This is a genomic window from Collinsella sp. HCP3S3_D1 (genome assembly GCF_052064015.1).
Classification (GTDB): Bacteria; Actinomycetota; Coriobacteriia; order Coriobacteriales; family Coriobacteriaceae; genus Collinsella.
Map to the genome: position 1 here is coordinate 1 of NZ_JBQHWK010000019.1, position 43,598 is coordinate 43,598.

General features: G+C 59.4%; 35 protein-coding genes and 1 tRNA gene. 14 read left to right on the forward strand and 22 right to left on the reverse strand.

The annotated features are described in order from the left end of the window. Positions 1 to 83: 83 nt before the first annotated feature. The 3 genes from ACTNDJ_RS07140 to ptcA all read right to left on the reverse strand — a co-directional run bounded on the left by ACTNDJ_RS07140 (position 84) and on the right by ptcA (position 3,307). Entirely contained in the window at positions 84 to 233 is a 150-nt protein-coding gene (locus ACTNDJ_RS07140; protein ID WP_441064160.1) for an agmatine deiminase family protein, read from the reverse strand. A gap of 306 nt (positions 234 to 539) precedes the next feature. Beyond that, positions 540 to 1,970 carry an APC family permease gene (locus ACTNDJ_RS07145; RefSeq protein WP_441064158.1) on the reverse strand — a complete coding sequence of 477 codons (1,431 nt, stop codon included), beginning with the start codon at positions 1,968 to 1,970 and terminating at the stop codon, positions 540 to 542. A 266-nt stretch (positions 1,971 to 2,236) separates the two neighbouring features. Next, a complete protein-coding gene (gene ptcA / locus ACTNDJ_RS07150) occupies positions 2,237 to 3,307 on the reverse strand; it encodes a putrescine carbamoyltransferase (protein ID WP_441056337.1) in 1,071 nt (356 codons plus the stop codon). A gap of 398 nt (positions 3,308 to 3,705) precedes the next feature. Between ptcA and ACTNDJ_RS07155 the strand changes: the two genes are divergently transcribed. Then, on the forward strand, positions 3,706 to 3,849 hold the full coding sequence (locus ACTNDJ_RS07155; protein ID WP_441064162.1) for a LuxR C-terminal-related transcriptional regulator: 144 nt from the start codon (positions 3,706 to 3,708) through the stop codon (positions 3,847 to 3,849). Here the strand turns inward: ACTNDJ_RS07155 and ACTNDJ_RS07160 are convergent. The 4 genes from ACTNDJ_RS07160 to ACTNDJ_RS07175 form a co-directional block, all read right to left on the reverse strand. Further along, a complete protein-coding gene (locus tag ACTNDJ_RS07160) occupies positions 3,824 to 4,465 on the reverse strand; it encodes a hypothetical protein (RefSeq protein WP_441083496.1) in 642 nt (213 codons plus the stop codon). The genes ACTNDJ_RS07155 and ACTNDJ_RS07160 overlap by 26 nt on opposite strands. 939 nt (positions 4,466 to 5,404) lie before the next feature. Then, positions 5,405 to 6,205, reverse strand: a complete 801-nt coding sequence (locus ACTNDJ_RS07165) for an SDR family NAD(P)-dependent oxidoreductase (protein ID WP_123220203.1) — start codon at positions 6,203 to 6,205, stop codon at positions 5,405 to 5,407. Positions 6,206 to 6,244: 39 nt separating this feature from the next. After that, positions 6,245 to 6,496 (reverse strand): hypothetical protein, encoded by a 252-nt coding sequence (locus ACTNDJ_RS07170; RefSeq protein WP_441064155.1) that lies wholly within the window; start codon positions 6,494 to 6,496, stop codon positions 6,245 to 6,247. Positions 6,497 to 6,582: 86 nt separating this feature from the next. Then, on the reverse strand, positions 6,583 to 7,269 hold the full coding sequence (locus ACTNDJ_RS07175; protein WP_441064153.1) for an LPXTG cell wall anchor domain-containing protein: 687 nt from the start codon (positions 7,267 to 7,269) through the stop codon (positions 6,583 to 6,585). A gap of 973 nt (positions 7,270 to 8,242) precedes the next feature. On the opposite strand from ACTNDJ_RS07175, the gene ACTNDJ_RS07180 reads away from it, so the two are divergent. After that, entirely contained in the window at positions 8,243 to 9,460 is a 1,218-nt protein-coding gene (locus ACTNDJ_RS07180; RefSeq protein ID WP_441064152.1) for an InlB B-repeat-containing protein, read from the forward strand. A 129-nt stretch (positions 9,461 to 9,589) separates the two neighbouring features. Here the strand turns inward: ACTNDJ_RS07180 and guaA are convergent, their stop codons facing one another. Further along, entirely contained in the window at positions 9,590 to 11,188 is a 1,599-nt protein-coding gene (gene guaA / locus ACTNDJ_RS07185) for a glutamine-hydrolyzing GMP synthase (protein WP_427719448.1), read from the reverse strand. Between the two features lie 268 nt (positions 11,189 to 11,456). Here guaA and ACTNDJ_RS07190 point away from each other — a divergent pair, with 268 nt between their 5' ends. Beyond that, on the forward strand, positions 11,457 to 12,470 hold the full coding sequence (locus ACTNDJ_RS07190; RefSeq protein WP_427795021.1) for an asparaginase: 1,014 nt from the start codon (positions 11,457 to 11,459) through the stop codon (positions 12,468 to 12,470). Between the two features lie 317 nt (positions 12,471 to 12,787). Here the strand turns inward: ACTNDJ_RS07190 and ACTNDJ_RS07195 are convergent, their stop codons facing one another. Further along, positions 12,788 to 13,006 (reverse strand): helix-turn-helix domain-containing protein, encoded by a 219-nt coding sequence (locus ACTNDJ_RS07195; RefSeq protein WP_427719445.1) that lies wholly within the window; start codon positions 13,004 to 13,006, stop codon positions 12,788 to 12,790. A 76-nt stretch (positions 13,007 to 13,082) separates the two neighbouring features. Here ACTNDJ_RS07195 and ACTNDJ_RS07200 point away from each other — a divergent pair, with 76 nt between their 5' ends. Then, complete coding sequence (locus tag ACTNDJ_RS07200; protein WP_441064151.1) at positions 13,083 to 13,472, forward strand: hypothetical protein; 390 nt, start codon at positions 13,083 to 13,085, stop codon at positions 13,470 to 13,472. Positions 13,473 to 13,481: 9 nt separating this feature from the next. Here ACTNDJ_RS07200 and ACTNDJ_RS07205 read toward each other — a convergent pair whose 3' ends face one another. The 5 genes from ACTNDJ_RS07205 to ACTNDJ_RS07225 all read right to left on the reverse strand — a co-directional run bounded on the left by ACTNDJ_RS07205 (position 13,482) and on the right by ACTNDJ_RS07225 (position 18,906). Next, entirely contained in the window at positions 13,482 to 13,865 is a 384-nt protein-coding gene (locus tag ACTNDJ_RS07205) for a DUF1648 domain-containing protein (RefSeq protein ID WP_427719441.1), read from the reverse strand. Between the two features lie 11 nt (positions 13,866 to 13,876). Next, positions 13,877 to 14,953: a redox-regulated ATPase YchF gene (gene ychF, locus ACTNDJ_RS07210; RefSeq protein ID WP_441064149.1), complete on the reverse strand. Its 1,077-nt coding sequence runs from the start codon at positions 14,951 to 14,953 to the stop codon at positions 13,877 to 13,879. Positions 14,954 to 15,067: 114 nt separating this feature from the next. After that, positions 15,068 to 16,321, reverse strand: a complete 1,254-nt coding sequence (locus ACTNDJ_RS07215) for a 4Fe-4S binding protein (RefSeq protein WP_441064147.1) — start codon at positions 16,319 to 16,321, stop codon at positions 15,068 to 15,070. A 151-nt stretch (positions 16,322 to 16,472) separates the two neighbouring features. After that, complete coding sequence (locus tag ACTNDJ_RS07220) at positions 16,473 to 17,540, reverse strand: glycerol dehydrogenase (protein ID WP_441064146.1); 1,068 nt, start codon at positions 17,538 to 17,540, stop codon at positions 16,473 to 16,475. Between the two features lie 151 nt (positions 17,541 to 17,691). Continuing rightward, positions 17,692 to 18,906 carry an iron-containing alcohol dehydrogenase gene (locus ACTNDJ_RS07225; protein ID WP_117794788.1) on the reverse strand — a complete coding sequence of 405 codons (1,215 nt, stop codon included), beginning with the start codon at positions 18,904 to 18,906 and terminating at the stop codon, positions 17,692 to 17,694. Positions 18,907 to 19,406: 500 nt separating this feature from the next. On the opposite strand from ACTNDJ_RS07225, the gene ACTNDJ_RS07230 reads away from it, so the two are divergent. From ACTNDJ_RS07230 to ACTNDJ_RS07245, 4 genes are all read left to right on the forward strand, one after another. Continuing rightward, on the forward strand, positions 19,407 to 20,483 hold the full coding sequence (locus ACTNDJ_RS07230) for a hypothetical protein (protein ID WP_154517956.1): 1,077 nt from the start codon (positions 19,407 to 19,409) through the stop codon (positions 20,481 to 20,483). Next, positions 20,483 to 21,526: a hypothetical protein gene (locus ACTNDJ_RS07235; RefSeq protein ID WP_441016443.1), complete on the forward strand. Its 1,044-nt coding sequence runs from the start codon at positions 20,483 to 20,485 to the stop codon at positions 21,524 to 21,526. The genes ACTNDJ_RS07230 and ACTNDJ_RS07235 overlap by 1 nt, the downstream gene beginning before the upstream one ends. 45 nt (positions 21,527 to 21,571) lie before the next feature. Beyond that, the gene (locus ACTNDJ_RS07240) at positions 21,572 to 23,749 is read left to right on the forward strand and encodes a MurT ligase domain-containing protein (RefSeq protein ID WP_441064144.1); all 2,178 of its coding nucleotides are present in this window, start codon (positions 21,572 to 21,574) and stop codon (positions 23,747 to 23,749) included. A gap of 99 nt (positions 23,750 to 23,848) precedes the next feature. Then, positions 23,849 to 23,925, forward strand: a tRNA-Glu gene (locus ACTNDJ_RS07245). 572 nt (positions 23,926 to 24,497) lie between these two features. Here ACTNDJ_RS07245 and ACTNDJ_RS07250 read toward each other — a convergent pair. Then, on the reverse strand, positions 24,498 to 26,585 hold the full coding sequence (locus ACTNDJ_RS07250) for a glutamine synthetase III family protein (protein ID WP_154517961.1): 2,088 nt from the start codon (positions 26,583 to 26,585) through the stop codon (positions 24,498 to 24,500). A gap of 495 nt (positions 26,586 to 27,080) precedes the next feature. On the opposite strand from ACTNDJ_RS07250, the gene ACTNDJ_RS07255 reads away from it, so the two are divergent. From ACTNDJ_RS07255 to ACTNDJ_RS07280, 6 genes are all read left to right on the forward strand, one after another. Beyond that, entirely contained in the window at positions 27,081 to 27,953 is an 873-nt protein-coding gene (locus ACTNDJ_RS07255) for a methylenetetrahydrofolate reductase (protein WP_441064208.1), read from the forward strand. Beyond that, positions 27,953 to 28,741, forward strand: a complete 789-nt coding sequence (locus ACTNDJ_RS07260) for a hypothetical protein (protein ID WP_441064206.1) — start codon at positions 27,953 to 27,955, stop codon at positions 28,739 to 28,741. The genes ACTNDJ_RS07255 and ACTNDJ_RS07260 overlap by 1 nt, the downstream gene beginning before the upstream one ends. Positions 28,742 to 28,750: 9 nt before the next feature. Next, positions 28,751 to 31,300: a homocysteine S-methyltransferase family protein gene (locus ACTNDJ_RS07265; protein ID WP_441064205.1), complete on the forward strand. Its 2,550-nt coding sequence runs from the start codon at positions 28,751 to 28,753 to the stop codon at positions 31,298 to 31,300. A 108-nt stretch (positions 31,301 to 31,408) separates the two neighbouring features. After that, entirely contained in the window at positions 31,409 to 32,773 is a 1,365-nt protein-coding gene (locus ACTNDJ_RS07270) for a PFL family protein (RefSeq protein ID WP_427719427.1), read from the forward strand. Between the two features lie 522 nt (positions 32,774 to 33,295). Beyond that, on the forward strand, positions 33,296 to 33,979 hold the full coding sequence (locus ACTNDJ_RS07275) for a hypothetical protein (RefSeq protein WP_441042379.1): 684 nt from the start codon (positions 33,296 to 33,298) through the stop codon (positions 33,977 to 33,979). A gap of 157 nt (positions 33,980 to 34,136) precedes the next feature. Further along, positions 34,137 to 34,436, forward strand: coding sequence for a YhbY family RNA-binding protein (locus tag ACTNDJ_RS07280; protein WP_441064201.1), 300 nt, complete (start codon positions 34,137 to 34,139; stop codon positions 34,434 to 34,436). A gap of 61 nt (positions 34,437 to 34,497) precedes the next feature. On the opposite strand, the gene ACTNDJ_RS07285 is transcribed toward ACTNDJ_RS07280, so the two are convergent. The 7 genes from ACTNDJ_RS07285 to ACTNDJ_RS07315 all read right to left on the reverse strand — a co-directional run bounded on the left by ACTNDJ_RS07285 (position 34,498) and on the right by ACTNDJ_RS07315 (position 42,941). Then, complete coding sequence (locus tag ACTNDJ_RS07285; protein WP_441083497.1) at positions 34,498 to 37,416, reverse strand: AfsR/SARP family transcriptional regulator; 2,919 nt, start codon at positions 37,414 to 37,416, stop codon at positions 34,498 to 34,500. A 617-nt stretch (positions 37,417 to 38,033) separates the two neighbouring features. Next, on the reverse strand, positions 38,034 to 38,762 hold the full coding sequence (gene nagB / locus ACTNDJ_RS07290; RefSeq protein ID WP_427747557.1) for a glucosamine-6-phosphate deaminase: 729 nt from the start codon (positions 38,760 to 38,762) through the stop codon (positions 38,034 to 38,036). Positions 38,763 to 39,034: 272 nt separating this feature from the next. Next, entirely contained in the window at positions 39,035 to 39,502 is a 468-nt protein-coding gene (locus ACTNDJ_RS07295; protein ID WP_427719420.1) for a PTS sugar transporter subunit IIA, read from the reverse strand. A gap of 100 nt (positions 39,503 to 39,602) precedes the next feature. Further along, positions 39,603 to 40,940 carry a phosphoglucosamine mutase gene (glmM, locus tag ACTNDJ_RS07300; RefSeq protein WP_154517985.1) on the reverse strand — a complete coding sequence of 446 codons (1,338 nt, stop codon included), beginning with the start codon at positions 40,938 to 40,940 and terminating at the stop codon, positions 39,603 to 39,605. A gap of 123 nt (positions 40,941 to 41,063) precedes the next feature. After that, positions 41,064 to 41,459, reverse strand: a complete 396-nt coding sequence (rpsI, locus tag ACTNDJ_RS07305) for a 30S ribosomal protein S9 (protein ID WP_022094634.1) — start codon at positions 41,457 to 41,459, stop codon at positions 41,064 to 41,066. Positions 41,460 to 41,461: 2 nt separating this feature from the next. Next, positions 41,462 to 41,905 carry a 50S ribosomal protein L13 gene (gene rplM / locus ACTNDJ_RS07310; RefSeq protein WP_370450665.1) on the reverse strand — a complete coding sequence of 148 codons (444 nt, stop codon included), beginning with the start codon at positions 41,903 to 41,905 and terminating at the stop codon, positions 41,462 to 41,464. Between the two features lie 157 nt (positions 41,906 to 42,062). Further along, a complete protein-coding gene (locus ACTNDJ_RS07315; protein ID WP_154517988.1) occupies positions 42,063 to 42,941 on the reverse strand; it encodes a patatin-like phospholipase family protein in 879 nt (292 codons plus the stop codon). Between the last annotated feature and the right edge of the window lie 657 nt (positions 42,942 to 43,598).

Consider the following 43,598-nt stretch of genomic DNA (forward strand, 5'->3'; position numbering starts at 1 on the left):
AAAATACGTTAGCGCAACCGGTGAAACCGCCTTTGCGCGAACGGCGCGCCTGTTTAGCGAAACTGGTGAAAAATAGATTGACGCTAACACTTCTGGGCGGGCTTGGCGCCGTGGGCCCAGGTGTCGGTGCGGTGGGGCCAGCCCATCCACACGCGGTCCTGGGGGGCGAACTCGGCGGGCATGAAGAAGCCGTCGGCCCTAGGGGTGGACTCGGACTCGGTGATCGTACGCATAAGATTTCCTCCAAACCGGACGATCGTCTGCCGCGGGCGGGCTGCCCGCGGCCTAGGACCAAGAGATGGCGGGCGCCCGTCCCCCGGCAGAGGTCGGGGCGCCCGGCGCCGGTTTTCACGGGGTCGCACCGGCGGGCGACGACGTAGCCAGGTGCGCGGAGACAGGGCGCACGAGGGATACGGGAGAGGGGTCGGGGCGGTCGGCGGCTGCCGGAGCTATCGCCTGCACCCGCCCCGGGGAATGGTTGGCGGACCCGTCGCCCGGGCACACCTCCGAGGAGGCCGGGGTGCCCGGAACCGGGTGCCCTAGTTCTCCTCGGCCTCCTCGGCGAGGCGCTGGGCGGCCAGCTCGGGGGTGAGGCCCTTGTACTCGGTCTCGCGGCCCTTGGCGCTGACGACGCGGACGACCTCGCCGATGAGCATGAGCACGATGAAGATGATGATCATCGGGACCTTCTCGCCGATCTCGGCGGCGGAGAACGGCGCCAGCGTCGCGACGATGGCCAGGATCAGCTCGATGCAGGGGATGGCCAGCATGACCTTCATCATCGCGCCCTTGAACGGGAACGTGAAGATGCGCTCGCGGTTGGGGTCGTTCTTGCGGAGGTTGAGGAACGCCGGGAACATCGGGATGTAGGTGAGCAGCAGGAAGACGACGGAGGTGCCGAAGAGCATCCAGAAGACGCCGTTGGAGATGGCGTCGACGGGAACGAGCTGCAGGCAGAGGACCAGGGAGGCGACGACGGCGTTGACCAGGTTGGCGCCGTTGGGCATGTCGTCCTCGGAGATCATCGAGGCGAAGACCTTGGGCATGTTGCCGTGCTCGGCGGCGTAGCGGGCGACGGAGTTGACGCCGAAGGACCAGGCGGCCATGTTGGCGAACAGGGTGATCAGGAAGGCGATGCAGATGACCTTGAAGAGCACGGAATCGCCCACCATGGTCTGGACTGCGAAGATCATGCCGTAGTCGGGGTCGATGGAGTCGGCCGGGATGGCGGCGCCGATGCCGAAGCCAGCGAACAGGTAGATGACGGCAATAGCCACGCCACCGACGACGATAGCCTTGGGGATATCGCGAGCGGGATCGGCCATATCATCGGTCATGGTGCAGATAACCTCGAAGCCCATGAAGTTGAAGATGATGATGGACAGGTAGCCCAGGGCGTTGGTGTTGGTGAGCTCGGGCAGGAAGGTGGCGGCGGACATGTCGCTCGCGAAACCGTTCTCCATGGCATACCAGATGCCCAGGGCGCCGACGATGACGGCAACGGCGACCTTGATCAGGGCGCCACCGTTGAGGACCCACTCGGAGTCGGCCGCCTTGGAGCGGCCCATGAGGTAGACGATCCACACGAAGGCGAGCTCGATGCCCATCTTGGCGATCAGGTTGAACTCGACGCCAAAGACCATGCCCAGGATGTCGGGGAACATGGTCGCCAGCGAGGCGATCCACAGCGGGTAGTTGACCCAGTAGTAGTACGAAATGCGGGCGCCCCACTTGTCGCCCAGGCCATCGCGTACCCAGTCGTAAATGCCGCCCTCGCCGTCATAGGTGGTGCCGAGCTCGGCGACGACCATGCCGTAAGGGAGCAGGAAGGTCAGGATCAGGAAGATCCACCAGAAGAACTGCTGGTTGCCAATGGCAGCAGCAGGAGCGGCGGCCTCGCAAACGAAGACGACGCAGATGATGGTCGAAATGACCGTCAGGAAGGAAAGCTTTTTCTTTCCGTCACTCATATTTAATCCTTTGCTCAGTCGTTTTCAGACAGGGCGCCAGTGCTTACGCGCAGTGGCGCAGATGATGGGCAGCAAGAGACAAGCATCTGCTGCCGCCCATCAGAAAGCATCGTACAGGCCATACCACACGTCGGTGTAGATGAAGTCGGCGCCCTTGATGCACTCGGTTGTCGTCGGAGACTTTGCAGTTCTCCTCGCCGATGGCCATGAGGTCGCCCATCTCCTGCGAAGGCGGGCGAGCCGTAGCTCGCCCGACCTGGTACGTCTTACAGACCGTGCTTACCGAGAGCGGCCATGCGCTCATTGATGGTGGCGCGGTATGCCGCAGCCTTCTGCTCGTCGGGCTCGCTCTGGGGGCACAGAGTGGCCAGGATGGCGCGAATGGAGTGCTTGCGGTTCTCGGCCTCGACCCAGCACAGGGAGCGCTCGGGATCGTCCATGACCTCGTCGACGACTTCCTCGCCACGGTTGGCGGGCAGGCAGTGCATGAACATGCTGTTCGGACCGGCAACGTTCATCATATCCCAGGTCACCTGGTACTTCGGATAGAACACATCCATGTAGCTGGAGCTGGAGACTTCACTGTCGTAGAGGCCGTACCACACATCGGTGTACACGAAGTCGGCGCCCTCGATGCAGGAGATGTCATCGGAAATGGTGATGGTGCCGCCGGAGACCTTGCAGTTCTCCTCGCCGATAGCCATGAGATGCTTGCCGAACTCGGCGCGCTCCTCATCGGTGCCAATATGCAGGCAGCCGTCGGGAATCTGATGCCCCTTCGGTCCGAACTGCACGAAGTCCATGCCCATCTTCGTGCAGATGAACATGAGCGACGCGCAGGTCTGGGTGGCATCGCCGATCCAGGCAAACTTGCAGTCCTCGATCTTCTTACCGGCGGGCAAGTTCTCGATCATGGTCATGAGGTCGCCGAGCTCCTGGGTGGGATGGTTGTACTCGCTCATGCCGTTGATGACGGGGGCCGCGGAGTACTTCGCCAAGCTCACTACATCCTTATGACGATCGACGCGGGCCATGAGGATGTCGACGAGGCTTCCCATAACGCGGCCGGAGTCCTCGATGGACTCATGGCCACCCAGCTGGATGGAGCCGGGTCCGAAGAACTGGGCGTGACCGCCGAGGTCGCTCATGGCCGTCTCGAAGGAGATGCGGGTACGGGTGGACACCTGCTGGAAGATCATGCCGAGGGTCTTGTCCTTCAGCAGGTGCGGGTACTCGCCGCCCTCCTTGATGAGCCCCTTCATGGCGATGGCCAGATCTACCATGCCGAGCAGCTCTTCTTTTGTGAAGTCGTTGGTGTCGATGTAATCCTTGACCATTGAAATCTCCTTCAAAATTCGTTGGCCGGACCGCCCCTTGCGGACCGCGCTCCCATGAAGCGCCCCGAAATGAGCGAGACGCTCCCTTGCGCCACACAGCATGGGACGCACCCGTAGTTTTGAGAAGAAATAACCAGGATTATTTTCAGATTACATTAGCTCACCGCACACCTTACCCTGGCTAATCCTAGCTAATCCTAACTAATCCTAACTAGTCCTAACGCCTAGACGGATTGATATTGAACTGGTTTCTTCGCCCTGTGCGCCGCTGTCAACACCTTGCGCCTCCGTTCTAAGGAACCGACGCGCCCGATGCCCAAGAATACGTAGACGAGCTGCTCCTCGCCCTCTGCGAGCACTGTCACCTGACCGCGCGCGAGCGCGTCATCTTGAAAGAGGTGCTGCAGGGCGAGGACAACCAGAACATCGCCAGTTCGCCGCAACTGGCCCTGGGCACCGTGCAGGCCCATGTGCACAACATTCTGAAGAAAACCGGCACCACCACCCGCCAAGAACTCACCCAGCTGTTCTGGAAGGGATGAAGAACGGCCGAAGCGGCTGATCCCGTAGGGGGCGGCCGCAGCCGGTGTGAGGGAGATTGGATGCAGACTTATCGGAGTCGACCCCGACGATGGTCAGCTTGGCATCGTCGATGTTCACGGTGAACTGGTCGGTCACGTCGTTGCCGTCGGAATCGATGACGACGGCTTGGCCGGAAACCTTGACAGGGTACTCGCCTGCATCGGTGCCCGCTGCAGAAGCCTCGACGCCGGAAACGTAGAAGGTCTGACCATTGATCTGGAACTCCAGGGCCTCGAAACCGGATACGGACTTCTCGGTGCCGTCGTAGGTCACGGACTTGGAATTGGGAGTGAGGGTGATCTGGTACTTCTCGCTACGGTCGGTAACGGTCAGGGTTCCGTACGTCTTGTTGATCTGATAGTTGTCCAGATTGGTTCCCTCGTTGGGGATGCATTCGAATGTATTCTCGGAGGAGCCGACGATCTTCTGCGAGCCGGTGAAAGAATAGGTGGCACCTTGGCCATCGACCCAACCAGTGCCCCCGACGATAACATCGTCGTTGGTCAGCGGCTCGCCGTCGTACTCCTTCGAACCACTCGCGGAGGTCAGGGTGACCGGACGCTTTTCGACCGTCAATTTACCTTCGTTCTTCACGATGTTGTAATATTCGGCAATAGACGGGTCGAGCGTTACACGAATCGCATTTTTCGATGTGCCACAATCGGTCTGAGAACCTACAAACTCTATTTCCATATGGTGAATAATAACCGAGTTTTTGTTGGCTATGCGTCGTTTGAATGTAATTACCTCTCTAATAAATCAAATATGTTACTTTTCAGCACCATCAAACCAGATTCTGCCTCCTTCGAATTAGGCACCCACCCCATCAAGACCACGAAGCATCCCCGCCCTCAGCCTCGGCCTGCTAGTCATGTGCCTGTTCACCTGGGAGAAAGCATGCCAAAGGCAGAGCTGGACCATGGTTTGCGGCCACACCTTCGCAACCGCGCGATGAGGACGACGAGGTCCCTGGCGAGGTATATGCCGTCGACGAAGACGACCCTGTGGACCTCGTCGACGCACTCGGGCATGGGTCAGACCTCCCGGAACTCGGCCGTCCTGCTCCTGAAGGCCCGACCGCCGCGGTAGGGGCAATAGACGGTCTTCATGGGCACCTCTTCCGAAAGGGTTTTTAACGGTTCCGGAAAAGGTTATCTGCCTGCGGGAACGATAGGCAACCGGACACACATTCTGTCCGAGCGGTTAAAAGCGGGCACGAAATTCAAACGGCTGAAAAAGGGGCATCGACCTGTGCCGATGCCCCCAACGTGGACACACATTTTGTCCTATAAGCCTTAGCCAACAGATTGCCTGCACAAAAAACATGGCCACCCGCAAAGGGTGGCCATGTAGATTCTATCTGCAAGAAATCTTTTGCGTGCGTGGTGTGCTTTCGCGCATTCAGTCATGCGCACCTTCGCGCTTTCACACTTTAGCACGTTCATGCGTTCATGCGTTCACGCTTTCCGCATTCTCGCGTTCGCGCTTTCGTACTGGTCTATTCGCCTGTACGAATTACCACGTGCGGGAATTCATCTGGCGGAACTGAGCAACGGTTGGAGCGTGCGAATTCATGCCGCCGTCAACGTTGATGATCTGTCCCGTGGTGTAGGTACTTTCATCGGAGCCAAAATACACGGCTGCATGAGCAATGTCTTCTGGGCAACCGTAGCGGTTAACCATGATGCTACCCAAGAAGATATCTTTGAGCATCTGAGGAACCTTCGCCTCGTTTTCTGGCGTAACAATCAAGCCTGGACGGATGCAATTGCAGCGGATGTTGTCTTTGCCGTATTGCAAGGCAACGTATTGCGTGAAGATGTCTACGCCCGCCTTGGCGCATGCATAAGCGGTAGAACCTAAGTCGCCTGCACATGATGCCATAGAGCCAATGTTTACGATTGCGCCGCCACCAATTTCTTTCATGTAGGGGATAGCGCACTTCGTTGCATAGAAGGTGCCACGCAGGTCGCTTTCCAAAATAGCGTCCCACATTTCAAGGGTGAGCTCGTCAACACGACCGTCCTTGAGGGCAACGTTTGCTGCATTGTTTACCAAAATGTCGAGCTTGCCGTATTGCTCTACAGTGTCTGCAATAAGCGCTTCGATGCTTGCTGGTTCGGTAATGTCGAAATAGTGGAAGCTTGCCTTGCCGCCTGCTTCAACAATTTGATCAACTACAACTTGGCCTTTTTCGGCACGACGGCCACTAATAACAACCGTTGCGCCCTCGGCTGCGTATACCTTTGCGATACCGATGCCAATACCGCTGGTGGAGCCCGTTACGATAGCAACTTTGCCTTCGAGTCTACCCATTGTGTTCCCTTTCTCGTCAAATTAATCGATAAGGTATTTTTATTCCTTTTTCGCGTTTTTGTGAATATTTGCATAGAAAAAGCGGATGGCAGGCGTGGGGATTTCGGCAGGAAGGGAAGGGGCCGGCCGCGTTGCGTGCACTGCCGTATTCTTTTCTGCAGGAAAATATGTTGAGCTGCTCGTTTTTCTGTTTGAATAGTAGACAGATTTAGCATGGTCATAGGCTGCTGGCAAACAATTTACTCCCTCAACAAAACGCTTGCTCTCTGACATGCCATGCTCGGCGCACAAAGTTGGCACCTTCCCAGACGGGAAGGTGCCTTTTCTGATTATCTTAGCGCTTCATTTCAATGGAGCTGCACCAATGGTATCCGTGCTTATTTATAGTTGTTGCGCTTTCTGAACGTGAAGAGCGCCCCAGCACCGGCAGCGATCGCAACGCCGCAGATGCCCATTGCATAGGGGGCGGCACTATCGCCGGTGTGAGGGAGATTGGATGCAGACTTATCGGAGTCGCCCCCGACGATGGTCAGCTTGGCATCGTCGATGTTCACGGTGAACTGGTCGGTCACGTCGTTGCCGTCGGAATCGATGACGACAGCTTGGCCGGAAACCTTGACAGGGTACTCGCCCGCATCGGTGCCCGCTGCAGAAGCCTCAACGCCGGAAACGTAGAAGGTCTGACCATTGATCTGGAACTCCAGGGTCTCGAAACCGGATACGGACTTCTCGGTGCCATCGTAGGTCACGGACTTGGAATTGGGAGTGAGGGTGATCTGGTACTTCTCGCTACGGTCGGTAACGGTCAGGGTTCCATACGTCTTGTTGATCTGATAGTTGTCCAGATTGGTTCCCTCGTTGGGGATGCATTCGAATGTATTCTCGGAGGAGCCGACGATCTTCTGCGAGCCGGTGAAAGAATAGGTGGCACCTTGGCCATCGACCCAACCAGTGCCCCAGGTAGCCTCCCCAACGGTGACCTTGTGATTGGTCAAGGGCTTGCCGTCGTACTCCTTGGAGCCACTCGCGGAGGTCAGGCTGACCGGACGCTTTTCGACCGTCAAGACACCATACCCCCTGATAATAAGATTATAGTGTTCCTCGAAGTATTCCTCACTACCTGAAGGTAACACTACGTCAAACGTATTTTCCGATTCGCCAGCATTCGTCCGAGAGGTCCTATTGAATTGGACTCTGTCTTCGTCAAAAGGAGCCCAACCGTCCCCATCGACACTAATTCCTCCGATAAGAGGCCTTCCGTCATAGGTCTTAGAGTAGTTCGCGGAAGACAAATATACGGTACGCTTTGTAATCTCGATATCGAATCGTTCCTCAGCCACATCACCCCCCGAAACCTTCAAAGTCACGTGGCCGAGTTTAGTTCCCGTTACAGAAACGGTACTGTGATCTGGATAAAGACTATCAAGATACGAGATTTTGATAGCTCCACCGTCCACAGTGGACCAATCCCAAATATAGTTAGACCTTGATGTTCTATTGGTATATTGTGCAGTCATGTAGTACTTAATCTGATTTGGGCCACTGATTGCAGGGGCATCAGCGAAAGCTGCGACGGGCAGAAAAGATGCTGCCAGCACTGCCGCCAGCATCACCCTCGCAAATCTTTTCGCAAGCGATTGGGAGAGAACTGCAGTTTCGACCTCTCCCCATTTGGAGAATTTGGAATCCATGAAGCTCATGTCTGCTCCAATCGCATCGAATTGAACCAACGTAAAACGCAACACGACGTACAGTGTGTTGCTGCGTTTTTTCGATTTGGTAAAGAATAACCGAATCTTTGTTGGCTATGCGTCGTTTGAATGTAATTACCTCTCTAATAAATCATATTTGTTACTTTTCTGCACCACCAAACCAGATTCTGCCTCCTTCGAATTAGGCACCCACCCCATCAAGACCACGAAGCATCCCCGCCCAGAGCAAGCCCGAGCCGAGCAAGGGACATGCCCGAAAAGAATTCTCTGTTAACATGAAATGCAATGTTGCAATAGGGAACGCACGCTTGAATTGGAGGATACGATGAAGATACAGGTTAAAGAGACCTTGGCCAGGCGCCGGACGGTTTTCGTCCTCACGCTCGCAGCCATCGTCGGCGTTTGCGCTTTCACCTTCTCCGGCGCCCAGAATTACGCTTGGGCCGAAGGCGAGGGACCCATTGCCACTTGGAATGAAGTCAAAGCGCCGGGATATGGCGTCGTTAAAGCAAATGAAAAGAACCTTTCGCTTGAAATAAAAATAGATAGCTCGAACGATCACCTGGAGGCCCATTTCACGAATAACGGCGGAGATACAATTCACCCATCTGTCCTTGAGTTGACAACGGAAGATGGATCAGTATTAACCGCCTATTTTGGTGAAGATATTCTTCCTACCAATCAAGCAGCATCTTCCATTGAAGGCTCGAAACCCACTACCCGATTCACTAAAGCAGAGCTTTACGAAACCGTCACCGTGACCTTCAATATGAACAGCCACGGAACCCAGATCATCAACCCCATTACGGTCAAGAAGGGGACGTCCGTCACCCTGCCCGAGCCCACCGATACCGACTATGACTTCGGCGGCTGGTTCACCGATGAGAGCCTCACCACCTCGTTCAACGGTACCGCCGCTACAAGCATGACCGTCTACGCCAAATGGACCAAAAAGGAAAAGGTCACCGTTTCCTTCGAATCCAAATATGGCACTGCTCCTGAGGCCAAGACCGTGAGCAAAGGCGGTGTCGTCGAACTCCCTAATCTAGGCACTGACGGCGACTACACATTCGTTGGCTGGATCATGAAGGGCTCCGAAGGCACCGATCCCTTTATCGGCGAATACACCGCTAAAGAAAACATCACCTTCACGGCTGTCTGGGAAGCTCCCTCCACTCCCATCATCGAAATGGTCGATGTCACCTTCGACATGAACGGCCACGGCGACAGTGTGACCAAGCAGACCGAGAAGGGCAAGCCCATCACCTTTATCGATGATCCCGCCGCCGAAGGCTATACCTTCAAGGGCTGGACCTACGACAAGGAAGGCAAGCAGGCCTTCGACGCCAAGAAGAACGCAGACCAGGACACCACCCTGTACGCCCAGTGGAAGAAGAATGCCGACTCCGCTCCCACCAACTCAACAATCCCTCGGACCGGTGACAACCAGATGGCACTCCTGGCATCCCTCTGCTTCAGTGCAGCAGCCCTGATCGCAGTCGGCATCGCGTTAGCCGCGTATCACAAACGCAAGCACGCATAAAGCATACGTGACGTTACCGTTCTAATTCTCGATCTAAACAGAGGGGAGTCCCGCGGGACTCCCCTTCCCATTCGCGTACCTAATTACGCTGTTCCTACTAAAATTGGGAATTCTATTCCCAGTTTTCTCTTATTCCCACTCAATGGTCGCGGGCGGCTTGGACGTAATGTCGTAGCACACGCGGTTGGCGCCGGGAACCTCGGCAACGATGCGGCCGGAAATGCGGGCCAGCACATCGTAGGGCAGCTTGGCCCAGTCGGCGGTCATGGCATCACTGGATTCGACGGCACGCAGGATGATCGGGCGCTGATAGGTGCGCTCGTCGCCCATAACGCCAACGGACTTGATGTCGGGCAGGACCGCGAAATACTGCCAGCAGCTGTGCTCGGAGTTGCGCTCGCCGGTCTGCTCAAACAGGCGCTGGTTGTAGGCATCCAGCTCCTCGCGCACGATGGCATCGGCGTTTTTGAGGATCTCGAGCTTCTCCTTGTCGACCGCACCGATAATGCGGATGGCCAGACCCGGGCCCGGGAAAGGCTGACGGAACACGATATGACCCGGCAGGCCCAGTGCCAGACCAAGCGCGCGGACCTCGTCCTTAAAGAAGTGATCAAGCGGCTCAATGAGGTCGAAGTGTACGCCCTCGGGGAACGGGATCAGGTTGTGATGGCTCTTGATGGTGGCCGTCTTGCCGCCCGTCTTGCGAGCGCCGGACTCGATGATGTCGGGGTAGATGGTGCCCTGAGCCAGGTACTTGACCGGCTTGCCATCGGTCTCGAGCTGCTGCGCCACGGCGAAAAACTCTTTCCAGAACTGAGTACCGATGATGCGGCGCTTCTCCTCGGGCTCGGTCACGCCGGCCAGAAGCTCGGCATAACGGTCCTCGGCGTGAACGTGGATAAAGTCGACATCGAACTGCTTGGTGAAGACCTCCTCCACCTGCTCGGGCTCGCCCTTGCGCAGCAGGCCGTGGTTGATGAACACACAGGTCATCTGCTTGCCCACGGCGCGAGCGCCCAGCGCAGCCACGACGGAGGAGTCGACGCCACCGGACAGGGCCAGAATCACGCGGTCGTTACCGACCTTCTCGCGGAACTCGGCTGTCATGGTCTCGACCAGGTTGTCCATGCTCCAGTTGGGCTCCAGGCCGCAGATCTCAAACAGGAAGTTGCTCAGCAGCTGCTGACCGTACTCGGAGTGCTTGACCTCGGGGTGGAACTGCGTGGTGAAAATCTTGCGCTCGGGGCACTCCATGGCGGCAACCGGGCACACGTCGGTGCTGGCGGTAACGGTAAAGCCCTCGGGCACCTCGGACACGGCGTCGCGGTGGCTCATCCACACGGTTTGCTGCATGGGCGTGGAGTTAAAGAGCTTGGCGCCGGCCGTGCGTGTGATGGTAGCACGGCCGTACTCGCCCACCTCTGAGTGGCCGACCTTGCCGCCGAGCGTCACGGCCGTGATCTGATGGCCGTAGCAGAAGCCCAGGACGGGAAGGCCCAGGTCAAAGATGGCAGGATCGATGGACGGAGCGTCCTCGGCATACACGGAGGCCGGGCCGCCGGAAAGGATGAGCGCAGAGGCGTTCATCTCGCGAATCTCATCGGCCGAGATGTCGCAGGGAACAATCTCGGAATACACGTTGAGGTCGCGGACGCGACGGGCAATGAGCTGACCGTACTGCGCACCAAAGTCGAGTACGAGGACCTTTGCGGAAGCCTTTTGATCCATGGTTTCCCCCTCTTGTTGGCGGGGAGCCGATGCCCACCCGCGCGAATAAACGAGAATAACTTTCATAGTGTACACGTTATATGGGGTTTCTCGTCCCTCGCAGCCATCAGCGCACGGCAAACGCACGACCTGGGCCCCTATTTGACGGCAATTGAAGTGTTACCAAACGTTACAGATGATGTAATACGTTTGAACATTGGACACCCTGTGCCACAATACTGCCGAACGACTCCGCCTCTGGGGCGGCAAATACGATAGGAACACCAACATGAAGCGCATCCTTCTCATCGCCACGGGCGGCACCATCGCATCGACCGAGGACGGCAACGGCCTCTCCCCCGCCCTAACCGGTGAGGAACTCGCCCAGAGCGTCCCCGAGATCTCGGGCCTCTGCGAGCTCGACGTCGTGCAGCCCATGAACATCGACAGCACCAATATGCGTCCCAGTGACTGGATGCGTATCCGCGACGTCATCGTCGAGGGCTATGCCGACCACGACGGCTTCGTGATTCTGCACGGCACCGACACCATGAGCTACACCGCGGCGGCGCTTTCTTACCTGATTCAGGACAGCCCCAAGCCCATCGTGCTCACCGGCTCGCAAAAGCCCATGGGCAACCCCTTTACCGATGCCAAGCTCAATCTGTACCAGAGCCTGCTCTATGCGCTTGACGAGCATTCACACGACGTCTCAATCGTGTTTGGCGGTGTGGCCATCGCCGGCACGCGCGCCCGCAAGCAGCGCACCATGAGCTTTAACGCGTTCATCAGCGTCAACTATCCGCCCATTGCCTACATCCGCAACGACCGCATCGTGCGCAACGGGCTCCACGGCACCCACCAGAATGAGAGCCCGGTTCGTTTCTACGACCGTATCGACCCGCGCGTGTTTGTCCTTAAGCTCACGCCCGGCGTGAATCCAGGCATATTGGACGCCCTGACCGATAGCTACGACGCCGTAATTCTGGAGACCTTTGGCATTGGCGGTATTCCCGAGTTTGGCGAGTCCGGCGAGTCATTCCAGGAGGCGATTTTCCGCTGGGTCGATTCGGGTCGCACCGTCGTTATGACCACACAGGTCCCCGAAGAGGGCCTCGATCTGGGTGTTTATGAGGTCGGCCGTGCCTACGCCGACCATCCGGGTATTTTGCGCGGCGACGATATGACCACCGAAACGCTCGTGGCCAAGACCATGTGGGCGCTCGGCCAGTCACGTGATGCGGCCGAGATTCAGCGCCTGTTCTACAGCCAAGTCAACCATGACCGCATCCCGATGGTGTAGCTAAAACAAAATCCGCCTCTTTGGGCCTTGTGGGGCACGTGGTACCTCTCGGAACGTGCAAAAAGCGGAGTTTTCAGCACCCGCCCCTTCCGGAAACGTTAAAATCGCTAGCTGTAAATCGCTTTTCGGCTCGATAGGCTCGTCCCACGCGTCTATTATTCCTCATAATAATGAATTTTGTGGATAATCCAAAACAGCAAGCATCGTATTTGCGCCTTCGGTTGCTGTCAATTTATTGAGGGATGCTGAATACTCGGGTTTTTGCACGCCGCCGTCGGGGGGACCCGTTCAGCAAACGACAAATCTAGCAAAAACGCCTACTCAATGCCCTCGAGAAGCTCTGACACCGTCATACCAAGCGCGGGCGCAAGTTTAAATAAAATCTCGAGCGTGCTGTTTGCCGTTCCGCTTTCGATTTGATCGAGATAAGGTCGGCTGATTCCAACCGCCACGCAAAAATCGACCTTGGAGATACCAAGGGCCTTGCGCGTCCGCTCGACTCGCTCGCCAAGAATCTGTTTCGCATGTTCGTTCATGCAGACGAGTTTGAAATGGAGCAAAACAAAAACGTAAACTATAGTTTACGTTTTGCCCAATATACAGGAGTTTTCTATGTCGGGTTCTTCGGTCCGCATGTACCGAGCCACGCTTCGCACAAACAGCGCACCGCCCAAGCTCGTCGTCGTTGAAGCAGAATGCCTTTCGCCCGATGAGCGCACAGCATTTGCATTGCTATCAAGTCGCGTCGCCGCCGTTTTGGTCCCTTGCCCGGCGCAAGGTGAACTTGCCATCCAATGCCAAGCGCACGGCTGCTCACTCAATCAGGCTGCCGTAATAGCAACCAGCCGGCGTGGCCTGCCCCTTCTCTTGGAAGCCGGTATCGCGCTCTGCCTTCGCGGTGCCGGATACGAAAACGAGGCCGCCGCCGATGTGGTCTTTCAACCACGATCGAGCGGCGGCCTCGCAGCAGCCATCGAATATGCTTGCAGGCTCGTTGCCTAAACGCGCAAGCTAAAAGCCCAGGCCAAAGCCTGTGCCGGTAATCGCCGAATACATAAAGTAGACGTTAATTACGTTGAGGAATACGCCCGTGATGCAGCCGTTTCGCAGGTAGCGCTCGCACACGATGCGCGCCATGGCGGCGGAGTCCTCATTGTTCTTTGCCTGGCGTCCCGCCGTAAAGTACGTCGCCACGCTCAGCAGCAGGTTGAGTACCGGCAGCGCCAGCAGCTCATAGCTCTTGCCCCAGCGCGTCACCTCACCGGCGGCATTAAACTTTGTTGCCACCTCGGGACCAATGTTAGGGATTACAAACGCTGCGACCACCAGCGGAAGCACTGCAAGCACCAGCAGCGCGATGCCCATGTAGCCAGCTTTTTTTCCATATTTAAACATGCTCGCCGTCCTTACACGTTAAAGCGGAAGTGCACGACGTCGCCATCGGCCATGACATACTCTTTGCCCTCGATGCGCAGCTTGCCTGCAGCCTTGGCGCCTTGCTCGCCACCGAGCTCGATGTAGTCGTCATAGCCAATGACCTCGGCCTTAATAAAGCCGCGCTCAAAGTCGGTATGGATGACACCGGCGGCCTGCGGGGCGGTCGCGCCCTGACGCACCGTCCAGGCCTTGACCTCCATCTCGCCAGCCGTAAAGAACGACTGCAGACCGAGCAGCTTGTAGGCTGCCTGCGCGAGCACGTCCAGGCCGGGCTGCTCCAGGCCCAGGCTCTCCAGGTAGTCGGCCGCATCCTCGGGATCGAGCTCGGAAAGCTCGGCCTCGATCTTGGCGCAGATCGGCAGTGGCTTGACGCCATCGATGGGCGCCAGGTCCTCGTTGAGCATGTCCTCGTCCACGTTGGCCACATACAAGATGGGCTTCATGGTGAGTAGGAACAGGCCCTTGGCAGCGGCGCGCTCCTCGTCGGTCATCTCCATGGACGCGGCGCGCTTGCCCTCGTTGAGCCAGGCGAGCAGGCGCTTGGCGACCTCAAACTTGGGCATGAGCTCCTTGTCGCGCTTGGCCTCCTTCTCGAGCTTAGGCAGCTGCTTCTCGAGCGTGCCCATGTCGGCCAGGACAAGCTCGGTCATGATGGTGTCGGCATCGCCGGCGGGATCGACGAACTCGCCCGTGCGACCCACCTCACGCATGACGTTGGGATCCTTAAAATAGCGCACGACCTCGCAGATAGCGTCGGTCTCGCGAATGTTTGCCAAGAACTGGTTGCCCAGGCCCTCGCCCTCGTTGGCACCCTTCACCAGGCCCGCGATGTCGACAAACTCGACCGTAGCCGGCACAATGCGGCCAGGGTTGACAATGTCGGCGAGCTTTTGCAGGCGGCTATCGGGCACATCGACGATACCCACGTTGGGGTCGATCGTGGCGAACGGGTAGTTGGCGGCAAGGCCGGTCTTTTTGGTAAGCGCGGTGAACAGCGTCGACTTGCCCACGTTGGGCAGGCCCACGATACCGATGGAAAGGGACACGACAGCTCCTTTTGGTACAGGTACTTCAAACTGCATAAGTATAGCGCCGCCACAGCATCCGGGCGAATCCGGACACCGCGGCGGCGCAAATGAAGCAGAGATTGGGGTAGCTGGCTAGTCCGCGAGCTTCTCCACCTGGTCGAGCATCTTGTCGAGCTTGGCCTTCGCCTCGGCTTTTACCTTTTGGGCCTCTTCGTGGGCTTTGGCCTTCTGAGCGGCCTTTTCCTCGGCTTCGGGGTCGACGACAACCAAGTTGGACGCATCGTGTTCGACCAGCTTGAGCGCATGTTCGGGACAAACCTTGACACAGGCGCCGCAGCCCAAGCAATATGTGGACTCCAACGCGAAGCGGCCGCTTCCCACCAAATCGCAGGCGAACGTGGGGCATACATTGACGCACTCGCCACACGACGTGCACTTGTCAAAATCGCACTCCGGCGTGCTCACCTGCATGTTCTGGGCAAGCTCGGGGTGGTTCTGCAGTGTCGAAAGCACCAGCTGCCGCCCGTGCGTGAGCGAACGGCGACGCTTTGCCGTCGTGGTGCCGCACATGGTGTTGAGCGTGCGCTCCAGCTGGGTGATCTGATGGCGATGGGCCTTCAACTTTTGCGTCACCGAGGCCAGCGCCGCCGTCGCCGGGTTGAGCTTGGTCACCGTCAGACCCGTCGTGCGGGCAATCTTTTCCATGTACTCCTTGCGCTCGTACTCGCGGAGCTTATGGCACTTGAGGCTCTTGGGGTCGACCTCCAGGCCCATACCCGTGCCAGACCACTCCTCAGCCTTCGCAATCGCCTCGCCCAGGATATCCTCCCCACCGGTGTTGCGGCATTTATCGCACACGCCCAGCGGAAGGTACACACTCACGTTGGGATAGTCCGCCAGTACCGAGAACCAGGTCTCGGCCGTAATATCGCCCACGCAGGCAACGACGACCTCGTTCTCGCGCGGCATGCGCTTGAGGGCACGTGTGCAGGTGACGTAGGCGGTCTCGTGGCTCGTTGCCGCCGAGACAATGTCGTCATACAGGTTTTTGGGCGCCAGGCGCGGCGAGATGATTGCCTCGGTCGGACAGGCAGCGGCGCACAGGCCGCACTTGCGGCAGGAGTCGAAAATCTCGATGGAGTCTTCCTCGACCTCGATAGCGTTGACCGGGCACACATCCATGCACGCGGAGCAGCCACTCTTTTCGTTTTTGCAGGTCAGGCACGGAATGGTGTTGCCGCGCGGACGCTCCTTGTAGTCGGCGGGATTCCACTGCGGCGCCGACGGATCGAGCGCATCGGTCACACCGCCAAGCGGGTTTTTAAGAAAGTCGAAACCCTTGCTGATCTCGATAATGTCATCAAACAGATCGTGTTCCTGCGCCATGCGCGGCCCCTCCCTGAGCAGTGCAAACAAGCAAGAGATAATGATACGCTATCGGCCCACGCCTCGGGCAAATTACATGCGGCGCATCATTGAGACAAATAGCCTATGGCCTATCGCCGCCTCGATTGCACAAGGTCAATCAAGCGCCAAGCTATGCCTCGCACATGAGCTGCACGAGCTTTTGTTTGGTCACCTTGGCCTGTTCGTTAGCCATATTGCGCTCGTTCTTAAAAGTTGCGTCCGCAACGCTCAGCAGGTCGGCATCGGAAATCTCGCCAAGGCCCAGCTCCTCGAGTGTCGTCGGCAGACCCACGCGCTGGCAAAACTCGAGCACCTGATCAAGCTCGGGCGCGCACTCCAAACGAAGCTGCACCACCAGGCCAAATGCCACGGCCTCACCATGCATGGCCTTGCACTCGGGCAGAATCGTCAGGCCGTTGGCGATGGCATGGGCAAGCGCTAGGCCACCGCTCTCAAAGCCGACGCCCGAGAGTAGGATATTGCACTCGATCAGACGCTCAACCGCCGGCGATATACGACCCTTTTTAAGATCGCGCTTGGCAGCGACACCAAACTCCATAAGCGTGTCATAGCAGGCACGAGCCGCAACCAAGGCCAAGTGTCCCGGCGCGCCACCGTGCTCGTTGGCGCCGTGCGCCGCGGCGCACGAACGCGCCTCGAAATACGTTGCCAGTGCGTCGCCCATGCCAGCGACCGTCATACGCAGCGGGGCTGCCGCGACCACGCAGGTATCGACCACAACCAAATCTGGATTCTTTTCGAGCATCAGGTAGCGGTCGAACGATCCATCCTCGTGATACAGCACCGAAATCGCGCTGCACGGGCCGTCCATCGAAGCCGCCGTGGGGCATACGCACAACGGCAACTCGGCATAAAACGCAACGGCCTTGGCGATATCGAGCATCTTGCCGCCGCCAATACCCACCACCATGTCGCAATACTCAGCCTGGGCTTCCTTGGCCATTTCGACAACGGCCTCTTCCGTACACGGACCGTCATAAATCTTAAAGAACGGCTCGCTTAGATCTTCGTCCAGAAATCCATCGACGATCTGCCTGCACAGCCGATCCTCGGTGCCTTGGTCAAACAGGACATAGGCGGAGCATCCCAACCACGACAGGTATCTGCCCTGACGCGAAAGTTCGCCCGGCCCCTGAACATACCGGCCGGGACCGCCATAAACCATAGGAAGCGCCATACGAGAATCCGCCCTTCATCAAACAACGATTGGTGCAAAGCCACCTGTCCCCTTGTGGCAACTTGGCGCATTGAGGACAGGTTAGATTGCACCATAGAAAAAGGGTCCCGCGCACAGAGCGCGAGACCCTTATCAGAACAATGTGTGCCGATTAGAACGTGACCGGGGTGTCGGTGTAGACGCACTCGAGCAGCTGCTCCATCTCCTCCTGAGACGGCTGGCGCGGGTTGGAGCCCGTGCAGGCGTCGAGGATGGCGTTGGCGGCAACGTCGTGCTTCTTAGCCTCGAACTCATCGTAATCGATGATGGACTCGTCGGCCTTCACGCCCTTGGCACCGTAGTTCTTGATGCCCTGCGGGATGTCGAGCTTGTCGTTGAGGTCGCGAATCTCCTGGACCAGAGCCTCGACCAGCTCGTCCTCGGTCTCGCCGGCGAGGTGCAGGATCTCCTTGGCGATGAAGGCGTAGCGGCTCTTGGCGCGAGCGTCCTTGGCGTTGAACTGGATGACCTTGCCCAGGTACATGGCGTTGGCGCAACCGTGGATGATGTGGTCGCCCTCAAAGGCGGCACCGGTCTTGTGAGCCATGGAGTGGACAATGCCCAGCAGACCCGAGGAGAAGGCGATGCCGGCGATGCACTGGGCGTCGTGCATGTGCTGACGGGCCTCATGATCGCCCTGATAGGACTTGGGCAGCCACTCGACGATCTCGCGGATAGCATGCAGGGCGTTGGCGTCGGTGTACATGGAACCAGCGGTGGAGACGTAGGCCTCGATGGCGTGAGTCAGAGCGTCCATACCGGTGTGAGCGCACAGCTTGGCGGGCATGGTGTAGGTGAGCTCGGGGTCGACGATGGCGACATCAGGGGTGATGTTGAAGTCGGCCAGCGGGTACTTGATGCCCTTGGCGTAGTCGGTGATGACGGAGAACGCGGTGACCTCGGTAGCGGTGCCAGAGGTAGAGGAGATGGCGCAGAAGTGAGCCTTCTGACGGAGCTCCGGGAAGGAGAACGGGACGACTGCCTCCTCGAAGGTCTCCTCGGGATACTCGTAGAACAGCCACATAGCCTTAGCGGCATCGATGGGCGAGCCACCGCCAATGGCGATAATCCAGTCGGGCTGGAACTCGGTCATGGCCTCGGCGCCCTTCATGACCGTCTCGACGGACGGATCGGACTCGACGCCCTCGAACAGCTTGACCTCGAAACCGGCCTCCTTGAGGTCGGCCTCGACGTCCTGCAAAAAACCGCCGCGGCGCATGGAGCCGCCGCCGGTCACGATGATGGCCTTGCTGCCCTTGAGGTTCTTCACCTCGTGGCGAGCGCCCTCACCAAAGTACAGATCGCGAGGATTGGTAAAACGTCCCATACTGTGCCTCCTAAACAAGCCCCTCTTAGACTTGCGTATATAACGGAGCACCCGATTGGCTCCGTTAGGACCGTTTTGCGCGTTGCCGGCGATGACAATGCGCGATGTCTAAACGTCTCAACGCTCAGACAAATATTATTTTACCGTTCTGGTTGGTCAGTTATTTACCGAAAGTCGACAATGATGAAACGTTTTTTCTATCCCTGAAGACCCTTATGCGGCATTCATGCTCCCAAGCTGGGCAAACGTTTTATCAAGGTTGACCACATATCCAGGGCAGGACTGTGCCCCTCCAAAAGACACACCGTTCGCCGCCAAAAATCGACCGTTTGCGGCACCGTGATACCACTCGGTCGTCCAAGGTGCCGACATTTGTGCGACATCCGTCTTCGTGGTGCAAAGGTGCATGTCCAAGTGCGGCACTCCCAATGTGCCTCATGCGGGTAAACTAGAACCTTATATAGAGACATTTGAACCCTAACCGCAGCAAAGGAGGCCCCATGGCATTCGATCCCATTCAAGAAGATTGCCATCGCCTCGTTCTTGAGGCCTTGCGCCGCGACAATATCCCGCTCACCGACGGCCCTGCCGTAGAGCGTCTGATGGAACAATTCACCCGCAACCCCGCGCCGCTCATCGTGCACGACCGCGACCGCGCCGGACATCTGATTGCCAAGGTAGTCGAGGCTGTCGACTACCGCATTCCCTTTATCCCTGACGATACCCAGGCAGAGCAAGAAGAGACCGCTGCCGAAAACATGCTTCGCGAGGCAGCCGCACTCGACCCGACCAACTGGGACGCTCAGCGCATGTTGACCGCCCTCACCGCTAACTCCAACGAGGAGTACGTACAGTACTTGGTATCCAAGCGCGATGAAGTCGAGCACGACCTGGCACTCAAGATCGCCTCGGCGCAGGACCCCTACGAGCGCGAGGCCGCAGGCGACCTTACACGCCGCCCCTACCTGCGCTGGCTTGCCGCCCTTGCGTCGCGCGCCCTCATTAGCGGCCGTTACCGCCTGTCGCTCGAAACCGCAAACCGCAGCCTGGACTTTGCCCCCAACGATCCGGCCGGTGTCCGCCACACTGCGATGCTCGCCATGGCAAAACTCGAATACCCCGCCGAGGAGCTCAAACGCTTTCGCTCTGCCCACTCCGTCCCCTATCTTGCCAACACGCCGCTGCGCCGTCGTCCCAAGGACGCGGAGCGCGACTTAGACCCGTGGACGCTCATCGCGCTGATGAGCGCTGCCTGGCGCGAGCTGGACTACGAGGGCGCCGAACACTACTTGCGCATCCTTGCGCGCTCGTGCCCGCACGCAGCCGAGGCGCTTTACTTTCAAACCGAGTTTCCCGATGGCGTCTATGCCCGCGTCAACGTGGGCGTGGGCTCCACCGACGAGCTTGTCCTTGCGCTGTCCGAAGCGACGCCGGTACTGCAGGAGGGCTTGGGCGCCCCCGACAACGCCAGCTTTGCCGCCTGGGTCGCCACCAACGATATCGTGCGTTCCCAGATTGACGAGCGCATCCTGCGGGCGGCCGAGCAGGGCTTGCCGTTTAAGGGAGGAGACCTCTAATGGATCCGAGCGTCTACATCCCCGCCTACCTGGAGCGCGCCTACGTTGCGTCGCACCCCGAACTCACCGATGCAGCACGCGATCTTGTCCATAACGACGTAAGCGTCAACCCTCATAAGTATGCGCAGACCGAGCATGCCCAGGCACTGCTTTCCTATGCCGGTGTTCACCGCCACCTGCTCGACGAGCTCCATCGTATCGAGGATATGGGCAGCGATGAGGAGTTTGAGCAGACTCGCAACCGCCTGTTCGACGATATGCGCGATGAGCTGCTCAAGATCGTCCGCGTCGATGCGTATGTCTTCGATGCCCAGCTGCTTGCCATCATTTTGGCGGACACGCCCGTCGACGCCTGCCTGGGCGACCTGATGAAGCTCGAGGCGACCACAGCCGATTACTTACGGCAAAGCGTGCCCGGATTCGATATGGAGGCCCCGCACTACTGGACCAACAAGGTGCTGGCAGACGGTGTGACGGCGGCCGATCTCACCGTGAGCGAGCCGGCGCTTATCGGGTGGCTCCACACGCTCGAGGCCATCTCGCAGCTGTGCATGGCGAGCGCTCGCTACCGTGCTGCCGTCAACTACTCTCGCCGTGTTCTTAAGGCGGAAGGCTATCCCACCCGAGCTGCCGGCACCGTGCTACTCGCCCTCGCTCGTCTGGAAGACGAGGACGGCTTTTTTGCCCTGGCCCACCAGCTCGAGGAGCAGATGGGGGCCGATGCCCTCGAGAACTCCCCCTGGTACCTACTCGCCCGCACGATCCTGCTGTTCAAAACAAACAAGATGCGCCCGGCGACACGCGCCCTGCGTGAGTTTGCCAACCGCTGCGAGGGCGGCGCGTTCTTTTTGCTGAACCCCATGTATCAGACGCCGTACCTTCCCTGCCGGCCCGAGCCGCACGACCCCTGGGACCTTTCGCACCAGGCAGTTTGGGAGGCCGACGGTATCATCTCGGATACTCCCGACTTTGCCCCCTGGGCCAACGCTTGCGAAGACGTATCGCAGCTTGCCCAGGAATTTGCGCGCCGTTATGGCTTTTAACGGCACGATCGCCACGACCATGTCATTCACGTTAGGAACGGCTTCATGAACTTCCGCTCATCTCTCGCCTGCACTTCGAGCGATATCGCCCGCTGGGGGCTGCGCTCCATCCTTAAGCGCCAGGGCGGCGTACTCCCCGGCCGTATCGCCATGAAGATCGACCCCGAGCTGCTAAGCGACCTCGCGAGCCTTGTCGACCGCAGCGTGGTGGTCACCGGCACCAACGGTAAGACCACCACCTCCAACCTCATCGCCGACGCCGTTGCCGCCAGCGGCGCCACCGTGGTATGCAACCGCGCCGGCAACAACATGGAGCCGGGCGTGGTGGGTGCCCTGCTCGAGGGCCGCAGCGATCTTAAGCGTGCCGGCAGCGGCAGGCGCGTGGGCGTCTTTGAGTGCGACGAGCTCTACACGGTGCGCGTCTTGCCCAAGCTCAAGCCAACGTACTTTGTGCTGCTCAACCTGTTCCGCGACCAGCTGGACCGCTACGGCGAGATCGACCACACCCAGGACGTCATAGCCCACGCGTTGGAGCTTTCGCCGGCAACGACGCTCATCTATAACGCCGACGACCCGCTCTGCGCCTCGATCGCCGCACGCGTCCCCAATACGAGCATCGCCTTTGGCATCGACGGCGCCACGGGCACCGAGTCCGATCGCATTAGCGACTCGCGTTTTTGCTCGCAATGCAACGCGCCGCTGGAGTACGACTATGTGCAGTACGGCCAGCTCGGCGCCTATCATTGTCCTTCGTGCGGTTGGAGTCGCCCCGCGCTGGTCCGTCGCGTGACAGGCGTTGAGCTCGGCTGCGACGGCTACGGCTTTGACCTGACCTTTGGACCCGAGGCAAAAGCGCCCGCAACGCACATCGCCACGCGCTACAACGGCCTGTACATGGTCTACAACGTTGCCGCCGCCTTCTTTGCGGCGCGCGAGTTGGGCGTGGACGCAGCGCATCTGCAGCCCACGCTCGATGCCTACGTCCCCGCCGGCGGACGCATGGGCCGCTGGGAGATTGCCGGCCGTACCGTCGAGGCAAACCTGGCCAAAAATCCCGTGGGCTTCGATCGCCAGATCCAGTCCATTAAAACGGCAGGCGGCAGACTCTGCGCCTTCTTCCTGAATGACAACGACGCCGACGGCCACGATGTCTCGTGGATCTACGACGTCGACTTCGAGCGCATCGCCGATACCCCAGGGCTTGTCGCCTTTGCCGGGGGTACGCGCGCGCACGACATGCAGGTGCGCCTGAAGTACGCCGGCATCGACGCCGCCATCATCTCGAATATCGAGCAGGCGATCGGCGCCGTGGCAGATGAGGCAGCCGATGACACCTTCTACGCCGTCGCCAATTACACGGCATTCCCGCCGTTGGTCAAAGAGCTCGACGGACTTAAAGACGCCGATGCGAGCTCGGTTGCCTCCTGCGCCGTAACACGCACCGATGGCAGCGCCGTCCCCACCGATATTGCGCCGGTCGAGCTTCCGCGCCCGCTGCGCATCGTCTATCTGTATCCCGATGCCCTCAACCTCTATGGCGACGGCGGCAACGTCATCGCCCTCGAGCGCCGCTGCGCCTGGCGCGGCATTCCCGCGCGCGTGGACGAGGTCCGCATGGGCGAGACGCTCGATCTTACCGACGCCGACATCGTCATGATGGGCGGCGGTGCCGACCGCGATCAGTTGGCTGTGGCACACGAGCTGCTCGCTCAAAAGGACAAGGTTGCGACATATGTTGAGGACGGCGGCTCGTTGCTTGCTATCTGCGGCAGCTATCAGCTGCTCGGTCGTTCGTACTATATGGGCGAGAATCGCATCGAGGGTCTAGGTGTCATCGCCGCCGAGACCGTGCGCGGCTCCGACCGCCTGATAGGCAACGTCGCCGTCAAGACCGACCTGGCACCCGAGCCCTTTGTGGGGTTCGAGAACCACGGCGGCCGCACCCTGCTCGATGCAGAGGCCACGCCGCTCGGAACATCTGTCGTCACGGGCACCGGCAACAACGGCGACGACGGCTTTGAGGGCCTCATCTACAAGGGCGTCATCGGCACGTACCTACACGGACCGGCACTGCCCAAGAACCCCGAGCTCGCCGACTGGCTCATCGCCCATGCCCTCGAGCGCCGTGGCGATGCACAGGCCGCCGCCCTGCTGCCGCTCAAGCCCCTCGACGACACCTACGAACACGCCGCCCACGACGCCGCGATGAAGCTCCTCCCCTAACGCCCCGCCACCACAAAGGGACAGGCATCTTTGTGGTGGTTTTTCAGTTTGCCAACGATATGTGAACGAATAAAAAAGTCTGCTATACTCTTTCCCGCTGTCCCCATCGTCTAGCGGCCAAGGACGCCACCCTTTCAAGGTGGATATCGCGGGTTCGAATCCCGCTGGGGGCACCATTTAAAACGAGAAGCCCGTTACCCTCGCGGTGGCGGGCTTTTTTCTACCCATGTGCCGGGATTCGAACCCGACAGGGTGCGGAGCTGAGGAAACGCGAAGCGTTTTCCAGCGCAGCACGCAAGGAGCGGAGCGACGCAGCGAAGGCGGGCGGCGCCAGCCGCACGCGGACATCCCGCTGGGGGCACCATTTGAAACGAGAAGCCCGTTACCCCCACGGTAACGGGCTTTTTTCTACCCCAACGCCGGGATTCGAACCCGACAGGGTACGGAGCTGAGGAAACGCGTGAGCGTTTTCCAGCGCAGCACGCAAGGAGCGAAGCGACGCAGCGAAGGCGGGCGGCGCCAGCCGCACGCGGACATCCCGCTGGGGGCACCATTTAAAACGAGAAGCCCGTTACCCCCGCGGTGACGGGCTTTTTTCTACCCATGTGCCGGGATTCGAACCCGACAGGGTGCGGACCCCGGCAAATCGGCGGCAAAACGGACTCCAAAGCGTCCTTCGCAATCAAAAAGCCGGGGCCCGCGCGATGCGGACCCCGGCTTAATACCGTGACGATATGTTGGCTATGCCCTACACGTAGAACAGGATGTCATCGTAGGTCGGGACCGGCCAGTAGTCGGCGGCCACGATCTCCTCCATGGCATCCACGGAGGCACGCAGCGTATCCATAGCGGGAACGACCTCGTGTGCATACACATTGGCCTGCTCCTGGCCATCGAGAGCCTCGGCCTTCTGATGCACGGCGTCGAGCGCCTTGATGGAGTCGTTGATGGCGGTGATACCGTTGCAGAGCTTGTTGAGCGTGTTCTGCTCGCACTGCATTGCGGCCTCAGCACCGGCGGCACGAATTGTCTCAAGGCCCTTAGCGACCTTGGTGGCATAGGCGGTAATGACCGGACGATAGGTACGACGTGCCTCGCGAATCATCGTGGTAGCCTCGATGTTCATGAGCTTGTTGTACTTCTCGAGCTTGCAGTCGTAGCGGCACTGAGCCTCGGCCTTGGTCAGGACGCCCGTCTCCTCAAAGAGCGCGATAGCCTTATCGGAAACAAAGGCGGGAAGAGCGTCGGCCGTGGTCTTGTTGTTGGCAAGGCCGCGCTTCTCGGCCTCGATGGGCCACTCGTCGGAGTAACCGTCGCCGGAGAACAGGATGCGCTGGTGATCGGTCAGCACCTTCTTACAGTACTCGAGCGCGGCGTCCTGGAACTTATCCTCGGGCGTACCCTCGAGTGCGTCGGCGAAGGACTTGAGCGACTTGGCCACGGCGGCATCGAGCACCAGGTTGGAGTCGGAGACGTTCTGCTCGGAGCCGCAGGCACGGAACTCGAACTTGTTGCCGGTGAAGGCGAACGGAGAGGTGCGGTTGCGGTCGGTGTTGTCCTGCATCAGCTTGGGCAGGGTATCGGCGCCCAGGTCGAGCACGCCGCGCGTGGCATGGACGGAAGCCTTGCCATCGATGATCTTCTCGACGACCTCGGTAAGCTGGTCGCCCAGGAAGATGGACATAATCGCCGGAGGAGCCTCGTTGGCGCCCAGACGATGGTCGTTGCCGGCCGAGGCAACGGAGGCACGCAGGAGCTCCTGATAGTTATCGACGGCCTCGATCACCGCGGTGAGGAAGACGATGAACTGCAGGTTGTCGAGCGGGGTGTCGCCCGGATCGAGCAGATTCTCGGACTCGGTGCCAAGCGACCAGTTATTGTGCTTGCCCGAACCGTTGATGCCCTCGAAGGGCTTCTCGTGCAGCAGGCAGACCAAATCGTGGCGGGAGGCGATGAGCTTCATCTTCTCCATCATGACCAGATTCTGGTCGATGGCCTCGTTGACCTCGCCATAGACGGGGGCGAGCTCATGCTGGCAGGGAGCGACCTCGTTGTGTTTGGTCTTGGCGGGAATGCCAAGCGCCCACAGCTCATCGTCCAGGTCCTTCATATAGGCCGAGACGGTGGGGCGGATAGCGCCAAAGTAGTGCTCCTCGAGCTCCTGGCCCTTGCAGGGAGCAGCACCAAAGAGGGTGCGGCCGGTGATGACCAGGTCCCTGCGCTTGCGGTAAGCGTCCTTCTTGATCAGGAAGTACTCCTGCTCATCGCCCACGGAAGGAACGACCTTCTTGGGGGTCTTACCAAACAGCGCCAAAACGCGCTTGGACTCACGCGAGAGCGCGGTCATGGAGCGCAGCAGCGGGGTCTTCTTGTCCAGGGCCTCGCCCGTGTAGGAGCAGAAAGCCGTGGGGATGCACAGGACATCGTCCTTGATAAAGGCGGGGCTGGTGGGATCCCAAGCGGTATAGCCGCGGGCCTCGAAGGTGGCACGCAGGCCGCCGTTGGGGAAGCTGGAGGCGTCCGGCTCGCCCTGGATGAGGTTCTTTCCCGTAAACTTGGTAATAGCGGTGCCGTCGTGGTTGGGTTCGAGGAAGCTGTCGTGCTTCTCGGAAGTAATGCCCGAAAGCGGCTGGAACCAGTGCGCGTAGTGCGTCGCGCCCTTGGAGATGGCCCAAACCTTCATGGCATGGGCAACGGCGTTGGCCACATCCAGGTCGAGCGGCTCACCGTCCTCGAGGGTTGCAGCAAGGCGTTTCCAAATGTCCTTGGGGAGGTAGTCCTTCATGACTTCCTCAGAGAACACCATGGTCCCGAAGCGGTCAGTAAGTTCGGCCATACGGAACTCCCTTCGTATCGGCACCGCGTGAGAAGCGGTGTTGATTACTAACGAACGAGTCATAGCTTAGACTCGCCGTGTTTCCGCGACATTACCGTTATGTTGCCGTCGCGAAACTAATCAATGAGGTTACCGCATCGCGGCGATGTTGCCACCCTCAACAGCCAATCAACTGTATAAATTACAGACCTCTCCGCATGGTTTACGGGTAGTCTTTTTGGGACGGGGCTTTTTTAGCTGCCCTATTTAAATATGGTCTCAAGCTTTGGAGGCGCCGGATTGGGTAGCTAAAAAAGCCCCGTCCCAAAAAGACTACCCTGCGTACCTGGTTGATGGGGTAAAAAAGCTCCAAATTAGCTACGCTGTTATAGGGAATGCCGATAGCGAAACATCTTCGATTGATATTTCCAAATAGCGAGTAAAACTCCGCCGTAGCGCAGCGGTGCTGTAGAATCCTTACAACACATCACGCTAATGTATCTAAAGGAGCACGATATGCGCGTCGACGAGGTTTTTAAGCAGGCAGCATCCCAGGGCACCACGCCCGTTTCGTTTGAGATGTTCCCGCCCAAGGGCGAGCTTACCCTCGACACGGCTCGCGAGGTGGCTGGTAATCTGTGCAAGCTTTCGCCGAGCTTTGTCTCGGTCACCTGCTCGGCCGGCGGCTCGGGCAACGGCGCCACCACCGCCCCCATCGCGCATATGATTACGGGCGAATTCGATACGCCCTCGGTGGCGAACCTCACCTGCGTTGGCCGCACGCATGCCGATATCGCCGCCAAGATCGACGAATACCGCTCCGCCGGCGTAGAAAATGTGCTGGCCCTGCGTGGCGATCTTCCCGCCGGCGCGAGCGAGAATGACAAGCCCGCCTCGGACTACGCCTACGCCCGCGATCTCATCCCCGAGCTCGTCGACGCCGGCTTTTGCGTGGGCGCCGCAGCCTACCCCGAAGGCCACATTGCCTGTGAGAATCTCAACCTCTCGGTCGAATATCTCAAGCAAAAGCAGGACGCCGGCGCGAGCTTCTTTGTGACGCAGCTCTTTTTTGATAACGAGTGCTTCTACCGTTTTCGCGAGCTTGCCGACAAGGCCGGTATCACTGTGCCCATTACCGCAGGCATCATGCCGTTTATGGGCAAGTCGCAGATCAGCCGCATGGTCTTTATGTGCGGCGCGTCGCTGCCCTCCCCCGTCATCAAGATTCTCGCCAAATACGAGAACGACCCCGAGAGCCTGCAGGCAGCCGGTGTAGATTATGCAGCCCGCCAGCTTTGCGACCTTAAGGAGCACGGTGCCGACGGTCTGCACCTGTACACTATGAATCGTCCTGCGATCGCCGCAACCATTATGGAGCGCCTGGGGTAATGGAAAAACCGCACATCGATACAGCTTTTGGTGAAGTGCCGGCCGACCTTGCGTCGCCGGCGCTCTACCGTATCGATGATGCCCACCATCCCCGCGTCGATCGTGCCGAGATGCTGCGGTATCTGGGTTACGGCGGCCAGCAGATTGAGCCCGAGCTGTCACGACGTATTGAGCTTGTGGTCGAGCGCCTTGAGCTGGACATTGAGCCCCGTGGCGTGCGCCGCGTATTTGCCGTCGATGCCATGGGCGTGGACGAGCAGGGAGAGCCCAGCATCCGTCTGGTTGGAACCAACGTTGAGCTGCGCGGTCGCGATATCTATCGACATCTCAAAGACGCCCGCTTTGCCGCGCTCATGGCATGCACCCTCGGCATGGACGCCGAGCGTCGTCTGCGCACCACGGGAGCCCAGCAGCCCCTAGAGGGAGCCGTGCTCGATGCCGCGTGCTCCGCCTATGTGGAAGCTGCCGTCGAGCAGATGGACCAGCAGGTCAAGGCTGCGGCCGCCGCACACGGACTCGCCGGTAACTGGCGCTTCAGTCCCGGCTACGGCGACTGCCCGCTTACGGCTCAGCGTTCAATCGTGGCTGCACTCAACGCCACGCGGCTCATCGGGCTTACCGTCACACCTACCAGCCTGCTCATGCCCACCAAGAGCGTGACCGCGGTGATCGGCCTGTTTGACGGCGAGGTCCACGACGCCCAGAGTCGCCCCACCTGCAATATCTGCCGCATGCGCGAGCACTGCCGCTTCCGCGCCGCCCACACCACCTGCTATTTCAGCCATTAGGAGCCCCCGATGTTTACTCCGCTTATCACTCATGATCTGGACGGCGCCGCGCTGGCGGCGCCCGTTGATGCTGCCCGCCGCAGGGGCGCCACGTACAAGACGCGCACGATCGACGACCTTTACATTAAGGACGATCGCCTGCGCGCCGCCATCGAGGGCACGGGGCACCTGCTGTTCGACGGCGGCATGGGCACCATGCTGCAGGCGGCCGGCATGAAGGCCGGCGCCCTGCCCGAGCTGCTCAACTTTGAGGAGCCCCAGGTCATTACCGATATTCAGCGTCAGTATGTCGAGGCCGGCTGCGATGTGATCACCGCCAACACCTTTGGCGCCAACGCCCACAAGCTCGATGGTGCCGCCACCGTGGCAGATGTCTTTGCCGCCGCCGTCGCCTGCGCCCGCGAGGCCGGCGCCCGCTATGTCGCCGGTGACATCGGCCCCATCGGCGCGCTGCTTCGCCCCTTGGGTACCCTCAGCTTCGACGAGGCCTATGACCTCTTTGCCGAGGAAGTGCGCGCTGGCGTCGACGCGGGTGTGGACCTCTTTATTATCGAGACCATGACAGATCTTGCCGAGATCAAGGCGGCGGTCCTTGCCTGCCGCGAGAACTCCGAGCTGCCCGTCTTTGCCACCATGACCTTTGAGGAAGACGGTCGCACCTTCCTGGGCACGAGTCCCGAGGTTGCCGCTATCACGCTCGACGCCATCGGCGCCGACGTCCTGGGCATCAACTGCAGCCAGGGACCGGCCGAGCTCCGAGGACTCGCCGCACGTATGCTAACCGTTACGGACAAGCCCGTTATGGTGCAGGCCAACGCGGGACTCCCCCACGTGGACGACGACGGTAACACCGTCTTTGACATCCAGGCCCCCGAATACGCCAAGGCCGTCGCCGGCATGATCGCCGACGGCGTGAGCGTCGTGGGCGGCTGCTGTGGCACCACGCCGGCGCACATGGCAGCGCTGCGCACGCTTATCGATAACCACACGCCCAGTCCGCGCCACCGCAAGCCCAGCATGTCGGTTACGAGCGCCCAGACCGTGGTGGACCTCCCCTGTGACGGCCACAAGATCGCCGTCATCGGCGAGCGCATCAATCCCACCGGCAAAAAGCGCCTGCAGCAGGCCCTACGCGACGGCGACCTGGACTACGTCGTAAGCCAGGGCATCAGCCAGCAGGAGCAAGGCGCCGACATCCTGGACGTCAACGTGGGCCTGCCCGAGATCGACGAGGTCAAGATCATCCAACAGGCGACCGAACAGCTCCAGGGTTCCACGCTGCTGCCGTTGCAGATCGACTCCACCGATCCCGCCGCCGTCGAGGCCGCCGTGCGCCGCTACGCCGGCAAGCCCATCATCAACTCGGTCAATGGCAAACAGCAGATCATGGATGAGATCTTTCCGCTGGTCGCCCATTACGGCACCAACGTCGTCGGCCTCACGCTCGACGAAGGCGGCATTCCCGATACCGCCGAGGCTCGCTTCGCCATCGCCGAGCGCATCGTGGCCGAGGCCGCCCGCTACGGCATCGGACCGGACCGCATCCTCATCGACTGCCTGGTCATGACCGCCTCGACCAATCAACGCCAAGCCGAGCAGATCCTGCGCGCCATGTCCCTGTGTAAGGAGCGTCTGGGCGTCAAATGTGCACTCGGCGTGTCGAACATCAGCTTTGGCCTGCCCGCCCGCCCGCTGCTGGGCTCGGTCTTTTTGGCTGCCGCTTTTGGCGCGGGCCTGGACGCCCCCATCATGAACCCGGGCTCCAAGCGCTTTATGGATACCGTCTACAGTTATCGCGTCTTGAGCGTTGAGGACGAGGGCTCAACCGGATACATCGAGCGCTACGCCGGCTGGACCGATCCGTACAAGATCGCCGCGAACCCGGCGGCGGCTCAGACAGTATCGACCGACACTGTGCCCGCCGCTGGCACCGACGGCAACGACGACCCGATTCGTCGCATGGTCGTCTCGGGCCGCAAAGGCGAGATTGCGGCCGAGACCGAGCGTCTGCTGGCAGACCACGACGCCATGGACCTCATCAACAACCACTTTATCCCCGCCCTCGACGAGGTTGGCGTCCTCTTTGACCAGGGCAAGTTCTTCTTGCCGCAGCTCATGGCCTCGGCCGAGGCCGCGCGCGTGGGTTTTGACACCATCAAGCGCCGGATGCCCGCCGGCGAGATTGCCGACAAGGGCAAAATCTGCGTGGCCACCGTCAAAGGCGACATCCACGACATCGGTAAGAACATCGTCAAGATGCTGCTCGATAACTACGGCTATACCGTCTTTGACCTAGGCCGCGACGTCGACCCGCAGGAGGTGCTCAAGACCGTACGGGAGCGCGACATCAAGCTCGTCGGCCTCTCGGCGCTTATGACCACCACGGTCGTCGCTATGGAGGAGACCATCAAACTGCTTCATGCCGAGGTGCCGGGCGTCAAGATCATCGTAGGCGGTGCCGTACTCACCCCCGAATACGCCAAGCAGATCGGCGCGGACTACTACGCCAAGGACGCCGCCGAAAGCGCTCGTATCGCCGAAGAGGTCTTTGGGCAGTAACACAACGGAAACAACCGAGCACCAAAACGTGCCGCATGCGCCACTTGGCACGTGCGGCACGTTAGAATAGACAAGACTATGCTCGTTTTGGCAGATAGGAGTGCAAGGATGGCGATCACGCCCGCAGAAATCGCGGAAACCCGCGGCATGGTTGAGGAGCAGAACCTCGACATCAGGACCATCACCATGGGTGTTTCGCTCATGGGTTGCGGCGACGAGAACCTCGACCGCATGTGCACGAAGATCTACGACCACGTGACGCACACGGCTGAGCATCTGGTCGAGACCGCCGAGAACCTCGAGCGCGAGTACGGTATCCCCATTGTCAACAAGCGCGTTTCCGTCACCCCGGTGGCGCAGATCGCCGCGTGCTGCAAGGATGAGGACCTCACCCCCATCGCGCATGCCCTCGACCGCGCGGCCGAGACGCTCGGCATCGATTACCTGGGCGGCTTCTCCGCACTCGTCCAGAAGGGCATCGGCGACGCCGACCGCCGCGTCATCCAGTCCATCCCCCAGGCGCTCGCTACCACCAGCCGCGTCTGCTCCAGCGTCAACGTCGCCAGCCTGCGCGCCGGCATCAACATGGACGCCGTGCTCATGGCGGCTCAGACCATCATCGATGCCGCCAAGCTTACGGCAGATGAGGATTCCGTCGGTGCTTCCAAGTTTGTCTGCTTTGCCAACATGGTCGAGGACTCCCCGTTTATGGCGGGCGCCGTTCACGGCGGTGGCGAGGCCGACGCCGTCATCAACGTAGGCGTCTCGGGCCCCGGCGTTATGGCCGCAGCCCTGGAGAAGCTGCCCGATTCCGCATCGATGATGGAAGTCGCCGAAAAGATTAAGCAGACCGCCTTTAAGATCACCCGTGCCGGCGAGCTCATGAGTCGCGAGGCCGCCCGTCGCCTAGGTGTCGAGAAGGGCATTGTCGACCTGTCGCTGGCGCCTACGCCTGCCGTCGGCGACTCCGTCGCGCGCATCCTCGAGATCATCGGCGTGGGCACCTGCGGTGGCCCCGGCACGACCTGCGCGCTCGCCATGCTCAACGATGCCGTCAAGAAAGGCGGCGTCATGGCCAGCTCCAGCGTGGGCGGCCTCTCGGGCGCCTTTATCCCCGTGTCCGAGGACGCCGGCATGATCGCCGCCGTCGAGGCCGGCGCGCTTTCGCTCGAGAAGCTCGAGGCCATGACCTGCGTGTGCTCCGTTGGCCTGGACATGATCGCCATTCCCGGCGACACCCCGGTCGAGACTATCGCCGGCATTATCGCCGACGAGATGGCCATCGGCGTCATCAACAATAAGACCACGGCCGTGCGCGTGATCCCCGCCATCGGCAAGGGCGTGGGCGACTGCGTCGAGTATGGCGGCCTGTTTGGCCGTGCGCCCATCATGCCGGTGAACCCCAACGCCGGCACCGTGCTTGCCCACCGCGGTGGACGCTTCCCGGCGCCGCTGAACTCGCTCAAGAACTAGCTGAGGGGGACTGGCGAGGAGCCCCGGTGAGGGCAAATATATAAGGTCGCCTGCTCGGACAGTCCTGACTCGCACGGAGAGCACATTAAGTGCTCTCCGGCTCGTGCGGAACTCGCGATCGACCTTATATATTTGCCCTCCCCGGGGCTCCCGCACAACGGGACCTCAGTTGGGTTCTATCCCGGTTGCAGTTGCTTCGCTCCTGCACCACTTGGCTGGTGCGGCGGTTTGGCGTTGGAACGGTTCTTTTTCTGATATATGCTTGTTGCGGCTCTTCTTTTGGGAGGGGCCGCTTTTTTGTTGTAAGGGGGATGGCCCGTGGCTGATGGTGTAATTCAATCTGAGCTTCTTTCTGCGGATTGGAATGGCGAATGGATGCGCTTGCAGGCTGGTCGGCGGCGGGCTGATGATTCTTTTGAATGGGATAAGCGGGCTCGGCATTTTCGGCCGCTTGAGACTGCTCCGTATGCCCGGGACTTTATGAAGCTGTTGGCGTTAAAGCCTGGTGAATCCGTGCTGGATATGGGGTGTGGGGCCGGGTCGATTGCTATTCCGCTTGCTCAGGCTGGACATCCCGTGATTGCCGCTGATTTTTCCCCTGCTATGTTGGGCACGCTTGATGCTGGCATTGAGTACTATGGGCTCGAGGATCGCATTACACCGCTTGAGCTTGCTTGGGATGATGACTGGGATTTGGTTGGACCGGTCGCGAAAGCGGTAGATGTTGCCTTTGCGAGTCGCTCGGTTACTACGAACGACCTAAAAGGCGCGCTTGCCAAGCTCGACCGTACGGCTCGGCGGCGTTGTGCTGTCACGATGGTCGCCAACTCCAGCCCGCGCTATGACCTGCACGTGATGAATGCCATCGGCGCCTCGGTTACCCGTAGCAATGGTTTTGTGTACGCCTTTAACATCCTTATTCAGATGGGCGCACTACCGCAGGTCACGTATTTTGAATCGCCCCGTCGTGACACCTTCGATAGCCTCGAGGCCGGCGTGGCGGACTTCTCCCGTATGCTCGAGCATGGCAACGAGGATAAGATCGATCGTCTGCGCGACTATATCGCCCAACATATGATCGAGAACCCCCATGCCGGCGAGCCGGGATCCAAGGGCGTGCCGCAGGGACGTTACATGCTCGACCACATCCGCAAGGTCCGATGGGCGTTCATTGCCTGGGAGCCGGTCTCTGCGCCCCGACCGTAGCCCATCTAAAGCATGCATCGTCTACCCGCCCGGCATCCGCATTCTTTGCGAACTGGCAAACGCGCTCCACACCGCGCCGTTCCTGCGCTATCGTGGGACAGCTCACGTAGATTAAGGCCCCATCGCGGGGCGCCCCATACATAGAAAGCGAGATCCCATGGCACTGACAGGAGCCCAGGTCAAGCAGCTTCGCAGCATGGCCCATCACCTCAACCCCGCCATCATCATCGGTAAGTCCGATGTCAACGAGGGTACCGTCGAGCAGACGGCCGCCTACCTGGAAAAGCACGAGCTCGTTAAGTGCTCCGTGCTGGACGGCTCCAGCCTTTCTGCCCGCGAGGCCGCCGAGGAACTCGCCGAGCGCTGCCACGCCGACGTCGTTCAGGTTATCGGCCGCAAGTTCTCGCTGTATCGAGAGTCCTCGCGCAAGGATATCGAGAAGATCAGGCTCGTCTAAGGGCCGATCGGTTCACATAGAGCAAGCCTGCGGGCGTCCGAATGATACGGGCGCCCGTTTTTTATCGCTCAATGAACGGTCGGTTGACCCTGCTTTCGACCAGACGCTCGTAGAGACGCTTGGTCTCGGGCTCGGGAACGCCTGCGACCTGTTCCTTAAGATGATGGATATGCCCGCTATAGAGCTCGACGATATCGCGGCGTCTCCCCGCCGCACTGTACACGCGCATGGCGCATCGCACCATGTCCTCGCGTGCGGTCTCCTGACGTAGCCCCGCTTCTACCAGCCAGATTGCCGACTGCAGGTCGTTTTCTTCCAAGGCAGCGCTTGCTCCCACAATCATGCAGTCGATAAACTTCGACTGCATGATGCGGCGCATGCGCAAAAAGTACGTCGGATTGCAACCGTTGGGGATATACAGCGGTCCGGTATAGAGCTGTTCGATCTTAAGACACAGCTCGACCAGGTGAGGCCCACGCACTCTTGTGCGATTACCCAAAATCTCGCGGCTTATCTGCTCAAATAGCTTCACATCGGTCTTAACGTAATCCCTGTTGAGGCCAAGGCAGTCGTTTTGAATCAGGACGCACGACTTGCCATCTGGCGTGGGTCCCAAAGCGGATCGTAAGCGTGACACAGTCGAATACAAGTTGTTACGGGCGCTACTGTACTCGGCATGTGGCCACAGTTCCATAGCCAAGGTCTCGCGATCGACAAACGAATCGATACCCAACGCAAGCCGCTCGGCAAGCGTTGCCGCTTTCTTACGACGCCACATCTTGTCTGTGATGGGAAATCCGTCGCGCTCGGCACGAAACGCGCCAAACATGCGAATCTCGATATGATCGATAGCGTCGACGGGTTCGACCTCGCCGACCTGGAACAGCCGCTCGCTCTCTCCCTCCAAATCGTCGCGCAGCGAATATCGCGATAGCTCACGCACCGGGAGCTTCTTTCGAATCTTGGCAGCAGGCTCGCCCAGGCAATGCATCGCAAGGCGTGCAAACAGCCGATACGCTGGCTCCAGAATCCCAGAACGATTCATAGACATCCAGGCGGCAAGATCGCTGTCACGGCCCGCAGACGCCAAATGCAGCGCTACGACCCAAGCCTCCGCGCCGCCGACTTGTGTCCGACTTAGGTCGAGCAGCTCTGCCTCTTCTCGTACCGACACCATCGACGTATTGCGAAGGCTTGATGCACGCTCCAACAGCAACGCGTTGTCGCGCATGTATGCGATCGACTCGTCAGCAAGCTTGAGCACCTGGACCGCGCGGAACTTCGCGTTGACCGGGCGCCCCTCGGCGAGCGCCTGCCAGCCTTCAAGTAGCAGGCCAAACAGCTGGATTTGATTGTCACGCACGCGCACGGCAAAGCGATCGAGCTCATTAAACGCCGTATCGTCAGTCATTGGCAGGCCTGCAAGCAGACGCCGTGCCGCCAGCACCATACGCACCCAGACAGCCGGTGCCTTAAGCCCACGAGCATCGAGTGCCTCCCGTGTTCGAGACATCTCGTCGTCACGCTCATCGATTCCCATAAAGGACCCATCAAAGAGCTCCACCAACATCCGATCTGCCCGTATGAGAATCTCTGCAATATCGAGTTCGCAATCATATACCTTGTTCGCCTTGAGTCCCGAAAGTGCTGCGCCGTCTTTCGCCTGTTCGGTCAGCCGGCTCTTAACCTCGATATGCGCCGACAGCATATCGAGCGCAGCACAAGATGCCTCATTTTTTGGAAGAGCAGGATTGGCTGGAAGCCCAAGCTCGCAATCTCCATAACAGACGACCGTAAGCACCTGGGCGACTTTCCAAGAAACCAAATCAATCTCGCGGACCGACTGTGCGCTCGCATGTTCGACAATCGAGGCCATATACCGGGCCAGTTTAGTATTCGAAACGCTTACCGCCGCCAAATAGACACCAAGTGCCTCGGTGGGCGTCGGCTCCAACGCGGGCTTGTCGGCATCCGTCGTCCTCAGTACCGCGCGACAGACATCCCCTCCATGCCCAGTCAGAGCCAAATCGACACCATACTGTCCAGCAAGCTCAAGGACGGCGTCGCGATCCAAAAAGGCATCTGCCAAATCCATCGCAGCATCGCATCGGCCCGCCTTGAGCAGAATGCGTGCCGCGCGCATAACGAGCTCTGGACGAATTTCCGCAACCATTTTTCGTAATCTCAGGCGCGCGTTATCCTCGGTGCCCATACACGTAAAGCTTCGGTCGACCGGATCGACACCAAAAATCGGATAATCACGAACAAGATAGGACTGATCGATCATGGAAAGCCTGACACCGCATGCCTCAAGTTCCGCAATCTTGCCCTCGCCCATCAGGGCCATCACGCACGCCACGTTAAATAGGGCGCCGTTATCGATTGATGCCATATCGGCAAGTGCCGCACCGTATACGTTGACAATCTCGTTTTCGAGCAAGCTGGCAACGTCGCCCTCTCCGTACAGCCCCGTCTGCATAGCCGAAACCAACTCGGGAACACCCTGTGTGAGCTGGTAAAAATCGAGCGACGTGCTAATCGAGAACGCCGATGCCCAAGCCGAATACTCATAGGCATGCACCTTGAGCATCTGCGCATTGATCTTGACCGAGTCACCCAGCCCGCGAATCAACTGGCGATTTGAGGGGCGGCAGGTGACAAAGACCCCGATCCCCATAGTGCGCAGGCCTCGAATTCGATCGATAAGCTCCTCGGTATCTTGCTGATCGAGGTTGGGGACGTTATCAATCGCAATCAACGATCGCGGTTTGTCCTCAAGTTCATCTGTGACCACTTCGAGCTGCATAAACACCTCGCGGGCAATCGCGCGGTCAGCCTCGATGATTCGTACCAGACCGCGCGTCGGGTCGCTTTTGACTTCCTGAGTGTACTGAAGCAATATCGATGTTTTCCCAAACCCATCTGGTGCATAGAGCAACACAATGCCCGCCTTGCGGCCCTTGACAATCAACTCGCTCATCAGGCGATCACGTCGGACCATATAACCTGTGCCCAATGGCGCCAATTCGAGATCGTCCGTATCGTTCAGCCCGTTCATCATGCTCGCTCCTTACCTCGGCCACATGGACACCGTAATCGCAAGACAGCCCAAGCCATCCCGTAAATCGAACGACGCAGAGTTTTAGGTTGTCTTTCGGTTCGCATTTGGCAAGTTTTTGTTCAGCGAGCGCCGATTGAAACTTTTCCCCCAACCAACCGGTCTTTGCGCAGGTCAATGCGCTTGCCAGCATGTCCCACTCATTTGGCAGTGTAACGCAATGGGGCTTGTAATATTTTGTTGCGCAACTCGCCTACGCGCTGCTACCGTTTGCGACTCATTAGTAGCATATTTGAATAGAATATGCTAGAGAATGCATCACACTATACGAGGCACCACCGTCAAGCTTTTGGCAAGCTAATGTTATGCACACCATAAAGCCCGCGCTCATTCTGATTCCGCTGGCAGATATTGCGGACGGACGCAGCATAGGAGCCCATGAGTCTATAAGCTAGCCGCCATCCCACATATGCATAATAAAAAAGGCCCCCGCAGAACGGGAGCCTGTAACAAAGTAATAACAAATCGCTCGGATTGTACTACTCGCAGAGCGAAAGGGCAGCCTCGTCGGCAACGACGACGCAGTTGGTGTGCAGCTGCAGGATCGAAGCCGGGCACTCGGGCGTAACCGGGCCATAGCACATATCGTGAACAGCCTGAGCCTTGGCCTCGCCGTTGGCGACGACCAGGATCATGCGGGCATACATGATGGTCTGGGTACCCATGGTGTAAGCCTGGCGGGGAACGTCGTCGATGCTATCGAACAGGCGGCTGTTGGCCTGAATGGTGCTCTCGGTGAGGTCGACGCAGTGCGTACCCTTGGAGAAGTGGTCATCGGGCTCGTTGAAGCCAATATGACCGTTATTACCAATGCCGAGCAGCTGCAGATCCGGGTAACCGGCGGCAGCGACGATCTTATCGTACTCGGAGCAGGCAGCGGCGGCATCGGGGTTGGAGCCATCGGGCACGTGCGTGTTATTCAAATCGACGTTGATGTGATCGAAGAAGTTCTCGCGCATGAAGTAGTGATAGCTCTGGGGATCATCGTGCGAAAGGCCGCGATACTCGTCCAGGTTATAGGTGCTGACCTCGGAGAAGTCAATATCGCCCTTCTTGTACCAATCGGCGAGCTGCTTGTAGGCGCCAATCGGAGTGGAGCCGGTGGCAAGACCGAGCACGCAATCGGGCTTAAGGATAACCTGCGCCGAGATGATATTGGCGGCCTTGCGGCTCATATCCTCGTAGTCTTTAGCTTTAATGATCTTCATTACGCATCCTTTCTCGTAGAAGAGAGGCAAGGCTCCCCTTACAAGCACTTGCCCGCGGCCTGCGTCGGCCGCAACCAACGTTTGCGGCCACCAGGGCGAGGTCGCGTAATGTATGTATCTCGTGTCTAGCCGCGTCGAGGCCCCTGCCCGTCCACGGTGACCCGAAGCCTTTTAGCCTCGGACATTTTCCATCTTGCCACGGAGGGCGCCCTCTTTCAAGGGCGCCCTCCGTAAACGTGTTTGAATTGTAGGCCAAAGGGCAAGCGAACGAGTTAGCGCTCGCGAGCGACGATGAGCTGATCCATCTCCTCGACATGCTCGCCGACGGAGCCCTTGATGCTCGAGAACTCAACAGAGTTGCACACCAAAATGGGAACCGTCACATCGTAGCCCTCGGCCTCGATTGCCTCGCGTTCAAACTCGATAAGCACATCGCCCTTATGGACGATATCGCCCACCTGTGCATGCACGGTAAAGTGTTTGCCCTCGAGCTGAACGGTATCGAGTCCAACGTGGATTAAAACATCCAAGCCATCGACCGTGTTGAGCGCAACGGCGTGTCCCGTTGGAAAAATCGCCTCGATCTTGGCATCCGCAGGTGCAATCACGCGCGTGCCCGTAGGCCGAATGGCAACGCCTTGGCCCAAAAGGCCCGTGGCAAACGTCTGGTCGTTAACCTCGGAAAGCGGAATGACATCGCCCGAGATGGGAGCATCCAGCGTAAGGACTCGACCACGCATACCAAAAGACCTTAGGACTTTAGTGAACATGCTCCCCCTTGGACATACCAATGATCAAAACCAGCTTCCTAGTTTACCACTTGGCATTGGTTTTTGACCATTAGGGAAGTTCGCGCTTGACAACCTCGACGATGTCGTCAACGACGCGCTGAGTCAGCTCGTGCGTCTCGGCCTCAGCCATCACGCGAACCAGCGGCTCGGTACCGCTCGGGCGCACCAGAATGCGGCCGCGACCGTTAAGCTCCTTCTCGGCGGCAGCGACAGCGTCCCAAATGGGCTGGCAATCGTCCAGACCGGCCTTGTTGTCGGAATGCACGTTGACGAGCACCTGCGGGTACTTCTTCATGATGCCGGCAAGGTCGGTGAGGGTGCGGCCAGTGCGCTTGAGCACGGCCAGCAGCTGCAGCGCCGTCACCAGGCCATCGCCGGTGGTGTTGTGCTCCAGGAAGATGATGTGGCCGGACTGCTCTCCGCCGATAACGGCGCCGTCCGCGAGCATGCGCTCCAGCACGTAGCGGTCGCCCACGGCGGTCTGCACCATCTCAAAGCCCTGTTCCTTCATAGCGATGGAAAAGCCCAAGTTGCACATAACGGTCGAGACGATCTCGGAGTTGGCGAGCTTGCCGCGAGCGGCGAGGTCAGAGCCGCAGATGGCCAGGATGTAATCACCATCGATCTCGTTGCCCTCGCTGTCCACGAACAGCACGCGATCGGCGTCACCGTCGTGGGCCAGGCCGATGTCGGCGTGGGTGCGCAGCACGAGCTCGCGCAGGGGCTCAAGATGAGTGGAGCCGCACTCGACATTGATGTCGGTGCCACAGTAGTCGGTATTGATGGCGTGGACCGTGGCGCCCAGACGCTGAAGCGCGGCAGGCGTGGTCTGGCAGGAAGCACCGTGACCGCAGTCAACGGCAACGACCAGGCCGTCGAGCCTAAGGCCGTCGAGGGTGCTGATAGCGTGGTCGACGTATGCCTTGCGAGCATCCTTCATCTTGATGATGTGGCCCACACCGGCGCCGGTAGGCAGCGTGTCGGCAGCCATGGCCTCCTCGGACATGACCCAGGCGCTGATCTCTTCTTCAACGGCATCGGGAAGCTTCATGCCCTTGCGGCTAAAGAACTTGATGCCGTTAAACTCCGGCGGATTGTGCGAAGCGGAGATGACGATGCCGCCGTCGAGGTCGTTTTGGACGGTGAGCAGCGCCACGGCCGGCGTAGGGATAACGCCGCAGCAGTGCGGGCGACCGCCCTCGGCCATAATGCCAGCGGTCAGAGCACTCTCGAGCATGGTGCCCGAAAGACGCGTGTCGCGGCCAACGCAAATGTCCGGACCAAGGAACTTGGTCGCCGCACGGCCAAGGCGAAACGCGAGGTCGCACGAGAGGTCGGCGTTGGCGACGCCACGGACGCCGTCGGTGCCAAAGATGTTCTGGGGCATAGGATCGCTCCTTCCCAAGTGGGCAAAACGCACTCGCCCACCCTAGTCGAAAAAGAAAAACGGGACCCGCCGAGCAATCGGCAGGCCCCGCTTGTACATTGTATCTCGTAAGGAGATAAAACCTTAGCGCTTGGAGAACTGGGGAGCGCGGCGGGCCTTCTTGAGGCCGTACTTCTTGCGCTCGACCACGCGAGCATCGCGCGTAAGGAAACCGGCCTTCTTGAGGTCAGCACGGTAGTCGCCAGCGTTCAGAAGAGCGCGAGCGATGCCCAGGCGCAGAGCGCCGGACTGACCGGAGATGCCGCCGCCATCGCACAGAGCGATAACGTCGAACTGACCGGCGGTATCGGTCACCTTGAAGGGAGCAAGGGCGTTCTCAACGAGCTGATGACGGCCGAAATACTGCTCGGCGTCACGCTTGTTGATGGTCACCTTGCCGGTGCCGGGGACGAGACGGACGCGGGCGACGGCGTTCTTACGACGGCCGGTACCCTGGTAGACAACGGTGTTCTCAGCCATCTTTAAGCCTCCAGCTCAATCTTCGTGGGGTTCTGGGCAGCATGCGGATGCTCGGCACCAGCGTAGACCTTAAGCTTGGTCATCTGGGCACGGCCGAGGGTGGTCTTGGGCAGCATGCCGCGAACGGCGCGCTCGATGACCTTCTCCGGGTGCTTCTCCATAGCCTGGTGGAAGCTCTCAGCCTTGAGGCCGCCGTTGTAGCCGCTGTGGCGATAATAGGTCTTCGTGTCGGCCTTGTTACCGGTAAGCTGGACCTTATCGGCGTTGATGACGACAACGAAGTCGCCGCAGTCGCTGTTGGGCGTGAACTGGGGCTTGTTCTTACCGCGCAGGATCATTGCGATCTGGGTGGCAAGACGGCCCAGGACAGCACCATCGGCGTCGACGAGAACCCAGTTGCGCTGGACCTCGCCCTGCTTGGCGTAGTGAGTCGATTTCGAAATCACTTAGACTCCTCCATGTACAGTACGTGTTGTTACAGAGATTCACGGGGCTCTGCAAGTAACCCGTCCATATTACCCCGCCCGTCGCCCGAGTCAACAGGTATTTTGGCTCTGACCAGACTTTCTGCACATGTCGTCCATCGGTAATGATGTCGCGACGCTAGCGCTCGACAAATGCCTCGATATCACTCAGCAGACGCTTTGCCTCCTGACGACCCTGAATATACAGGTCGAGAAGCTTTGCCGGATCGTGCTCGACGTGACCGACCTCGACAGGCTTTTGCGGGGCAACGACCAGCGCGCGGCCCTCGCGCTCATACTTCCACAGATGCATGCGCTGGATGTTATAGCGGTCGTGGCGCGTCTCGATAGCCTCGAGCAGATAGGGGTAGTCGGCATAGCGGGCGCGTGCGGCAGGCATAAACTCGTAGGGCTTTTTCTCGTACGAGCGGTCCTGCGTGACAATGACAACCGCGCGATCGAAGCCGGCCTCCTCCAGCACGTGCTCGATGGGGACCGAATCGGCTACGCCGCCGTCGACGTATTTGTGCCCGTCGATCTCGACCGGCGGCGTCACCAGCGGCAGCGACGTCGAGGCGCGCACGGCATCGAGGTCGAGCACGGCGCTTTTGACCGGCAGGTATGCAGCGGTTCCAAAGAGCATGTCCGTCGCGACGGCGTACATCTCGATGGGGCTCGCGTCGAATGCCTCGTTATCAAAGGGATCCAAGCGGTCCTGGACATCGTTGAAGATGAAGTCGTAACCCACGATGGAGCCCGTGGACGCAAACGATGCGGCGCCCATGAAGCGGTTGTCGTTGCAGAAAGTCAGGTTGATGCGGTTGGCACGGCCGATCTGGTGCGACTTGTAGTTCACGCCGTTGAGGGCGCCGGCCGATACGCCATATACTGCCGGAATCTCGACGCCGGCTTCCATGAGGACGTCGAGCACGCCCGCGGTAAATTGCCCGCGGAAGCTGCCGCCCTCCAAGACGAGCGCGACCTTGCCGGCGTTCTTTGCCTTATCTTCTGCCGTCATGTTGACCTCCTACTGTTTCGTTTTGGCCTTCTTCTACCCAGTTTTGAGATGGCGAGCGCATGGGTTTTGGAGTTGAGTAGGACGGGGCGGCTGGCGGAAAGCACGTCCCGTTCTGGGGGGCGATTCCGGGATGGACTTTCCGCCAACAACCCATCCGGAAAATGCATCCCATTCTGAGCGTAGATTCTGGGATGCAACTTCCGCTTGAGGCGTCAACGTGAGCAGTCAATTTGGGACGGGGCTATTTTAGCTGCCCTTTGACTGTCGACGAATTATTGGGGACCGGAACTAATATCGACTGGCTTATAGGGGTAGCTAAAATAGCCCCGTCCCAAATTGACTGCTCCACCTTGTAGAGGCTTTGCGCGGAGAATCCGCGTATTTGCTTCGCAAATCCGCACCGGCTTCGGCCGCCTGCCGGCGTCCTCGCCCGCGGGCTAAAAACGCTTACGCGTTTTCTTTACGCCCGCGCCCTGCATAGAGTTCGATTCTCCGCGGTGCGGGGATGACGCTGGTGCAGGGCGTTGCCGGCTGTCATCCGATCGGCATCGCATCTATATAGGGTCGAGGCTTTGCGCGGAGAATCCGCGTATTTGCTTCGCAAATCCGCACCGGCTTCGGCCGCCTGCCGGCGTCCTCGCCCGCGGGCTAAAAACG

What these genes read in the sequence shown, in the direction of transcription:
- ACTNDJ_RS07140 (WP_441064160.1), bottom strand. Translation starts at nt 233, where the DNA reads ATGCGTACGATCACCGAGTCCGAGTCCACCCCTAGGGCCGACGGCTTC.
- ACTNDJ_RS07145 (WP_441064158.1), bottom strand. Translation starts at nt 1,970, where the DNA reads ATGAGTGACGGAAAGAAAAAGCTTTCCTTCCTGACGGTCATTTCGACC.
- ptcA (WP_441056337.1), bottom strand. Translation starts at nt 3,307, where the DNA reads ATGGTCAAGGATTACATCGACACCAACGACTTCACAAAAGAAGAGCTG.
- ACTNDJ_RS07165 (WP_123220203.1), bottom strand. Translation starts at nt 6,205, where the DNA reads ATGGGTAGACTCGAAGGCAAAGTTGCTATCGTAACGGGCTCCACCAGC.
- ACTNDJ_RS07180 (WP_441064152.1), top strand. Translation starts at nt 8,243, where the DNA reads ATGAAGATACAGGTTAAAGAGACCTTGGCCAGGCGCCGGACGGTTTTC.
- guaA (WP_427719448.1), bottom strand. Translation starts at nt 11,188, where the DNA reads ATGGATCAAAAGGCTTCCGCAAAGGTCCTCGTACTCGACTTTGGTGCG.
- ACTNDJ_RS07190 (WP_427795021.1), top strand. Translation starts at nt 11,457, where the DNA reads ATGAAGCGCATCCTTCTCATCGCCACGGGCGGCACCATCGCATCGACC.
- ACTNDJ_RS07195 (WP_427719445.1), bottom strand. Translation starts at nt 13,006, where the DNA reads ATGAACGAACATGCGAAACAGATTCTTGGCGAGCGAGTCGAGCGGACG.
- ACTNDJ_RS07200 (WP_441064151.1), top strand. Translation starts at nt 13,083, where the DNA reads ATGTCGGGTTCTTCGGTCCGCATGTACCGAGCCACGCTTCGCACAAAC.
- ACTNDJ_RS07205 (WP_427719441.1), bottom strand. Translation starts at nt 13,865, where the DNA reads ATGTTTAAATATGGAAAAAAAGCTGGCTACATGGGCATCGCGCTGCTG.
- ACTNDJ_RS07215 (WP_441064147.1), bottom strand. Translation starts at nt 16,321, where the DNA reads ATGGCGCAGGAACACGATCTGTTTGATGACATTATCGAGATCAGCAAG.
- ACTNDJ_RS07220 (WP_441064146.1), bottom strand. Translation starts at nt 17,540, where the DNA reads ATGGCGCTTCCTATGGTTTATGGCGGTCCCGGCCGGTATGTTCAGGGG.
- ACTNDJ_RS07225 (WP_117794788.1), bottom strand. Translation starts at nt 18,906, where the DNA reads ATGGGACGTTTTACCAATCCTCGCGATCTGTACTTTGGTGAGGGCGCT.
- ACTNDJ_RS07230 (WP_154517956.1), top strand. Translation starts at nt 19,407, where the DNA reads ATGGCATTCGATCCCATTCAAGAAGATTGCCATCGCCTCGTTCTTGAG.
- ACTNDJ_RS07235 (WP_441016443.1), top strand. Translation starts at nt 20,483, where the DNA reads ATGGATCCGAGCGTCTACATCCCCGCCTACCTGGAGCGCGCCTACGTT.
- ACTNDJ_RS07240 (WP_441064144.1), top strand. Translation starts at nt 21,572, where the DNA reads ATGAACTTCCGCTCATCTCTCGCCTGCACTTCGAGCGATATCGCCCGC.
- ACTNDJ_RS07250 (WP_154517961.1), bottom strand. Translation starts at nt 26,585, where the DNA reads ATGGCCGAACTTACTGACCGCTTCGGGACCATGGTGTTCTCTGAGGAA.
- ACTNDJ_RS07255 (WP_441064208.1), top strand. Translation starts at nt 27,081, where the DNA reads ATGCGCGTCGACGAGGTTTTTAAGCAGGCAGCATCCCAGGGCACCACG.
- ACTNDJ_RS07260 (WP_441064206.1), top strand. Translation starts at nt 27,953, where the DNA reads ATGGAAAAACCGCACATCGATACAGCTTTTGGTGAAGTGCCGGCCGAC.
- ACTNDJ_RS07265 (WP_441064205.1), top strand. Translation starts at nt 28,751, where the DNA reads ATGTTTACTCCGCTTATCACTCATGATCTGGACGGCGCCGCGCTGGCG.
- ACTNDJ_RS07270 (WP_427719427.1), top strand. Translation starts at nt 31,409, where the DNA reads ATGGCGATCACGCCCGCAGAAATCGCGGAAACCCGCGGCATGGTTGAG.
- ACTNDJ_RS07275 (WP_441042379.1), top strand. Translation starts at nt 33,296, where the DNA reads ATGGGGTGTGGGGCCGGGTCGATTGCTATTCCGCTTGCTCAGGCTGGA.
- ACTNDJ_RS07280 (WP_441064201.1), top strand. Translation starts at nt 34,137, where the DNA reads ATGGCACTGACAGGAGCCCAGGTCAAGCAGCTTCGCAGCATGGCCCAT.
- ACTNDJ_RS07285 (WP_441083497.1), bottom strand. Translation starts at nt 37,416, where the DNA reads ATGAGCGAGTTGATTGTCAAGGGCCGCAAGGCGGGCATTGTGTTGCTC.
- nagB (WP_427747557.1), bottom strand. Translation starts at nt 38,762, where the DNA reads ATGAAGATCATTAAAGCTAAAGACTACGAGGATATGAGCCGCAAGGCC.
- ACTNDJ_RS07295 (WP_427719420.1), bottom strand. Translation starts at nt 39,502, where the DNA reads ATGCGTGGTCGAGTCCTTACGCTGGATGCTCCCATCTCGGGCGATGTC.
- glmM (WP_154517985.1), bottom strand. Translation starts at nt 40,940, where the DNA reads ATGCCCCAGAACATCTTTGGCACCGACGGCGTCCGTGGCGTCGCCAAC.
- rpsI (WP_022094634.1), bottom strand. Translation starts at nt 41,459, where the DNA reads ATGGCTGAGAACACCGTTGTCTACCAGGGTACCGGCCGTCGTAAGAAC.
- ACTNDJ_RS07315 (WP_154517988.1), bottom strand. Translation starts at nt 42,941, where the DNA reads ATGACGGCAGAAGATAAGGCAAAGAACGCCGGCAAGGTCGCGCTCGTC.